Annotated in this window: 36 protein-coding genes; 17 read left to right on the top strand and 19 right to left on the bottom strand. The window is 73.7% G+C overall.

What is annotated here, in order from left to right:
- Positions 1–191 precede the first annotated feature (191 nt).
- The 5 genes from AWQ70_RS19425 to AWQ70_RS19405 are packed head-to-tail and all read right to left on the bottom strand — an operon-like array spanning position 192 to position 7,092.
- A complete protein-coding gene (locus AWQ70_RS19425) occupies positions 192–803 on the bottom strand; it encodes a glycerol-3-phosphate responsive antiterminator (RefSeq protein ID WP_218004592.1) in 612 nt (203 codons plus the stop codon).
- A gap of 16 nt (positions 804–819) precedes the next feature.
- Positions 820–2,382 carry an FAD-binding oxidoreductase gene (locus tag AWQ70_RS19420; RefSeq protein ID WP_067178010.1) on the bottom strand — a complete coding sequence of 521 codons (1,563 nt, stop codon included), beginning with the start codon at positions 2,380–2,382 and terminating at the stop codon, positions 820–822.
- Positions 2,379–4,061: a glycerol-3-phosphate dehydrogenase/oxidase gene (locus AWQ70_RS19415; protein ID WP_067178008.1), complete on the bottom strand. Its 1,683-nt coding sequence runs from the start codon at positions 4,059–4,061 to the stop codon at positions 2,379–2,381. Before AWQ70_RS19415 ends, AWQ70_RS19420 begins: the two co-directional genes overlap by 4 nt.
- Positions 4,058–5,617 carry an FGGY family carbohydrate kinase gene (locus AWQ70_RS19410; protein WP_067178006.1) on the bottom strand — a complete coding sequence of 520 codons (1,560 nt, stop codon included), beginning with the start codon at positions 5,615–5,617 and terminating at the stop codon, positions 4,058–4,060. The genes AWQ70_RS19415 and AWQ70_RS19410 overlap by 4 nt, the downstream gene beginning before the upstream one ends.
- Before the next feature lie 38 nt (positions 5,618–5,655).
- A complete protein-coding gene (locus tag AWQ70_RS19405) occupies positions 5,656–7,092 on the bottom strand; it encodes an MFS transporter (protein WP_067178004.1) in 1,437 nt (478 codons plus the stop codon).
- A 196-nt stretch (positions 7,093–7,288) separates the two neighbouring features.
- On the opposite strand from AWQ70_RS19405, the gene AWQ70_RS19400 reads away from it, so the two are divergent.
- Entirely contained in the window at positions 7,289–7,582 is a 294-nt protein-coding gene (locus tag AWQ70_RS19400) for a putative quinol monooxygenase (RefSeq protein WP_067178002.1), read from the top strand.
- A gap of 55 nt (positions 7,583–7,637) precedes the next feature.
- On the opposite strand, the gene AWQ70_RS19395 is transcribed toward AWQ70_RS19400, so the two are convergent.
- The 6 genes from AWQ70_RS19395 to AWQ70_RS19370 all read right to left on the bottom strand — a co-directional run bounded on the left by AWQ70_RS19395 (position 7,638) and on the right by AWQ70_RS19370 (position 13,931).
- Positions 7,638–9,266: an amidohydrolase gene (locus AWQ70_RS19395; RefSeq protein ID WP_067178000.1), complete on the bottom strand. Its 1,629-nt coding sequence runs from the start codon at positions 9,264–9,266 to the stop codon at positions 7,638–7,640.
- A gap of 61 nt (positions 9,267–9,327) precedes the next feature.
- Complete coding sequence (locus AWQ70_RS19390) at positions 9,328–10,173, bottom strand: ABC transporter permease (RefSeq protein ID WP_067177998.1); 846 nt, start codon at positions 10,171–10,173, stop codon at positions 9,328–9,330.
- Positions 10,170–11,105 (bottom strand): ABC transporter permease, encoded by a 936-nt coding sequence (locus tag AWQ70_RS19385; protein ID WP_067177994.1) that lies wholly within the window; start codon positions 11,103–11,105, stop codon positions 10,170–10,172. The genes AWQ70_RS19390 and AWQ70_RS19385 overlap by 4 nt, the downstream gene beginning before the upstream one ends.
- Positions 11,102–12,256, bottom strand: a complete 1,155-nt coding sequence (locus tag AWQ70_RS19380) for a polyamine ABC transporter substrate-binding protein (RefSeq protein ID WP_067177992.1) — start codon at positions 12,254–12,256, stop codon at positions 11,102–11,104. Before AWQ70_RS19380 ends, AWQ70_RS19385 begins: the two co-directional genes overlap by 4 nt.
- On the bottom strand, positions 12,253–13,431 hold the full coding sequence (locus AWQ70_RS19375) for an ABC transporter ATP-binding protein (protein WP_084517402.1): 1,179 nt from the start codon (positions 13,429–13,431) through the stop codon (positions 12,253–12,255). The genes AWQ70_RS19380 and AWQ70_RS19375 overlap by 4 nt, the downstream gene beginning before the upstream one ends.
- On the bottom strand, positions 13,428–13,931 hold the full coding sequence (locus AWQ70_RS19370; RefSeq protein WP_067177990.1) for a gluconokinase: 504 nt from the start codon (positions 13,929–13,931) through the stop codon (positions 13,428–13,430). Before AWQ70_RS19370 ends, AWQ70_RS19375 begins: the two co-directional genes overlap by 4 nt.
- Before the next feature lie 141 nt (positions 13,932–14,072).
- Between AWQ70_RS19370 and AWQ70_RS19365 the strand changes: the two genes are divergently transcribed.
- Together AWQ70_RS19365 and AWQ70_RS19360 are read left to right on the top strand one after the other, a co-directional pair.
- Positions 14,073–14,813 carry a FadR/GntR family transcriptional regulator gene (locus tag AWQ70_RS19365; RefSeq protein ID WP_067177988.1) on the top strand — a complete coding sequence of 247 codons (741 nt, stop codon included), beginning with the start codon at positions 14,073–14,075 and terminating at the stop codon, positions 14,811–14,813.
- 4 nt (positions 14,814–14,817) lie between these two features.
- A complete protein-coding gene (locus tag AWQ70_RS19360; RefSeq protein WP_067177986.1) occupies positions 14,818–15,195 on the top strand; it encodes a GyrI-like domain-containing protein in 378 nt (125 codons plus the stop codon).
- Positions 15,196–15,254: 59 nt separating this feature from the next.
- On the opposite strand, the gene AWQ70_RS19355 is transcribed toward AWQ70_RS19360, so the two are convergent.
- A complete protein-coding gene (locus AWQ70_RS19355) occupies positions 15,255–15,854 on the bottom strand; it encodes a TetR/AcrR family transcriptional regulator (protein ID WP_067177984.1) in 600 nt (199 codons plus the stop codon).
- 226 nt (positions 15,855–16,080) lie between these two features.
- Here AWQ70_RS19355 and panB point away from each other — a divergent pair, with 226 nt between their 5' ends.
- From panB to AWQ70_RS19340, 3 genes are all read left to right on the top strand, one after another.
- Positions 16,081–16,944 carry a 3-methyl-2-oxobutanoate hydroxymethyltransferase gene (gene panB, locus AWQ70_RS19350; protein ID WP_067177982.1) on the top strand — a complete coding sequence of 288 codons (864 nt, stop codon included), beginning with the start codon at positions 16,081–16,083 and terminating at the stop codon, positions 16,942–16,944.
- 131 nt (positions 16,945–17,075) lie between these two features.
- Positions 17,076–19,790 carry a DUF7824 domain-containing protein gene (locus AWQ70_RS19345; RefSeq protein ID WP_067177979.1) on the top strand — a complete coding sequence of 905 codons (2,715 nt, stop codon included), beginning with the start codon at positions 17,076–17,078 and terminating at the stop codon, positions 19,788–19,790.
- 167 nt (positions 19,791–19,957) lie between these two features.
- Positions 19,958–20,593 carry a DedA family protein gene (locus AWQ70_RS19340; protein ID WP_067177977.1) on the top strand — a complete coding sequence of 212 codons (636 nt, stop codon included), beginning with the start codon at positions 19,958–19,960 and terminating at the stop codon, positions 20,591–20,593.
- A 128-nt stretch (positions 20,594–20,721) separates the two neighbouring features.
- Here the strand turns inward: AWQ70_RS19340 and AWQ70_RS19335 are convergent, their stop codons facing one another.
- The gene (locus AWQ70_RS19335; RefSeq protein WP_245647038.1) at positions 20,722–22,575 is read right to left on the bottom strand and encodes an NAD(P)-binding protein; all 1,854 of its coding nucleotides are present in this window, start codon (positions 22,573–22,575) and stop codon (positions 20,722–20,724) included.
- Positions 22,576–23,053: 478 nt separating this feature from the next.
- On the opposite strand from AWQ70_RS19335, the gene AWQ70_RS40580 reads away from it, so the two are divergent.
- The 8 genes from AWQ70_RS40580 to AWQ70_RS19300 all read left to right on the top strand — a co-directional run bounded on the left by AWQ70_RS40580 (position 23,054) and on the right by AWQ70_RS19300 (position 34,399).
- On the top strand, positions 23,054–24,883 hold the full coding sequence (locus tag AWQ70_RS40580; protein ID WP_218004591.1) for a S9 family peptidase: 1,830 nt from the start codon (positions 23,054–23,056) through the stop codon (positions 24,881–24,883).
- On the top strand, positions 24,832–26,157 hold the full coding sequence (locus AWQ70_RS40575; protein ID WP_245647037.1) for a serine hydrolase: 1,326 nt from the start codon (positions 24,832–24,834) through the stop codon (positions 26,155–26,157). Before AWQ70_RS40580 ends, AWQ70_RS40575 begins: the two co-directional genes overlap by 52 nt.
- A gap of 9 nt (positions 26,158–26,166) precedes the next feature.
- A complete protein-coding gene (locus AWQ70_RS19325; RefSeq protein ID WP_067177972.1) occupies positions 26,167–27,507 on the top strand; it encodes a serine hydrolase domain-containing protein in 1,341 nt (446 codons plus the stop codon).
- Positions 27,508–27,582: 75 nt separating this feature from the next.
- Positions 27,583–29,175, top strand: coding sequence for a PucR family transcriptional regulator (locus AWQ70_RS19320; RefSeq protein ID WP_067177969.1), 1,593 nt, complete (start codon positions 27,583–27,585; stop codon positions 29,173–29,175).
- A 95-nt stretch (positions 29,176–29,270) separates the two neighbouring features.
- Entirely contained in the window at positions 29,271–30,857 is a 1,587-nt protein-coding gene (locus AWQ70_RS19315) for an ABC transporter substrate-binding protein (protein WP_067177967.1), read from the top strand.
- Entirely contained in the window at positions 30,858–31,856 is a 999-nt protein-coding gene (locus tag AWQ70_RS19310) for an ABC transporter permease (protein WP_067177965.1), read from the top strand.
- Positions 31,856–33,682 (top strand): dipeptide/oligopeptide/nickel ABC transporter permease/ATP-binding protein, encoded by a 1,827-nt coding sequence (locus AWQ70_RS19305; RefSeq protein ID WP_067177960.1) that lies wholly within the window; start codon positions 31,856–31,858, stop codon positions 33,680–33,682. Before AWQ70_RS19310 ends, AWQ70_RS19305 begins: the two co-directional genes overlap by 1 nt.
- A complete protein-coding gene (locus AWQ70_RS19300; RefSeq protein ID WP_067177958.1) occupies positions 33,683–34,399 on the top strand; it encodes an ABC transporter ATP-binding protein in 717 nt (238 codons plus the stop codon). It abuts the gene before it with no gap.
- Here the strand turns inward: AWQ70_RS19300 and menC are convergent.
- The 4 genes from menC to AWQ70_RS19280 all read right to left on the bottom strand — a co-directional run bounded on the left by menC (position 34,389) and on the right by AWQ70_RS19280 (position 39,806).
- Positions 34,389–35,489: an o-succinylbenzoate synthase gene (gene menC, locus AWQ70_RS19295; protein ID WP_067177956.1), complete on the bottom strand. Its 1,101-nt coding sequence runs from the start codon at positions 35,487–35,489 to the stop codon at positions 34,389–34,391. The two genes, AWQ70_RS19300 and menC, sit on opposite strands and share 11 nt — an antisense overlap.
- A gap of 54 nt (positions 35,490–35,543) precedes the next feature.
- Positions 35,544–36,320: a hypothetical protein gene (locus tag AWQ70_RS19290; protein WP_067177954.1), complete on the bottom strand. Its 777-nt coding sequence runs from the start codon at positions 36,318–36,320 to the stop codon at positions 35,544–35,546.
- A gap of 287 nt (positions 36,321–36,607) precedes the next feature.
- Positions 36,608–38,455, bottom strand: coding sequence for a Xaa-Pro dipeptidyl-peptidase (locus tag AWQ70_RS19285; RefSeq protein ID WP_067177952.1), 1,848 nt, complete (start codon positions 38,453–38,455; stop codon positions 36,608–36,610).
- A gap of 397 nt (positions 38,456–38,852) precedes the next feature.
- Complete coding sequence (locus tag AWQ70_RS19280; protein WP_067177949.1) at positions 38,853–39,806, bottom strand: LysR family transcriptional regulator; 954 nt, start codon at positions 39,804–39,806, stop codon at positions 38,853–38,855.
- 113 nt (positions 39,807–39,919) lie between these two features.
- Here AWQ70_RS19280 and AWQ70_RS19275 point away from each other — a divergent pair, with 113 nt between their 5' ends.
- The 3 genes from AWQ70_RS19275 (at position 39,920) to AWQ70_RS19265 (ending at position 44,937) form a co-directional block, all read left to right on the top strand.
- Positions 39,920–41,173: an alpha/beta fold hydrolase gene (locus AWQ70_RS19275; RefSeq protein ID WP_067177947.1), complete on the top strand. Its 1,254-nt coding sequence runs from the start codon at positions 39,920–39,922 to the stop codon at positions 41,171–41,173.
- Between the two features lie 281 nt (positions 41,174–41,454).
- The gene (locus AWQ70_RS19270) at positions 41,455–43,749 is read left to right on the top strand and encodes a M64 family metallopeptidase (RefSeq protein WP_084517400.1); all 2,295 of its coding nucleotides are present in this window, start codon (positions 41,455–41,457) and stop codon (positions 43,747–43,749) included.
- Positions 43,750–43,872: 123 nt separating this feature from the next.
- On the top strand, positions 43,873–44,937 hold the full coding sequence (locus AWQ70_RS19265; protein ID WP_084517398.1) for a sulfite oxidase: 1,065 nt from the start codon (positions 43,873–43,875) through the stop codon (positions 44,935–44,937).
- 119 nt (positions 44,938–45,056) lie between these two features.
- Here the strand turns inward: AWQ70_RS19265 and AWQ70_RS19260 are convergent, their stop codons facing one another.
- Together AWQ70_RS19260 and AWQ70_RS19255 are read right to left on the bottom strand one after the other, a co-directional pair.
- Complete coding sequence (locus tag AWQ70_RS19260) at positions 45,057–45,935, bottom strand: alpha/beta fold hydrolase (RefSeq protein ID WP_067177941.1); 879 nt, start codon at positions 45,933–45,935, stop codon at positions 45,057–45,059.
- Between the two features lie 3 nt (positions 45,936–45,938).
- Positions 45,939–47,595 (bottom strand): helix-turn-helix domain-containing protein (locus AWQ70_RS19255; RefSeq protein ID WP_218004589.1); only part of this gene is annotated, 1,657 nt, incomplete at its 5' end.

Below are 47,595 nucleotides of genomic sequence, written 5' to 3'. Positions count from 1 at the left end.
GCCGGCCCCCGCGCGCACCGCGCCGGAGGCACACGGGGGAGCGCCGCGCACGGGTCGCCCGTACGCGCGGGAGGGCCGCCCGGCGGCGCGGGCAGGGTGATCGGGCGGAGTGATCGGGCAGGGAGATCGGGCAGGGTGATCAGGCGGGGTGGTCTGACGGGGGCGCCGAGGCGCGCCCGCGGGCGGGGGGATCAGAAGGCACGCAGGGCCGACCGGCGCAGCTCCCACAGGTCCTCGTCCGAGGTGCAGACCCCGGCGGCGCCGTGGGCGAGCGCCCCCGCCACGTCCGCCGGGCTCTGGACGAATCCGGCCGCGAGGTAGGGCACCCCCAGCTCCTTGGCCTGCCGTTCCACGTAGGGCAGCACGACCGCCGGCATGAGCTGGACCAGGTCCGGGTGGGACCGGGCGATGGACTGGAAACTGCGCTGCAGGTTGGAGCGGTCGGTCACGAACACCTTCTGCATGGCGAGCAGGCCCAGGCCGGCCGCCCGCTCGACGATCGCCGCCCGGGTGGAGCAGACCCCGACCGCCCCGATGCCCTTGAGGTACGTCAGGGCGCCGGGGTCGTGGCCCAGGCCGGGGGTCGAGTCCATGTTGACGAACACGATCTTCCCGGCGGCGGCCGTGCGCCGGACCGTCGCCTCCAGGTCGCCGAGCGGGACCGAGGCGAGGATGCCGAGCGGGGTCGAGGTCGTGGTGAACCGGTCCGCCATCTCGGCACCGACGAGCGACGCCATCACCGGATGCTCCGCCAGTGCGGCAAGCAGCCGCCGATCCACGGGACGTTTGGGACGAGGGTTCACCGATCCACCTTATTCGTCAGCGCTGCTCGGACGGTCCGGCCCCGAAGCGGCTGGGCAGCCCCAGCTTCCCGGGGTTCATGATCCCGGCCGGGTCGAGAGCCTGCTTGACCGCCACCAGGGTGGCGAATCCGCTGCCCAGCGAGCGCTCCACGTACGGCGAGCGCAGCAGCCCGACCCCGTGGTGGTGGCTGATCGCCGCGCCGTGCCGGATCAGCACCTCGTTGGCGGCGTCCCAGGCGGCCCGGTACCACTCGCGGCGGCGGGGCCGCTCCACGTCGCCGCGCAGCGAGAAGTACAGGCAGGCTCCGTCGGTGTACGCGTGCGACTGGTGGGCGGACGCGCGCAGCGTCCCCGGCACCGCCTCGATCGCCGCGACCACGTCGTCGTAGATCGCCGCCAGCGACGACCACGGCGCGGCGATCTCACAGGTGTCGGCGACGAAGCCGGGGCCCTTGGCGAAACCGTCGCCGGACTTGCCGACGAGCATGCGCTCGTCCAGCCAGCGGGCGAGGACGGCGTCGCCGTCGAGCGTCACCGACGCCCGCTCCCGGCAGACCTCCTCGACCACGGCCATGGCGGCGTCCACCAGGACGGGGTCCCCCTCGTCGGCGATGAGCAGCAGGTTGGTGCCCGGCTCGCCGAAGTGGGTGCCGCTCTCGTGCGCGTCGTACAGGCGCAGCACGGCGGGGGTCGCCCCGCGCTGGAGGATCTCCCGGCAGGCGTCCAGCCCCGCCGCGAACGTCTCGAACCCGTACGCGAGACCGGCCGCGTACTCGGGCAGCCGGTGGGTGCGCAGCCGCAGCCGGGTGATCACGCCCAGGGTGCCCTCGGAGCCGATGAAGAGCTGGCGGAGGTCCGGGCCGACCGCCGCCCGGGGATAGGCGCCGTACGTGGCGGTGCTCCCGTCGGGGAGGACCACGTCCAGCCCGACGACCATGTCCTCGATCTTCCCGTACCGGGTGGAGAGCTGGCCGGCGCCGCGGCAGGCCGCCCAGCCGCCGACCGTGGAGATGGCGAAGGCGGACGGCCAGTGCCCGGTGGTGGCGCCGTGGACCTCCTGCAGCTCCTTCTCGAACAGGTCGCCGAACATGCCCGCCTGCACCTCGACGATCATCGACTCGGCGTCGAAGGAGACGATCCGGTTGAGCCGGCAGACGTCCAGCACGACCCCGCCGAACACCGGCAGGGCGGCGCCGAGGACGTTGCTGCGGCCGGCCGAGACCGTCAGCGGGATGCCGTGCGCGTGGCAGACGCGGACGACCGCGGCCACCTGCTCCTCGTCGGCCGCCTCGACGATCACGGCGTCCGGGGTGGCGGGGTCGCCGTCGGTCTCCCCGATGGACGTGCCCGCCCACCAGTCGCGGGTGCGCCGGATCACCTCGTCCCGGTCCGTGTGGACCGCGGCGGCGACCGCGCGCAACTCGGCGACGACCGCGTCGGGAACGGGGACCACGTCGCCCTGCAGGCTGGCCTTCCCCTTCCCCGGCGGGCAGTCCGCGGCCCAGCGCGGCGGGGTGGGCGCGCCCACGACGTAGTCGCCCCGGTTGAACGGGTGGGTGACGGTCTGCCTGCTGATCATGAAATTCCCTCCATCAGTACGGTCTTCTCGCGCTCGATGCCGGAGATGTAGTCGTCGACCTGCCGGGCGACCTCGTCGTCGGACAACCCGAGCTCCCTCTGGAGCAGCCGGCCCACCTCCGGGGCCGCCTCGACCGACAGGTCCCGGGCGAACACCCGCATCCGGGTGCGGCGGGACAGCACGTCGTCGACGTTCCGCGCCAGCTCGCACCGGGCCGCGTAGACCACCTCGGCCCGCAGGTGGGCGGCGCCCTCGACGACGGGCTCGGCGAGGGAGGGGTCCTCGTTGAAGAGGTCGGCGACGAAGCGGGCCTCGGTGCCGTACCGGCCGCCCAGGTGGGCGCCGAGCCCGCCGGTGGCCGAGGTGGCCTCCGCGTCGTACCCCGCGCCCCCGAGGAGGGGGAGGCGGACGGTGCGGCAGCGGGCCTGGCGGCCGAGCGCCTTCAGCGCCTCGTCCACCACGAGCTCGCCCATGTGGCGGCTGGTGGTGAGCTTGCCGCCGGTGACGGTGACCAGCCCGTACGCGTCGGTCGAGACGCGGTGGTCGCGGCTCATGTCGAGGGTGGCGCCCTCCTTGCCGTCCTTGCCGCCGACCAGGGGGCGCAGTCCGGCGATCGAGCCGACCACGTCGCCGGGGGTGAGGCCGGCGTCGAACGCGGTGTTGGCCCCGTCGAGCAGGTACCGCATCTCCGCGCCCGTGCACAGCACCTCGTCCAGGGAGCCGTCGTAGTCGGTGTCGGTCGTGCCGACGACCACCACGTCCCCCCAGCGGGTGCAGGTGGCGCGGCGCGCCCGTCCGGGGATGGGCACGGTGACGGTGCCGTCGATCGGCAGCCTGGTCCACGGCACCACGATGTGCACCCCCTTGGCGGGGCGGATCCGGGGCCGGTGGCCGGGGTCCGACATGGCGTCGAGCGTGTCCGACCAGACGCCGGTGGCGTTGATCACCACGCCCGCGCGCACGTCGATCTCACGGCCGTCCACCTCGACGGTCGCGCCGCGCACCCGGCCGCCCTCGCGGATGAGGGCGCGGCAGGCGGCGCCGTTGAGCACGGTCGCCCCGAAGTGCGCGGCGGTCCGCGCGATGGTCAGGGTGAGCCGGGCGTCGTCCGTGCGGCTGTCGTAGTAGAGCAGCCCGCCCTTGAGCCGGTCGGCGCGCAGCCGCGGCGCGCGGGCGAGGACCTCGGGGACGCTGAGCCGCTGGTGCAGCCTGCCGATGCGCCATCCCCCGGCGAGGTCGTAGGTCCAGAGCAGGCCCTCGAAGGCCGTGGCGATGCGCGCGTCGAAGACGCCGTCCTGCGAGAGCACGGGGAAGACGAACGGCAACCGCTGCACCAGGTGCGGCGCGTTGCGGCGGAAGCGCTGCCGCTCCAGCAGCGAGCGCCGGACCAGCGGCAGGTTGCCCTGTTCGATGTACCGCAGGCCGCCGTGGACCATCTTGGACGACTTGGAGGACGTGCCCGACGCGAAGTCGTCCCGCTCCACCAGCGCCACGGTGAGGCCGCGGGTGACGGCGTCCAGCGCGGTGTAGCAGCCGGTGACGCCGCCGCCGACGACGAGCACGTCGACGGGTCGCGACGCGAGCCGCTCGATCTGGCCCTGGCGGTCGAGCCTCAGCGCGGTTCGGCGGATGGCGCTCCTCGTCTCTGACCTCGCCTTGCGTTCGGGAAGCCGGATCACGACGGTGGTTCCTCCTGTGAGTCGGGTTCGGTGCCGCGCGGGCCGGGGCCGGCGGCGGCGATGTGGCGGGCCAGCAGGTCGCGCCACTCGGCGCGGGCCTCGCGGCGCTCGCCGTCGGAGATGGTGGGTTCGAAGACGGGGCCTGCGGGGAGCCCGGCGACGGCCGCGGAGACGGCGGGCCACAACCCGGCCCGCACGCCGCCAAGGTAGGCGGCCCCGCGGAGGCTGGCGGTCTCGTTGCCGAGGGCCCGCCGTACGGGCCGGCCGATCAGGTCCGCCTGACTGGACATCAGCACGTCGCTGGTGGCGAGCCCGCCGCCGCAGAACAGGTCGGTGACGGGGCGGCCCACGGCCTCCTCCACTCCGTCCAGCAGGTCGCAGACCGAGTGGGCGAAACCGTCGAGGACGGCACGGGCCAGCTCCGCCCGGGTGGTGGACAGGCTGAGCCCGGTGAGGACCCCCGTGGCCTCCGGCGACCAGACCGGGGTCCGCAGGCCCGCGAGCGCGGGCAGGAACCGCACCCGGGTCGGCCCGGTGTGCTCGCGGGCGAGCCGCGCCAGCGCGGCCGGAGACTCGAACAGCCCGATCTGCTCGCACAACCAGCGGGTCGCGGAGCCGGTCGTCGGGGCGTAGCCCTCCAGGCTGAACACGGACGTGCCGCGGGACCGCCAGCCGACCAGCGTGAGCACCCCGGGCACCTGCCGGACGTGGGCGGGCGGCCGGTCGCCGGCGACGGCGTCGACGAACGTGCCGGTCCCGTGGACGCACGTCGCCTGGCCGGCCCGGTGGGCGCCGAGCGCGATCATCGCCGCGTGCTGGTCGCCCATCACGGACAGGATGGGCAGCCGCGCGCCGAGGACCGAGGGGTCGGTGAAGCCGAAGTCGCCGTCCTCGTCGACGATCCGCGGCAGCAGGTCGGGCGGGCAGCCGAGGAACGTCACCCACGGCTCGTGCCAGTCCCCGGTCCGCAGGTCGTACGCGCCGGCCGCGACGGCGTTCGTGGCGGACATGACGTGGCGGGCGCCGCCGGTGAGCTTCCAGACCAGCCAGGTGTCCACCGATCCGAACGCGAGCCGCCCCTCGGCGTGGGCCCGCCGGGCGGCCTCGTTCCCGGCGGCCTCCTCCGCCGCCCACAGCAGCGGCGCCCGGGAGCCGACCGGGCGGCCGGTGTGCTCGACGAGGCGGGCGTCCCAGTCCGGCTCCCACTCCCGCAGGCGGGCGGCGTACCGGCGGTCCTGCCACACCACGGCCTGGCTCAGCGGCGCGCCGGTCACCGTGTCCCACAGCAGGACCGTGGCCCGCTGGGTGGAGATCGACACCCCGGTGATCTCCACGCCGTTCGCGGCCGCCCAGTCCAGCGCCTCACGGGACACCTGGACGGTGTTCAGCCAGATCTCCGTGCCGTCCTGCTCGACGCGCAGATGGTCGGGCGAGCGGACGGAGATGGGCAGGTACGCGGCCGGGGCGGCGCCACCGTCGTCGAGGACGACGGCGGCGCGGGTGCCCGTGGTGCCCTCATCGATGCTGAGTACGCCTCGCCGGCGTTCCCTGGTCATCCGCGAAGGTCCTTTCGTCGTGTCCGGGCGGACACCGTTCAGGCCGACACCGGCGTACGGGGCTGGAGGCGGATCGCCTCCTCTTCGAGGTTCACGGCGACGCGGGTCGGGTCCCACTTGATCGCCACGCAGGTCAGCAGGCCGACCAGGGGCACCACCGACAGGGCCATCAGGCTGCCGCCCACGCCGATGCCCGCCTGGAGCTGCGGGAACAGGTACAGGCCGGCGACCGATCCGAGGCTGCCGAGCATCCCGGTCACGCCGGTGCCCAGCGTGCGGATGTCGCTGCGGTACGACAGCGCCGCGATCGACTTGCCGTTCGGGCCCGGGCCCGCGGAGTGGCAGAAGATGAACACGACCGGCAGCAGCGCGGCGATCGCGACGGGCAGTTCCTTGAACGTCGCGCCCATGACCAGCAGGGCGACGAACACCATGGCGTACCCGGCCATCGAGCTGACCCGCAGGCCGAGCCGGCGGCCGGCGTACGCCGACAGGCAGCCGCCGACGATGCCGACCGCGTTGAACGCCATGGAGCCGAGGGTGGCCTTCTCGAACTCCTCGCCGAACAGCTCAAGGCTGATCACCGGCAGGTACCAGCCCACCGCGAAGTACTGCATGGCCTGGGTGAGGGAGATGACGGTCGACAACACGGTCCGGGGCAGGTAGGGGGCGCGGAAGAGCACGCCGGCGTCCCCCAGCCCGACCGGGCGGGCGGTCCCGCCGGCCTGTCCGGGCTCCCGTTCCCCCGCCTCCGCGGCGAAGCCGTACATGCGGCGCAGGTTGGCGGCGGCCTCGCTCAGCCGGCCCTTGGACGCGAGCCAGGTCGGGCTCTCCACCAGGAAGGCGAGCTGCAGGGCGAGCAGGGCGAGCGCGAAGACGGCGGAGGAGCCGACGGACCAGCGCCAGATGTCGGCGCCGACGTCGAACCGGTAGAAGGCGAGCGTGAGCAGGAGGTTCACGGTCGTGGCCGTGTACCAGACGCCCTGCCAGAAGTTGAGCCTGCCCTTGAGGGAGGCGGGGGTGTACTCGGCGAGCAGCGCCATCGCGACGGCGAAGTCCATGCCGTACGCGATGCCGACCAGGCCCCGGCCGGCGAAGACCGTCTGGAAGTCGGAACCAGCCGCGGTCAGCAGCGCGCCGACCGCGAAGACGACCTTCGTGATCAGCAGCGGCCTGACCCGGCCGACGCGCGCGGCGAGCCAGCCGCCGAAGGGGTTGGAGACGATCGCGATAGCCGGGGCCATGGCGGTGAGCACGCCGACCTCGGTGGGGGAGAGGTCCAGTTGCTTGACCATGGGGGACAGGCCGGCACCCAGCGCCGCGTTGGAGTAGGCGTCCAGGAACAGTCCCGCCAGGGCGAGGAACCAGATCCAGTTCGCCCTGCCGCTCAGGCGCTTGAGGGTGTCGATGAGGCCGGCCGCGTCTCCCGCGTCGCGGATGACCGCCGTTCTCGTGTTCGCAGGGCCGTCGTTCATGCCCAGCCGCCTTTCAGGGGGGTTGAGTCCCTAGCCAGCGGTCCGGGAACGACAAAAAGCACAGACGAAGACCACTGACAGGGATGTCTTCGTCTGTGCCTGTCGGTTGACGGGACGTTATTCCCAGGCCGTGCGATATGTCAAGCACCCAAAGTTGGCGTGACATTTCAGGACATTCACCCTAAAGTGCCCCGGCATGGCCTATGTCGTGCAAGCCGTCTGGACCGCGCGCGACGGCGAGGAGAACGCCGTCGCCGACATCATCCGGACCATCACCCCGCTGTCCCGCCGGGAGCCGGGCAACCTCGTCTACGAGGCCCACGTCTCCGCCGACGACCCCCGGCGGTTCATGATCTACGAACGGTACGTCGACGCCGCCGCCTTCGAGGCACACCGGGCCTCCGAGCACTTCCAGAAGTACGTCGTCGGCGACGGCCTCGCCCGTCTCGCCTCCCGGGAGGTCGCCGCCTACGAGCCCCTCGACCCCTGATCCGCCCCCGCCGCCGCGCGGGGTGAGGGCCCGCGCCGGGAGTGCCGGCGGGCGGTCACCTCGTCCAGACCGGCTCGCCGTCGACCAGGGTCACGTCGACCCGCGTCTCGCTGATCTCCTCGCGCACGGTCTCGTCGAGACGGCGGTCCAGGACCACCACGTCCGCGCGGAGGCCCGGTTCCAGCCGGCCCGCCTCGTGCTCGCGGCGCAGCGCGTACGCCGAGCCCGCCGTGGCGGCCCGCAGCGCGGAGCGCAGGCTGATCGCCTCGTCCGGGGCGAACAGCGGCGCGTCCGGTTCGCCGGGGTGGCTCCGGTTGACCGCGACGTGGATCCAGTCCATCGGGTCGGGCGTGCTCACCGGCCAGTCGCTGCCGAAGGCGAGGCGGACGTCCGCGTCCTCCAGCGTGCGGAAGCGGTACTGCAGCGCGGCCAGGTCGCCGGGCAGGTACGGGATCGTCATGTCGAGCATCTGCGCGTCGGCCTGGGCCCAGTACGGCTGGACGTTCGCGATGACGCCGAGCGCGGCCATGCGCGCCACGCTGCGGTCGTCCGCGATCTGCAGGTGCGCGAGCTGGTGCCGCCGGTCGCGCGGGCCGTTGGCGCGGTGCGCCGCCTCCACCAGGTCGAGACACTCGCTGACCGCGCGGTCCCCGATCGCGTGGAAGTGGAGGTCGAACCCCGCGGCGTCCATCTCCGGCACCGCCCGGGCCAGACCGGCGGGGTCGAAGAAGGTCAGGCCGGTGCCCGCGCCGGCGACGCCGACGTACGGGCGCGACAGCGCGGCCGTGTGGGTCTCGCACACCCCGTCGTACATGATCTTGATCGCGGTGCAGGAGAACCGGGAGTCCGGCGGGCAGCCCCGACGCTGCTCGACCAGCTCGGCGAGGGTGCTCTCCGAGGCGTCGCGCGGCCACCACAGGGCGCCGGTCACCCGCGCGCGCAGGCTGCCGTCGGCGGCGGCGCGGCGGTAGACGTCGTAGATGTCGGTGGTGGGGACGAACGGCCCGACGATGGCGTCCTGCCACGACGTCACCCCGTAGGAGAACATCCGCCGCTGCGCCTCCAGCAGGCCGCGCCGCAGGTCCTCCGGGCCGACCGGCGGGACCAGGTCGGAGACGAGCTGCATTGCCGACTCGTGGAGCAGCCCGGTCGGCGCGCCGTCGGCGTCCCGGTCCACGCGGCCGCCGGGCGGCGGGTCGCGGAGCAGCTCAGGCGCCACCCGGTCGAGCGCCGCCGTGCTGACCCAGGCGCTGTGGCCGTCCCGGTTGGCCAGGTACGCGGGACGCCCGCCGCAGACGGCGTCGAGCTCCTCACGGGTCGGAGGACGCTCGGAGAAATGGGGCAGCGCCCAGCCCCGGCCGAGGATCCACTCCTCGCCGGGATGGGCGCGCGCGTAGTCGGCGACCGCCCGCAGCACCTCGTCCCGGCTCTCGCAGCCGGTGAGGTCGCACCGCAGGAGCTCGACTCCGGACTCGGGCACGTGGACGTGGGAGTCGGCGAAGGCGGGCAGGACGGACCGCCCCTCCGCGTCCAGCGTGTCCGTCCCGGCCGGGACCGCGGGGACCCCGGCGTCGTCCGGGACGACCTCGGCGATCAGGCCGTCCGCGACCCGGATCGACCACGACACGTCCTCCCGCCCGGCCAGCGGCAGGTGGGCATTGCGGATCAACAGGTTTCCCGCCATCGGGACGCACATCTCGCTTTCTGCGGGGATGGGGAACGGGGGATGGGAACGAGGGAAGGGGTCAGCGGACGCCGGACAGGGCGCCGACGGTCTCCTTGGAGCCGCCGGCGCGCCGCAACACGAGCGCCACCGCCGCCAGCGCGGCCAGGGTGAGCAGCAGCATCACCGCCGACATCGCCGCGAGCTCGGGGCGCAGCCCCGCCCGCACCGCGCTGAAGACGTAGACGGGCCAGGACGTCGAGCCGGAGACCTGCACGAACGCGGAGATGATCGTGTTGTCGAGGCTCAGCGTGAACGCCATCAGCGCGCCGGCCAGCACGGACGGCAGCAGCAGCGGCAGGGTGACCGACCGGAAGCGGCGCAGCGGCGGCGTGTACAGGTCGGCCGCCGCCTCCTCCAGAGAGGAGTCCATCCCCTGCATCCGGGCGCGGACGAGGAAGGTCACCACAGCCGTCGCGAACAACGAGTGGGCGACCACGAGCCGGACCCATCCGCTGTTGAAGAGCGTGAGGTTCTGGTCCACGCCGAGGGAGACGAACCACGGGAGCAGCGCCACACCGGAGACGATCTCCGGCGTCACCAGCACCAGCGCGAGCAGCGTGGTGACCAGCCGCCCGATCCGCCCTCCCGGATGGCGGGCCAGCGCGTACCCGCACAGGGTGCCGAGCACCACGGCGATCACCGCCGCGCCCGCCGCGGCCCGCACCGACACGGACACGGCGGACAGGATGTCGTCGTTGGACAGCGCCGCGGAGTAGGCGTCGAGCCCGAACCCCTCCCAGGAGGCCAGCAGCCGCCCGCTGTTGAAGGAGTAGACGACGATGACGGCGATCGGCGTGAAGAGGAACGCGATCACGAGAAGGCCCCACACGCCCAGGAGCCGGTCCACGATCGGCCGCGATCTCATGCGGCGCTCCCTTCCGCGATCCCGGCGAGCTCGCGGCGCCGCCGGTGGGTGAGCAACCAGGTGCAGACGGCGCCGGCCGCCGCCGTGGCGAGGATCGTCAGGGCGATGACGACGATCAGCACCACGGCCATCGCCGAGCCGAGCGCCCAGTTCTGCGCCTGCTGGAACTGGCTGGCGACGAGCTGGCCGACCATGTTGCCGCGCGCGCCGCCGAGGACCGCCGCGGTGACGTAGTCGCCCATGAGCGGGATGAACACGAGGAGCAGCCCGGCCGCGATGCCCGGCCGGGCGAGCGGCAGCGTGACCTGCAGCGCCGTACGCCACCGGTTGGCGCCCAGGTCGTTGCTCGCCTCGCGCAACGATCCGTCGATCCGGTCCAGGGCGACGTAGAGCGGGAGGATCATCATGGGCAGGTAGTTGTAGACGACGCCGAGCAGCACGGCGCCCCGGGTGAAGAGCATCGAGAACGGCGCGTCGATCAGCCCGAGGCTCTGCATGGCCCGGGAGGCGAAGCCCTCGGGCGACAGGACGACCTGCCAGCCGATCGTGCGGATCAGGAAGTTCGTCCAGAACGGCACGAGCACGAGGGCCAGCACGACGAAGCGCCGGTGCGGCCGCACCTTGACCGCCAGCCAGTACGCGAACGGCAGGCCGATCGCCAGGCAGAGCGCGGTGCCGGTCACGCCGATGCGCAGGGTCCCGGAGAAGCTCGTCAGGAACGTGTCGCCGAGCGCCTCCCGGTAGCGGTCCAGCGTCAGCACGTCGTTGGCGTGGGTCTGGTACAGCCCCGGCTTGCGGCCGAGGGAGTACCAGAACACCAGCCCGACCGGGGCCACGAAGAACAGGGCGAGCCATGCCAGGGCGGGCGTGGCGAGCAGCCCCGGCGGGACGGCTCGCCGCGCCGCGCGCGGGACGCGGCGGTCGGAGGTCATGCGCCGGCCTTGGCCTTCATCTTGTTGACGATGGCCATCCGCCGCTCCTGGCCCTCGTTGATGACCCCGGTGTACATCGTGGCGACCTGCTCGGCGGACGGGAAGATCATGTCGATCAGCCCGAGCTTGAGCTTGCGCGCCTCCTCCTCGCTGCCGGTGACGCCGCTGCCGTAGCCGACGAAGTCCACCTGCTTGATCGCGACGGCCGGGTCGAGCACGTAATTGATGAGCTCGTGCGCGGCGTCGGCGTTGGCGCTGCCCTTCACGATCGCCCAGTTGTCCATCCAGAGGTTGGTCTTGGGGCCGGGCAGCACCCACTTCCAGCGGTCCTGCTCGCTGCTCGCGAGGATGCCGCGCCGGGCGTCGCCGTTCCAGCAGTGCATGAGGACGTGCGTGCCCTGCGGGATCGCGCTGCTGCCGGGCGAGGAGTCGAAGGCGGCGATGTGCGGGGCGAGCGTGTCGACGAGGAACGTCTCGATCTGGTCGAGCTGGGCCTTGTCGGTGGTGCTCTGGTGCCACCCCCTGGCGAAACACAGCATGGCGCAGATCTCGCCCGGGTCGTCGACCAGCGAGGTCTTGCCGCTGGCCTCCTTCTGGGCGGCGTCGAAGAAGTCGTCCCAGGTCTTCAGGTCGCGCTTGACGACCCCGGTGTCGTAGACGAAGCCGGTGGTCCCCCAGTACTTCGTCACCGTGTACTTGTTGCCCTCGTCCCACTCCTGGTTCTGGAAGGCCTTGTCCAGGTTGGCGAGGTTGGGCAGCTTGCCGTGGTCCAGCTCCTGCAGCAGCCCGTTCGCGGCCATCTGCGGGACGAAGACCCCGGTCGGGATGACGATGTCGTAGCCGCTCGTCCCCTTGGCCGCCGCGAGCTTCGCGATCATCTCCTCGTTGGAGCTGTAGGAGTCGACGATCACCTTGGGGCCGTGCTTGGCGGTGAACTCCGCCAGCACCTTCGGGTCGTCGTACGCGCTCCAGGAGTACGCGCGGAGCTGGGCGGCCGCGCCGGAGCCGCCGGAGCCCGAGGACCCGCCGCAGGCCGCGAGCAGGGGCGCCCCGGCGGCGGCCGCGAGCCCGGCGAGGAACGTGCGGCGGGGCAGGCCGGCCACGCGTGCCGCGGGCGCGAGAAGGCGGGGTGTGTGGTCGTGGTGGTTCACTTGGCGCTTCCAATCGGGGCTCGGGGAGTGACTTCAGCGGGGAAGACGTGGACGTCGGAGGGGGCCCAGGAGCACCACACGCGGGCGCCCTCGGCGAGACGGCCCGCCTGGCGGCGCGGCACGCGGGCCAGCAGCTCGTGACCGGCGTCGGCGTGCACGACGTACTGCAGGACGTCGCCGAGCAGGGAGACCGCGGCGACGGCGCCGGGCAGGGCGTTGGCCGAGCCGTCGGGCCCGGCCGGCGCCGCCTCGGCCACGGTGACGGCCTCGGGCCGTACGGCGACGCGCACCGCGGCGGCTCCGGAGCCGTGGATCGTGACCGGCTCGGCGGGAAGGACCGTTCCACCGTCGATCTCGATCGCGCGGCCCGCGTCGGCGACGGTGCCGTCGAAGAAGTTCTGCTGGCCGATGAAGCCGGCGACGAACGCGGTGGCCGGCCGCTCGTAGACCGTGTAGGGGTCGGCGATCTGCTCGATCCGGCCGTCCAGCATCACCGCGACCCGGTCGCTCATCGACAGGGCCTCCTCCTGGTCGTGGGTGACGAAGACGAACGTCGTGCCGAGACGGCTCTGCAGGAGCTTGAGCTCGACCTGCATGTCCTCGCGGAGCTTGCGGTCGAGCGCGGCGAGCGGCTCGTCGAGGAGCAGCACGCCGGGCCGGTTGACCAGGGCGCGGGCGAGGGCGACGCGCTGCTGCTGGCCGCCGGAGAGCCGGTTCGGCTTGCGGTCGGCGAAGCGCGTCATCTGCACCATGTCGAGCGCCTCGGCCACGCGCGACCGGATCTCCGCCCGGTCGATCCCGCGCCGCTGGCGCAGCCCGTACGCGATGTTCGCCGCGACGGTCATGTGCGGGAAGAGCGCGTAGGACTGGAACACGGTGTTGACGTCGCGCTTGTGCGGCGGCAGGTGCTGCACGGCGGCGCCCGAGATGAGGACCTCGCCGCTGTCGGGCTGCTCGAAGCCGGCGAGCATGCGCAGGGTCGTCGTCTTGCCGCACCCGGACGGGCCGAGCAGGGAGAGGAACTCCCCGGGGTTCACCGAGAGGTCGAGGTCCTTGACGACGGTGACGCCGCCGAAGGACTTGCTGACCGAGCGGAGCTCGACGGAGCCTTTCCCGTCGCCGGCGTCCGCCCGCCGGCCGGACGCCACGGCGTTCCGGGTGGGGGAGCTGCTCATACGACCTCCTTGGAGGAATCGGCCTGGATGTCCGCGAGGGCGCGCAGCGCCCGCTCGACGATCCGCTCGGGGGGAAGGACGAACTCGACGGTGAGCCCGGGTTCGTCGTCCGCGAGCGGTTCGAGCGCGGCGTACTGCGCGGTGACCAGGGAGACCGGCATGAAATGCCCCTCGCGCCCGCCGACCCTGGCGGCGGCGACGTCGGGGGGACCGGCCAGGTGGAGGAACCAGACCGACGGGCCGTGCTCGCGCAGGATGTCGCGGTAGGTCCGCTTGAGCGCCGAGCAGGACACGACGCCTCCGGCCGGGCCGCGCGCGGCGAGCCAGTCGCCGACCGCGTGGAGCCAGGGCCCGCGGTCGGCGTCGTCGAGCGGCTCGCCCGCGCTCATCTTGGCGACGTTGCCCTCGCTGTGGAACGCGTCGGCGTCGGCGTAGTCGGCTCCGAGCGTGTCGGCGAGGGCGTGTCCCACGGTCGTCTTGCCGGCGCCTGTCACGCCCATGACGACAACCAAAGGTGCTACAAAAAGTGAAGAACTCACGCGATCAGGTCCCCGATGAGATGATGTCTGAGCATCTTGAAGTAAAAGTATGATCCAAGGCAAGACATCAGAGAAAAAAGCATACTTATGAGAGGCGGACGCATGCCCGGCGTGCCGGACAGACAGCAGCCGAGCGACCGCTCCGGAGGGCTGCACGATCGTGTGCTCGACCAGCTCGGCCTGGCGATCGTCTCCGGAGAGACCCCCGAAGGAGAGGTGCTGCGGATCGAGCGGCTCGAGGAGGACCTCGGGGTGTCGCGCACGGTCATGCGCGAGGCCGTACGCGTGCTCGAGTCGATGCAGTTGGTCGCGAGCAGGCGGCGCATCGGCGTCACCGTGCTGCCGCGTTCGCAGTGGAACCTCTTCGACCCGCGGATCATCCGCTGGCGGCTGGCCGGCCCCGACCGCATGGCCCAGCTCGAATCCCTGAGCCAGCTCCGCTGCGGCATCGAGCCGGTCGCCGCGTCACTGGCGGCGACCCGCTGCACCCCCGAGCAGTGCGGCACGCTCACCGCCGCGGTGATCGGCATGTCCGTGACCGCGAAGCGCGGTGACCTGGACGCCTACCTGGAGCACGACATCACCTTCCACCGCACGATCCTGGAGGCGTCCGGCAACGAGATGTTCTCCGGCCTGGCCCAGGTCGTGGCGGAGGTCCTGGCCGGCCGCACCCACCACAACCTGATGCCCGCCGAGCCCGAGACCGCCGCGATCCGGCTGCACGGCGACGTGGCCGAGGCCGTCCAGCTCGGGCACACCCGCGAGGCCGAGACCGCGATGCGCGCGATCGTGCTGGAGTCGATCGAGGCCATGTCGCTGAACACGGGCATCGGGATCGGCTAGACCCGTGACCTGCGCGGCCGCCGCGCCGCCGGTGCGTCCGGCCCCGTGCGGGGAGGAGGGCGCGCGGCTCCTGTTCCTGCGGGTGCCCGACGGGATGGACCCGGAGTGGGCCGACCGGGCGCGCGAGGCCGCCCGCGACGGCGCCGCTCCGGTGGACCGGGTGCAGCTCGCGACGTTCACCGAGGGCCGCTGCGTGCAGATCACGCACCACGGGTCCTTCGCCGACGAGCACCTGTCGCTGGGCAAGATGGGGGCGTTCATGGACGAGCACGGCCTCGTGCCGAACGGGCTCCACCACGAGATCTACCTGTCCGGCGTCGACCCCACCGCCGACCCGTCCACGCTGCGCACCGTCCTGCGCCAGCCGGTCCGCCCCGCCTGACGTCGCCGCCCTCCCCGCGTCCGGACCACGGTTTCGCGGGGAGGGCGTCCGAGCCTCTGTCAGGGGCGGAACGCCCTGAGGGCGACGTCGACGAGCGCGTCGGCGTACTCGTCGGTCAGCGGGCCGGAGCGGAGCAGCCACCGCTGGTAGAGCGGGGCGTAGAGCACCTCGAGCACCAGGTCGAGGTCGGCGTCGGCCGCGAGCTGGCCCGCCCGCTGGGCGCTGCGCAGCCGCGCCTTCTTGGCCTCGTCCACCGGGCCCGCCAGCCGCTCCCGGTACTGCGCGGCGAGGCCGGGATCGTTGCTGATCTCCGTGTTGAGGGCGCGGACCGGCGCCTCGAACTCCGGGTCGGCGAACTCGGCCACCGTCGCGCGCATGACCAGCTTGAGATCGGCCTCGATGTCGCCCGTGTCGGGCAGGGCGATCGCCTCCTCGTCGGCGCCTCCGCTGAGCGCCAGGAACGAGTCGAAGATCACCGCGCCCTTCGACGGCCACCACCGGTAGATCGTCTGCTTTCCCACGCCCGCCCGGGCCGCGATGGCCTCGACCGAGAGCTTCGCGTACCCGACCTCGCCGATCAGCTCGCGGGCGGCGTCGAGGATCGCCCGCCGCGATCGTTCGCTGCGACGGGCGGGATCGGGCTTCCTGGCCTGTGGCATGGGCTCAGCCTAGCATCCATGCGAGACGGACCGTTCCGTCTTGGTGATGTGAAGGGTGCCGGGCACCCCGGACGATGATCCCCCATCGGCGTACGGGGCCGGGCGCGCCCCCTCCGAATCGCCCCGATGCCTCCTTGGAGCGGGGCTACCGGAGGGGCCGCAGGCGTGACACGATCACTTCCGTCCGGGTACGCCACCGTGGCGCCTCGAGACAGGAGGTTTCACCATGTCCGCGTCTGTCCCCCCGACCGAGCGCTCGTCCGCCGCACCGGCCACCCTGTACGGCGGCGCGAGCGGGCGGCGGGTCACCGTCCGCGACATCGCCGCCGCCAAGCAGCGGGGCGAGAAGTGGCCGATGCTCACCGCCTACGACGCCCTCACCGCGCGGGTCTTCGACGAGGCCGGCATCCCCGTGCTGCTCGTCGGCGACACCGCCGCGAACGTCGTCTACGGCCACGACACCACGGTCCCCGTCACCGTGGACGACCTGCTCCCGCTCGCCGCGGCCGTCGTCCGCGGCACCACGAGGGCCATGGTCGTCGCCGACCTGCCGTTCGGCTCCTACCAGGCCGGGGCGCCGCAGGCGCTCGCCGCGGCGGCCCGCTTCATGAAGGAGGCCGGAGCGCACGCGATCAAGCTGGAGGGCGGCCGGCGGATCGTCCCGCAGATCGAGGCCCTGGTCGCCGCCGGCGTCCCCGTGATGGGGCACCTCGGCCTCACCCCGCAGTCGGTGAACGTCCTCGGCGGCTACCGGGTGCAGGGGCGGGGCGACGCCGGCGACGCGCTCATGGACGACGCCAGGGCGCTGGAGGCGGCCGGCGCGTTCGCGGTCGTGCTGGAGTGCGTGCCCGAGGACCTCGCCGCCCGTGTCACCGCGTCCCTGTCGATCCCGACCGTCGGCATCGGCGGCGGCAACCGCACCGACGCCCAGGTGCTGGTCTGGCAGGACATGGCGGGCCTCACCCCGCACACCGCCAGGTTCGTCAAGAAGTACGCCGACCTCGCGACCGTGCTCGGCGATGCCGCGCGCGCGTACGCGGACGAGGTCGTGAGCGGCGCCTTCCCCACCCCCGAGTACTCCTACCGCTGACCCCGCCCCCCGCCCGGCCTCCCGCCGGGCGGGGGCTCGCGAGACGTCGCCCCCGCGCGTACGCGGAGGGCATACGGTCGGCGCGGGTGGATCTCACCGGATTGTCGGCGGGCCGCCCTATTGTCGCGATCATGACGAACGCCTGGGATGAGGTCCGCGCCGCGATCGACGCGGAGGACGCCGCCGCCGTGGCGGCGCTGGTGGCCGGCTTCGACGAGGAGCGGCGCCGGGAGGTCGCCCGCGAGCTGCCCGGACACCTGCCGGTCGCGCGGGAGGCCGGGCGGCGCAGGGACGAGGAACGGGAACGGGAGTGGCGGGCCCGGTGGCTGGAGCTCGACCGGCGGGCGGAGCGCAGCGGCCGGTCCGTCCACTGGTTCCCCGAGGTGCACGGCCTGTACGCCACGCGGGTGGACAGCCTCTGGATGGAGCCGATGCGCGTCGCGGGGGCGGGCACCATCGCCGGCGCCGCCGCCGTGGTCACCTGGCTCAACAAGCGCGACCTCACCCGCTTCTGGGAGCCCGACGAGATCGACGACACCGCGCCGATCCTCCAGGTCGTGGCGGCCAGGCCCGCCGCCTGGCAGCGGGACCTCGCGGTGCGGATGGCGCTGCGGCTGCGGGCGGCGCGCCGCCCGGAGCCCGACCGGCGGGTGCGGCTGACGCTGGAACTGCTGCGCCGCACGGGGGCGGAGCCGCCCGAGCACGACCCGCTCACGCTCGCCTGGATCGCGGCCTCCACGCCGGGAGAGCTGGCCGGCGACCCTCTGCTGGACGCGATGACGCCGAGGCTGTTCGAGGCCGAGGGGGTGGGCAGGCTCCTGCGCGCCGACCGGGAGTGGCCCGCCGCCCTGGCCGGGCTCGCCGACTCCGGGCGGATCCGGCGCGCGGCCCTGCTCGACGGGTGCCGCGCCCGGTTCCTGCGCGGAGGCGAGGCCGTCGACCAGCGTTTCTTCGTCCGCCTGTACGAGCTGCTCGACCCGGCCCCCGACGAGGTCGCCCCGCACACCGGCGACTACCTGGCGCTGCTCGCCTCCGCCCCGGCGAACGTGGCCGGCCTCGCGCTCAAGCAGGTCAGGCGGGCCGGCCCCGTCCCGCCCGAGCGGGCCGGGGAAGCCGTCGAGGGGCTGCTGTTCCGCGGCGAGGGCAGGCTGGTGCGGGCCGGGCTGGCCTGGCTCGACCGGCTCCTGAAGGATCCCGCGGGCGACCTGGACGCCTACGCGCCCGCGCTGGCCGCGGCGCTGGTGTGCGAGTCGGGCGACGCGCGGGACCGCGCGGTGAAGCTGGCGGTCAAGCACGCGCCGCGGTTCGGCCCGCCGGGCGCCGAGACGATCAGGGAGGTCGTCGCCCTGCTGCCCGCCGGCCAGGGGGCGGAGCTGGCCGAGGTCTTCGGCGGCGAGCCCGCGCCCCAACCCGAACCCGCACCCGAATGCGCGCGGTTCGTTCCCGTGCCGCTGCCCGACGTCCCGCCGCCCGCGCCGATGCCGCCGCGGGTGGAGGCCCCGGAGACGCTGGTCCGGCTCTCGCTCCAGCTCTCGGAGTTCGACTGGATGAGCTCCGAGAGGTGGCTGGACGGGTTCGTCCGGCTGGCGGCCGGATGCCCGGACGGCCCGGAGCGGGCCCGGCTGGCCGCGGCGCTCGCCCCGCTCGCCGCGCGCTGCCCGGACAGGCGGTTCCGCTGGAGGCCGTGGTGGGGCACCGGCGACTGGGCCGCGGCGATGGCGAGGGAACTCGCCGAACCGGGAGCGGAGCGCCGCGCCCACCCGGAGGGCCGCCTCACCGTGGCCGAGCGCGTGCCGGGGATGACGCACGCCGGCCTCGGGAAGCTCATGCCGCTCTTCCGGTACGCCGAGGTGTACGAGGCGCTGGTGGAGGGGACGCTGCCGCCGTACCTGCTGGGCACGCCGACCCGCGCGAACGGGCTGCTCGACGCCGAGACGCTGGTGGAGCGGCTGGAGGGATACGAGCGCGACGGCGTCGCGGCGCTGCCGCTGGACCTGCGGCAGGCGCTGCTGCGGCTGGGCCGTACGGTCACGGACGAGGTCGCCGAACGCGCGGCGCGCCTGAACGGGGAGGCCGGGCGCACGGTCGCCCGCTGGCTCACCGACCGGCCGGAGGAGCCGCGCGTTGTGCTGACCTGGGGGACGTATGAGGGGGACACCCGCATCACCTCCGAATTCGTGTCGGGTCCGGAGTACCGCGAGGTGCTCGGCGATCTGCTCGTCCCCCGGATGCACGACGAGTCGTGCGGGCGGCTGCTCGCCGTGCTGGCCGGGCACCGGGAGCTGGCCGCCGCCCGGTCCGCCTACACGTTGCGGACGTACTGGCCGCTGAACAAGCCGTCGGCGGAGGACCTCCGGCTGCTGGTGAGCGCGGACGGCCCGGCGGGGCCCGGCCTGTGCCTGCTGCTGGCCCAGTTCCTGCTGGAAGGGCCGGACGGCGAAGCCGTGCTCCCGCTGCTGCACCTGGCCGCCGCCGGCGACCTGCCCGGAGAGGAGCTCGGCAGGCGGCTGGCCGACCTGCTCGCACGCGACGGGGACGGTCCCGGCGAGGTCGTCGCGGCGCTGCGGGCGGCGGCCGAGCGGGGCGCGCACCGAGAGGTGTGGCAGGTGATGCGCGGTCTGCTGCCCGCCTGCCTGCCGGGGCCGGACGGGCGAGCCACGACGACGCACACGCGGCTGATGCGGTTCGCCGCGGACGCCGCGGAGTGGGCCGGCGCGCGCGGCGAGCTGGCCGTGGTCGCGCGGATCGCCGCCCGCACCCGGGGGAGCGAGCTGGTACGGCAGGCACGACGCCTGCACGACCTGCTGACCGCGGAGGCACCGACGAAAGTAGGGGGCCGGTCGTAACGATCGTCCGATGCGCGTGACCGGCCGCGATCCCTACCGTCGTCAGGGTCGGTCCCTGAGGCGGATCGGGGATCCGCCAGTGCCCTGCCGGGGTCGAGGCCCGATGGCGCAAGATCCCCTTCTCCGCCAAGGTTGGGGGGCTTCCTGAAGATTCGGAGTGCTCGGACATGTCACACGCGATCCTCGACCTGCTCCAGCAGGTGATGACCTCGCCCTGGCTCTACCTGGCGCTGTTCGCGCTGGCGGTGCTCGACGGGTTCTTCCCCGTCGTCCCGGCCGAGACGGGTGTGATCACCGCCGGGGTGTTCGCCGCGAGCGGCGAGACGAACCTGGCGGCGGTGATGCTGGTCGCGGCGCTCGGCGCCTTCGCCGGCGACCACATCTCCTACCTGATCGGCCGCAAGGCGGGCGGCAGGCTGCGCGAGCGCAAGGCGTTCGTGTGGGCGCGCGGGGCCCTGGCCGAGCGCGGCGGGCTGGTGCTCGTGGTCGCCCGTTACATCCCGGGCGGGCGCACGGCCACGACCCTCACCATGGGCGCGATCCGTTACCCGCTGCGCTCGTTCAGCCTCTTCGACGCGATCGCCGCGTGCTCGTGGGCGGTCTACTCGGGCCTGATCGGTTTCTTCGGCGGCATGGCCTTCGAGAACGACCCGATCAAGGGGCTGCTGCTCGGCCTCGGCATCGCGCTCACCATCACCGGTGTGGTCGAGGGCGTGCGTTTCGTCAGGAAGCGGCGGGTGGCGCGGGTGACGCCGGAGACCCCGGAGACGCCCGAGCGTGTCCCCGCGGACACCTCCGTCTGACCCCACCGTCTGACCACACCGTCTGACCCCCTGTGCCCCTCCGGCGGCCGCCGCGCGGAAGGGGCCCGCCCGGGCCTCGTTCGACGCCTCGGGCGGGCCGTCCGGCGGGCGGGGGACACCGCCCGGGATCAGTCGAGGTCCCTGACCGCCCGCCAGGCCGCGTCGATGGCCGCGTCCGCGTACGCGCGGGGCAGCGCGTCCGTGTTGGCGAACGCCAGGTTCCCGTACGGCTGACGGGCCGTCTCGCTGGGCAGCGGCCCGTCCGGGAAGAAGGTCGCCCACGGCCTGCCGTACTCCAGGGCGTAGCCGTGCGCCCAGCGGTTGACCGTGATCGCCCTGATGTCGCGTGCCGGGTCGAAGCCGCCCTGACCGAGGCTGCGCAGCAGCAGTTCCCTGGTGGTGCGCTCGATCTGCTCGAACGGCGTCCTGATCAGCTCGACCCGCCCCTTCACCGCGCCCACGCGCGGGTCCGGGCCGGACGTCGAGCAGGACCGGTTGAGGTGCAGCACGATCGGATCGTCGGGGGAGCGCGGGTGGCGGTAGCCGCCCATGCTGACCGGGAAGTCCAGCGACGCGCCCAGCCAGTACGCGCCGGGGTAGCGGACACTCTGGATGCCGAGCCGCTCGAACGCCTTCCAGTCGCGCAGCACCACGTTGGTGTAGAGCAGCGGCAGCCGCACCGCCTCCTTCAGCGCGAGGCGCTGGTCCTCGGGCAGGTCCGGCACCAGGTAGGGGATCATCTGGTGCTGGCAGGCGAGGATCACCTTGCCGCCGGCGACCGAGCGGAGCCTGCCGCCCTGGACGTAGGAGACCTCGCCGTCGCCCGTGACCCGGACGACCGGGCTGGACAGGCGCAGCCGCACCTTCGCGCCCTTCAGGTCGAGCCGGTCGTAGCGGACCCTCGCCGGGACCAGGTCCTCCATCGTGTGCCCGGGGACCGAGCCGGGGATCAGCGCGCGGACGAGCGCCCTGGCCACCCCGGCGTTGCCGTCGGGGAAGTGGTAGATGTACTCGTCCTCGGCGTCCCAGAACCGCGCCTCGGTCGGCGCCATGAGCGGGTGCGCCTTGGGCACGAGCTTGAGCCCGCCGAAGCCGGGGTAGCCGTCCGCCCACGCGTCCAGCGCGCCGACCGCCTCCGCGTCGTAGCCCCAGTTGCCGCTCGGCACGTTCCGCAGGTACCTGATCACGTCGGGGTGCGCCTTGACGACCGTGCGCAGGTAACCGGCGTAGGTCAGTTCGGCCAGCCGGAGCTTCTTCTCCTCGTCGGAGAGCCCCTTCAGCCAGTCGTGGGAGTCGATCCCGGCCAGGTCCTTCAGCGCCTCCTTGTGCAGCGGCGCCTTGGCCAGGCCGTCCTTGCCGAGGGCCAGGTGGTCGCGGCCGAAGGTCTCCTTGTCGAAGAACGTCGCCCGGCCCAGGCCCTTGTACGTCTCCTCGTGGAAGTAGCGTTCGAACCGCTTCAGCTCGATGCCGAGGTCCTTCAGGAGGCCCTTCGCCTGCCGGGAGAAGGTGGAGGGGCTGTCCAGCGACTGCGAGCCGCCGTAGCCGATCAGCCTCCGGCCGCGCACCTCGAACTCGTTGCGTACGGCGTGGCCGCCGAAGTCGTCGCCCACCTCCAGCAGCAGGATCCGGGCGCCCGCGTGCTTCTGGCGGTAGAAGAACGCCGAGGCGAGGCCGCTGATGCCGGCGCCGACCACCACCAGGTCGTAGCGCTCTCCGGTCGGGTCGGGCTCGCCCATGTCGAACGTGCCGTCGCGCAGCGCGTGCGGCACCTTCAGCATCGCGTCGGTCTGGCCGCGAAGCCCCTTCCTCGCCGGGGGGTACGGCGCGGCGGCCGCGGCCGCGGCCGGGGTTCCGGCGGCGGCGGCGGCCGGGCCGGTCGCGGCGCCGGCCGTCAGCCCGGCCGCGGCGGTGAAGACGACGCCGTTGAGGAAGTCCCGGCGGTTGATGGCCCGATCCATGCCAAGTTCGCGATCGGAGAACACGGCAACTCCTTGATCGTGGGGGGATTGGCGTGGAGTCAAGCACGCCGCCGATATGCCGACAAGAACGGGTATGTAAAAGAAAAGCGGGGGGCGAATACACGCTGTCAGTTTCACCAGTTGACCGCACAAATCCGAAATCCGGAATTTCATATTTCGGGGGGCCGGTGGCCCCGGCCCGCCGGCTCTCCGGAGCCCGTGCCGGCCCCCCACGGCGCGGAGGGGCGTTCGGCCGGCAGCCCGCCCCGGGCCCCGCGCTCGGGGAGTCCTTCCACCGGAGAAGGGGGCGCCGCGACGCCGGATCTCGTCCGCGGCGCCGTTTTGGCGAAAAGCACAACGGACCGGGGCGGATTCGTCGGGGAGGCCGAAGAAGGCGGGACGAACGCGCGCCTAGTGTTCGGTCATGTCTCGCCTCTCCCTCAGCGACATATACCGAATCACGGTCCCGGGAGATCCCCGGCTGCGCCCTGACGGGAGCGCCGTGGCCTACACGGTCACCACCGCCGACCGGGACTCCGACGAGAACCGGTCCGAGATCTGGCTCGCCGCTCCCGGCGCCGGGCCGCGACGCCTGACGGGCGGCCCGCACGACTCCTCCCCGCGCTGGTCGCCCGACGGGCGTTCGCTCGCCTTCCTCCGCCCCGTGGACGGGAGGCCGCAGCTCCACCTCCTCCCCATGGACGGCGGCGAGCCCCGCGTCCTCACCGCCGCGCCCCTCGGCGCGGGCCCTGCCGTCTGGTCGCCCGACGGCCGCTCGATCGCGTACAGCGGGCCGTGCGGCGACCTCGACCCGCACGCCCCGGTCGTGGCCGACCGCCTGGACCACAAGGCCGACGGAACGGGCCTGCTCCGCGGCCTGACCATGCAGGTCTTCGTGCTGCGGGTCGAGACGGCGCAGGCAGGGACGGGAGAGGTCCGGCAGGTCACCTCGGGCGACTTCCACGCGGGCGAGCCGTCCTGGTCGCACGACGGCGGCCGGCTCCTCTTCACCGCGGACATGGAGGCCGACCGCGACCTGGTCGCCGGCGGCGCCGTCTACTCCGTGGACGCCTCCGGCGGCGAACCGGAGCGGCTCACCGGCGCGGAGGTGCTCTGCGCGGGCGTGTGGTGGCCGGGCGAGCGGCCGCTGGTCGTCGGGTACGCGGGCGATCCGGTGGGCCACGCCCGCCTGTTCGAACTGGGCGCGGACGGGCTCGCGGAGGTCAAGACCGGGCTCGACCGCAACATCATGATGGGCGCACCCGGCTATCCCGGGGCGGTGCCCCAGATGGCGGGGGACGACCTGCTCTTCTGCGCCCGCGACGGCGGCTTCACCCACCTCTACCGCGCCCCCGGCGAGAAGATCGTCGGCGGGGACCTGACGATCTCGGGCGTCAGCGCGGCGGGGCGCAGGATCGCCTACGTCGCGGCGACGCCGTACAGCGTGGGGGACGTCTACATCGCGGACCTGCCCGCGACCGGCGACGAGACCCCGCCGGCCGTCACGCGGCTCACCGATCACGCGCTCCCCGACGTCGAGCTGTTCGTACCGCGCGCCCGCACATTCACCGCTCCCGACGGGACGCCGGTGGAGGGCTTCGTCCTGCGGGACGAGACGCTCACCGGGCCGGGACCGCTGCTGCTCGACGCGCACGGCGGCCCGCACAACGCGTGGGCGCCGGTGTTCGACGGCGTGCACCTCTACCACCAGGTGCTCGCCGCGCGCGGCTGGACCGTGCTGACCGTCAACCCGCGCGGCAGCGACGGGTACGGCGAGGCGTTCTACACGGCCCTGACCGGAGCCTGGGGCATCGCCGACACCGGCGACTTCCTCAACCCGATCGACGAGCTGGTCGACGAGGGGATCGCCGACCCCGAACGGCTCGCGGTGACCGGCTACAGCTACGGCGGGTACGTCTCCTGCTGGCTGCCCACCAGGACCGGCCGGTTCAAGGCGGCGATCCCCGGCGGATGCGTCAGCGACCTCCTCAGCCTGGCCGGCACCTCCGACGCGGGCCACCTGCTCAAGGTGTACGAGTGCCGCGGCGACCTCTCGGCGCAGTCCCCCATGACGCACGTCGCCCGGGTGACCACGCCGACGCTGCTCCTCCACGGGGAGGACGACGACCGCTGTCCCGTCGGCCAGGCCGAGCAGTGGTTCGCCGCCCTGCGCGAACAGGGCGTGCCGGTACGGCTGGTCCGCTACCCGGGCGGCTCCCACCTGTTCATCCTCAACGGCCGCCCGTCCCACCGGTTCGACTACAACGAAAGGATCGTCGCGTGGCTACAGCAGTGGATCCCGGTCGATGGCACACCCGTCTCGCCGAGCTGACCGCCCGGTTCGAGGTGCCGGGGGCCAACCTGGCCTTCCTGCACGAGGGCGAGGTGCACGAGTTCGCCGCCGGTGTGCTCAACACGGCCACCGGCGTGGAGACGACCACCGACTCCCTCTTCCAGATCGGCTCCGTCACCAAGGTGTGGACGGCCACCCAGATCATGATGCTCGCCGAGCGGGGCGAGCTGACCCTCGACACCCCGGTCGTCGAGGTGCTGCCGGAGTTCCGGGTCGCCGATCCCGAGGTGAGCAAGTCCGTCACGATCCGGCACCTGCTCACGCACACGTCCGGCATCGACGGCGACCTGTTCCTCGACACGGGCCGGGGCGACGACTGCGTGGAGAAGTACGTGCGGGCCTGCGCGGACCTCGCGCAGAACCACCCCCTCGGCGCCACCCAGTCGTACTGCAACTCCGGCTTCATCGTCGCCGGACGGGTGGTCGAGCGCCTCACCGGCAAGGTGTGGGACGCGGCGCTGCGCGAGCAGATCATCGAGCCGCTCGGCCTGACCCACACCTGGACCCTGCCGGAGGACGTCCTGCGCTTCCGCGGCGCGATGGGCCACATGGGCGGCGAGCCCGCCCCCGCGTGGGGCCTGATGCGCTCCTGCGGGCCGGCCGGACTGATCTGCGCCCGCCCGGCCGACGTCGTCGCCTTCGCCCGCGCCCACCTGGGTGACGGGCTCCTCGCCGACCCGCGGGTGATGTGGGAGCCCCAGGTGGACATCCCCAACCCGCACACCCTCGGCAAGCAGTGGGGCATCGGCTGGATCCTGGACGAGTGGCAGGGCCGCCGGGTCGTCTTCCACGGCGGCAACACCATCGGCCAGGCCGCCATGCTCTGGATGGTCCCCGACGCCGAGACCGCCGTGTGCCTGCTGGCCAACGGCGGCCACACCGCCGCCTTCCAGCACGCCCTCGCCACCGAGCTGTTCGACGAGCTGCTCGGCCTGGCCGTGCCGCCCGTGCTCGGCCCTCCCGCCGAGCCGTACGAGACCGACGTCGAGCGGTACGCCGGCGTGTACGAGCGGGCGGGCGTCCGGTTCACGCTGTCGGTGCGCGACGGCCGGCTCTCGCTGTACGGCGAGACGACCGGCGCCCTCGCCGACATGCAGCCGCCGATGGAGTTCGACCTCGTCCCGGTGGACGACACCACCTTCGTCGGCCGTCCGGACGACGATCCGCAGTGGATGTCGGCGGTCTTCTACGAGCTCGCCGACGGCTCGCCGTACGTTCACCTCGGCGTGCGCGCCACGCCCAAGACCGCCTGAGGAGCCGGAATGCGTGAGGACCTGCGAGAGCGTTTCGAGGAGGCGGCGGCGCGGCACGGCGTGCCGGGCGCCGCGCTGGCGGTGTGGACGGGCGGCGAGCTCGTCGAGGTCGCCACCGGGGTGGTGAACAGGAACACCGGCGTGGAGACGACGACGGACAGCGTGTTCCAGGTCGGCTCCACCACCAAGGTCTGGACCGCGGCCCTGGTCATGCAGCTCGTCGAGGAGGGGCTGGTCGAGCTGGACCGGCCGGTCCGCGACCACCTGCCCGGGTTCGCCGTCGCCGACGGCGCGGAGAAGGCCATCACCGTACGGCACCTGCTCACCCACACGGGCGGGTTCGACGGCGACCTGTTCGAGGACACCGGGCGCGGGGACGACTGCCTGGACGCGTTCGTCGACTACCTGCGCGGCGCGGGTCACGTCCACGAGCCGGGCGCGCTCTTCTCCTACTGCAACGCCGGCTACTGCGTCCTCGGGGCGCTGGTCGCGCGGGTGCGCGGCACCACCTGGGAGGAGGCGATGCGCGAGCGCCTTCTCAAGCCGCTCGGCGCCACGCACTGGGCGCTGCTGCCCGAGGAGGCCGTCCTGTTCCGGGCCTCGGCCGGGCACGTCGGCCCCGAGGGCGCCGTGTATCCCTCGTGGCAGATGCCGCGGTCCAACGCCCCGGCGGGCTCCACCCTGTGCCTGGCCCCGCGCGAGCTGGTCCGCTTCGGCCGGATGTTCCTCGCCGGAGGCGTGGCCGAGGACGGCACCCGGCTGCTGTCGGAGGAGTCGGTCGCCGCGATGCGGACCGCGCAGGTGGAGGTGCCCGGAGTCGGCGGGCTGCTCGCCGGCCGCTGGGGGCTCGGGTTCGAGCTGTTCGACTGGGGCGGCGAGGTCTTCGGGCACGACGGCGGCACCGTCGGGCAGAGCACGTTCTGGCGGGTCGTGCCCGGCGCGGACTTCGCCGTCGCGATGAGCGGGAACGGCCCCGGCTACCTGGGACTGCTCACCGACGTGGCCCTGCCGCTGATCCGGGAGGCCACCGGGCTTCCCGTCCCCGACATGCCCGTCCCGCCCGCGTCGCCGCGGTCCGTGGACGTCGCCCCCTACCCCGGCAGGTACGACGGCCCCGCGATGTCGTACGAGGTGGCCGGGGCGGACGGCGGCCTGGACATCACCGTGATCCCCGGCGAGTTCATGGCGCGGGTGGGCGGCGAACGGATCACCACCCGCTACGTCCACTACGACGGCCACACCTTCATCGCGACCGAGCCGGAGGAGGGCGTGCACCCGACCGTCACCTTCGTCGTCGAGGACGGCCGGGCCGCCTACATCCACAACAGCCGGGCGCTGCGCCGTGTGTGACCCCGTCCGGGAGGCGTTCGACCGGATCGATCACCTTCGTGAATGAAGTCGCTTTATGTTCACTATCGTGAGCGGATGAGTGAACGGCCACGTGCCAGCGTGCGGCGCATCCTGGAGGATCTGGGCAGCACCGTGCTGGACGTGGCCGCCTCCGCGGGCGACCTCCTCGACGCCGAGGTCACCGGCGTCCACATCTACGACCCGCTGGACGAGCCGCACCTGCCCGCCGGGAGCATCGTGCTCGCCGTCGGGGTCGACCGCGCCGAGCAGATCTGCGCCCTGCTCGACGCGGCGGGCCCGGCGGCGGGCGTCGTCGTCAAGCAGCCGGTGGACGTCGACGGGCGCGTCCACGCGAAGGTGCGCGAGACCGGCGTGACGGTGCTGGGGCTCACCCGGGCCGCCTCGTGGGCGCAGGTCGCCGCCCTGCTGCGCGCACTGCTGGCCGAGGGCGACCTCGCCGAACCGGGGGAGGGCGCCCCGCCCGACGACCTGTTCGCGCTGGCCAACGCCGTGTGCGCCTTGCTGGACGCGCCGGTCACCATCGAGGACCGCTCATCGCGGGTCCTGGCCTACTCCGGGCGGCAGGACGAGGCCGACGCGGGCCGGATCGCGACCGTGCTCGGACGGCAGGTGCCGGAGCGCTACCGGCGGATGCTGGAGGAGCGCGGGGTCTTCCGGCAGCTCTACCAGAGCCGGGAGCCCATCCACATCGAGCTGGAAGAGTACGACGGCATCAACCGGGCCGCGGTGGCCGTGCGTTCGGGGGACGAGATCCTCGGCTCCATCTGGGCCGCGGTGCGCGAGCCGCTGAGCGGCCCGCGCCGGCAGGCGCTCGCCGACGCCGCCAAGATCGTCGCGTTGCAGATGCTGCGCCAGCGCGCCGGGGCCGACACCCGGCGACGGCTCCGCGCCGACCTGCTGTCCACCGTGCTGGCCGGCGGCGGGGACGCCGCCGAGGCCGCGGGCCGGCTCGGCGTCGCCAGCGAACGCCTGTGCGTGCTCGCCGCCCAGCTCAGCGGACGGTCCGACCCCGACGCGGCCCGCCTGGAGAGCGACCGGCAGCGGTTCTGCGACGCGCTCGCCCTGCACGTCGGCGCCATCCACCCCAAGGCCGCCGCCGCGCTGGTCGGCTCGGTCGCGTACGCCGTCCTGCCGATGCACGCCGCCGGCGACGAGGAGGCCAGGGCCGTACGGGTCGCGGAGAGCTTCCTCGCGCGGGTCGGGCCGCGGCACGCCGCCAACATCGGCGTGGGGCGCATGGCGCGCAACCTGGCCGAGGTGGCGATGTCCCGGGCGGACGCCGACCGGGCGCTGCGGGTGCTGCGCGCCCGCGACGCGTCGGGAGCGGTCGCCTGCTACACCGGCGTCCACTTCGAGTCGCTGCTGCTCCAGCTCTCGGACCTGGCCCAGGCCGAGGAGCAGACGCCCACCGGGCCCTACGAGCGGCTCCTGGCGTACGACGCCGAGCACGGCAGCGAGCTGGTCTCCACCCTGCGGGCGTACCTGGACGCCTTCGGCGACGTGAACGCCGCCTCGGCCCGGGTCCACGTCCACCCCAACACCTTCCGCTACCGACTGAAGCGGCTGGTCCGGATCAGCGGCCTGGACCTGGCCGACCCCGAGGCGCGGCTGGCCGTGATGCTCCAGATGCGGATCTTCGGGCGCTAGCACGAGAGATCACCGGGTTTTCGTCCGCGGCGACGAAGCAGGATGCTCCGGAAGGGGCGAATGTGGGGCATCACCCCCAGCTTCCTGGAGCCAGGATGAGATACACACGAGCGGCGGCCGTGTTGGGCGCCGTCAGCCTGTTCACGGCCGCGTGCGGCGGCGGCGCCGACACCGGATCCGGCCGGCCCGCCGACGGCGGCACCTTCACCTTCGCGATCGGCGCCGACCCGGGCGTGCTCGACCCGGCCATGGCCGTGCTCTCCGTGACCAACACGGTGTTGTCGTTCGCCTACGACACGCTCGTCCACTACGGGACCGACGGGAAGATCGTCTCCGGCCTGGCCGAGAAGTGGGACGTCACGCCCGACGCGGTCACCTTCACCCTCCGCAAGGACGTCACCTGCTCCGACGGGTCCCCGCTCACCCCCTCCGACGTGGCCGAGAGCGTCAACCACATCGCCGACCCCGCCACCAAGTCGCCGCTCAACGGCGTGTTCGTCCCCGCCGGCATGAAGGCCGAGGCGGACGACGCGGCGGGAACGGTGACCCTCTCCACGCCCAAGCCGTTCAGCTTCATCCTGGAGAGCGCCCCGGTGTTGTTCGTGGTCTGCGGCAAGGGGGCCGAGGACCGCTCGCTGCTCGCGCGCGGCACCTCGGGTTCGGGGCCGTACACGCTCACCGAGGCCGTGCCCGGCGACCACTACACCTTCCAGGTGCGCGAGGACTACGTCTGGGGACCCGGCGGCGCCACCACGAAGGAGTCCGGCCAGCCCGCCAAGATCGTGCTGAAGGTCGTGCCGAACGAGCAGACCGCGGCCAACCTGCTGATCTCCGGCGGCATCAACGGCGCGGTCATCTACGGCGCGGACCGCGCGCGGCTCGAGGCGACTCCGGGCATCGGCAAGACGGTCATCTCGGGGGGCAACGGGCAGTTCTTCTACCACCAGGGCGAGGACCGGCCCGCCAGGGACCCGGCGGTGCGCAGGGCGCTCACCCAGGCGCTCAACCTCAAGGAGCTCGCCGGGGTCGCGTCGAGCGGAACCGGCCGCCCCGCCACCGGGCTGGTGATGGACCCGCGCCCCTGCCCCGGCGACAGCGTCACCGGTCACGTCCCGGCCTTCGACGAGGCCGCCGCGTCCGCCGCGCTGGACGCGGCCGGGTGGAAGCCCGGCCCGGACGGCGTACGGGTCAAGGACGGGCGCCCGCTGACCCTGCGCCTGCTCTACGCCACCACCAAGGGCGCGGGCGTGCAGGCCGCGGCGGAGTACCTCGCGGCGGCGTGGAAGAAGGCGGGCGTCGACGTCACGCTGAACGGCGTCATCGACACCAAGCTGTCGGAGTCGCTCAACGTCACCCAGGACTGGGACGTCGTCTGGCTGCCGATCGGCGTCACCCTGCCCTCGCAGCTCGAAGGGTTCCTGTCCGGCCCGGCCGCGCCGAAGGGCGCGAACTTCGCCCATCTGGCGAACACCCGCTACGAGAAGCTCGTGACCGAGGCGATGGGCAAGCCGGGCGAGGAGGGCTGCAAGCTCTGGCTGGAGTCGGAGTCCGCGGTGTTCGAGGCCGCCGACCTGGTGCCGGTCGTGGAGAACACCGTGCTGGTCGCCACCAAGAACGCCACGTTCGACGTGGTGGCGGGCTCGGCCAGGCCGACCTCGATCCGGTTGACCGAGGCGGGCTGAATGACGGGGTCTCCGCGCCCGCCCGCCCCGCGGGCACCGGGGCGGGCACTCGGCCGGGTACGCGGCGGGTTCGTGCTGCGGCGGGTGGTCCGGTTCGCGGTGTCGCTGGCCGTGCTGCTCGTCGCGTCCTTCGCGATGATCCACCTGATCCCGGGCGATCCCGTACGGGCCTCGCTCGGGCCGGCCGCGCCGGTCGAACTGGTCGCCGCCAGGCGCGAGGCGCTCGGGCTGGACGAGCCGATCCTGTCCCAGCTCCTGTCCTACATGCGCGGCGTGTTCCGCGGGGACTTCGGCACGTCGTTCCTCAGCGGGGAGCCGGTCGGGGAGATCATCGCCTCCCGGCTCCCCAACACCCTCGGGCTGGCGCTGCTCGCGACCGTCGTGGCGCTGCTCGTGGCCGTGCCGCTCGGCATGTGGGCCGCGATCCGCACCGAGAACGGCCGGAACAGGGGCACCGAGGCGGCCTTCACCTCGGCGACCGGCACGGCCGTCGCCGTGCCGGAGTTCCTCTACTCGATCGCCCTGGTCGCCGTGTTCGCGATCGGGCTGGGCTGGTTCCCTCCCGCGGGCCAGGCGGGCCCCGTGTCCTACGTCCTGCCGATCCTGTCCCTGGCCATCTCGCCGACGGCGATGATCGCCCGCATCTCCCGCGCGGAGACCCTGCGCGAACTCGGCACGGACTACGTCCGGCTGGCCCGCGCCAAGCGGCTGCCCGCTCCCCGGCTGTACTTCCGGCACGTCCTGCCCAACACGCTCACCGCGACGCTGACCGTGGGCGGGCTGCTGCTGTCCGCGCTGATCGCGGGCAGTGTGCTCGTCGAGTACGTCTTCGCCTGGCCGGGCCTGGGACTGCGGATCGTGGAGTCCATCACCCAGAAGGACTATCCGGTCGCCCAGGGCGTGATCCTCGTCTACGGCGCGATCGTGCTGGTGGTGAACCTGCTCGTCGACCTGCTGCTCGGCGTGCTCGACCCCACCTCCGAGCTGAAGGAGACCTGATGCGCCGCCTGCTGCGGACCCCCGCCGGGCTCGCCGGGACCGTGCTGGTCACGGCCATGGTGGTGCTGGCGGTCGCCGGGCCGCCGATCTGGGGCGCCGAGGCCGAACGCATCGACTCCGCGTCCATCCTCCAGGGAGCCACGGCCGCGCACCCGCTCGGCACCGACAACCTCGGCCGCGACATCCTCGCCCGCGTGCTGGTCGCCGGACGGCTCTCGCTCACTCTCGCCCTGCTCGCCACGCTCGTCGGAGCGACGGCCGGCGTCCTCCTCGGCGCGCTTCCCTCGGTGCTGCCCCGCCGCGGCGCGCGCCTGGTCACCGGTTCGGTCAACGCGCTGGTCGCCTTCCCCGGCCTGCTGCTCGCGATGTTCACCGCGGTGATCGCGGGACTCGGCGCGCGCGGCGCCGTGATCGGCATCGGCACGGCCGTCGCCCCCGGCTTCGCCCGGCTCACCCAGACGCTCGCGGCCTCCGTCGCCGGAGCCGACTACGTGTCGGCCGCCCGCATGCTCGGCGTCTCCCGGTGGCGCGTCATGACGCGGCACGTCCTGCCCAACATCGCCGAGCCGCTGATCCTCAACTTCACCCAGGCGCTCGGCGGAGCGCTCCTCGCCCTCGCCGGGATGTCCTTCCTCGGCCTCGGCGTGCAACCGCCGTCGTTCGACTGGGGGCGGCTGCTCTTCGACGGCTTCGGACGGATCTACGCCACCCCGGCCGTCGCCCTCGGCCCCGCGGCCGCGATCGCGCTCGCCGGCATCGGCTTCAACCTGCTCGGCGACGCGCTGGCGCACGCCGCGGCCCGCCGTACGGCCCCGCCGGGGACGGACGCCGAGCCCGGCGCCCCGCGGCCCGTCGCGCTCGGCGAGCCCGACCCGGACGCGGTCCTGGAGGTGCGCGACCTGACGGTCGCCTTCCCCGGCGGGGTGACGCCGGTGCGCGGCCTGTCGCTCACCATCGCCCCCGGCGAGATCGTCGGCCTGGTGGGCGAGTCCGGCAGCGGCAAGAGCCTGACCGCCGCCGCGATCGGCGGGCTGGTGCCGTACCCCGGGGAGGTGAGGGCGGGCCGGCTGCGGCTGTGCGGGGCCGACGTGCGCGAGCTGCCGGAGGCGGAGCGCCGCCGGCTGCTCGGCACGTCGCTCGCCATGGTCTTCCAGAACCCGATGGCCGCGCTCAACCCGGCGTTGAAGGTCGGCGGGCAGCTCGCCGAGGTGGCGGTCGTCCACCAGGGCGCGAGCCGCGCCGAGGCCGCCGCCCGCGCCGTCGACCGGCTCGACCACGTACGCGTCCCCGAGCCCGCCACACGCGCGCGGCAACACCCGCACGAGCTGTCCGGCGGCATGCGGCAGCGCGCCGTCATCGCGATGGGCCTGATGGGCGCGCCCCGCCTGATCGTCGCCGACGAGCCGACCACGGCGCTCGACGTCACCGTGCAGCGGGAGATCCTCCGGCTGCTGCGCGAGGTGACCGCGGAGACCGGCGCGGCCACCCTGTTCATCTCCCACGACATCGCCGTCGTCGGCGAGCTGTGCCATCGCGTCGTGGTGATGTACGCGGGCCGCGTGGTCGAGGAGCTGCCGGTCGGGGAGCTGGCCTCCGGCGCCGCCCACCCCTACACGCGGGCACTGGTCGCCTCGCTGCCCGACATGGAGACCGACAGGTCGCTGCCGCTGGCGAGCATCCCCGGCCGCCAGCCCCCGCCCGCGGAGGTGCCGGACGGTTGCGCCTTCGCCGCCCGCTGCGAGCTGGCGACCGCCCGCTGCGCCGCCGAGCGCCCACCCCTGATCCCGTACGGCACGGCGCGCCGCGTCGCCTGCTGGGAGGTCTGAGTGATCATCAAGAACCTGACCGTGCGGTTCGGCGCGTTCACCGCCGTGGACGACGTCACGCTGGAGATCCCCGACGGCGCCATCGTCGGCCTGGTGGGCGAGTCGGGGTCGGGCAAGTCCACGCTCGCCCGGGCCGTGAGCGGGCTGGTGCCGTACAGCGGGGCGGTCGAGGGCGTGGACCGGCGCGGAGTGCAGATGGTCTTCCAGGACCCGCTCACCTCGCTCGACCCGCGCATGACCGTCGGCGCGTCGGTGGCCGAGGGACTCCGCCTGCCGCGGGCCGCCCGCCAGGCGGAGGTGGAGCGGCTGCTGTCGCTGGTGTCGCTGCCGGTCTCGCTCGCCGGGCGCTACTCGCGGGAGCTGTCCGGGGGCCAGCGGCAGCGGGTGGCGATCGCCCGCGCGCTCGGCGCGCGGCCCACGCTGCTGGTCGCCGACGAGATCACCTCCGCCCTGGACGTCTCCGTCCAGGGCGCGGTGCTCAACCTGATCCGCGCGCTGCGCGAGGAGTTCGGGTTGACGATGCTGTTCATCTCGCACAACCTGGCCGTGGTCCGGTACGTCTCCGACGTGGTGGCGGTGATGCACCGGGGCAGGCTGGTCGAGACGGGTCCGGCGGAGCGGGTGGTGGCCGCTCCCGCCCACGACTACACCCGCTCCCTCCTCGAGGCGGTGCCCCGCCTCGGCCGGGGCCGGCCGGCCCCGGAGGTCACCTCGTGATCCACTCCGTGGAGGTGGTGACCTCGTCCAGGATCTCGGGGACGGGGTCGACCCCGATACCGGGACCGGCGGGGACGTCGAGGTGGCCGTCGCGCAGCTCGAACGGCGGGGTGATGTCGGTCGCGAAGTAGCGGCGCGAGGCCGACGTGTCGCCCGGCAGGGTGAAGCCGGGCAGCGCGGCCAGCGCGACGTTCGCGGCCCGGCCGACGCCCGTCTCCAGCATCCCGCCGCACCACAGGGCGACGCCGTGCGCGCGGGCCAGGTCGTGGACGCGGCGCGCCTCCAGATAGCCGCCGATCCGGCCCGGCTTGACGTTGATGATCGAGCACGCGCCGAGCGTGATGGCCGCCGCCGCGTGCTCGGCCGACTCGATCGACTCGTCCAGGCAGATCGGGGTGGAGATCCGGCGGGCGAGCGCCGCGTGCTGGACGATGTCGTCGTTCGCCAGGGGCTGCTCGATGAGCAGCAGGCCGAAGGCGTCCAGCCCGGCCAGGCGGGGCGCGTCGGCCAGCGTGTACGCGGCGTTCGCGTCGACCTGGAGCAGCAGGTCGGGGCCGAACCGCTCGCGCACGGCGCGGACCGGCTCGAGGTCCCAGCCGGGTTCGATCTTCAGCTTGATCCGGACGTATCCCTCGGCCACGTAGCCCTCGACGGCGTCGAGCAGCTCGGGGACCGAGTCCATGATGCCGACCGACACCCCGCACGGGACACGCTCCCGGGTGGCGCCGAGGTACGAGCCGAGGGACTCGCGGCGGGCGCGGAGCTGGGCGTCCAGGATCGCCGTCTCCAGCGCCGCCTTCGCCATCCGGTGCCCCTTGAACCGCGCCAGCGCCCGGCCCGCCGCCTGGGCGTCCGCGTGGGCGGGCAGCGCCGGGACGAGGAACCGGCGCATCGCCTCGGCGGCGCCGTCCGTGTACTCGGGGGAGTAGAGCGGCCGGTTCATGGCCACGCACTCGCCCCAGCCCTCGGCCTCGGGTGTGACGACCCGCACGAGCAGCACGTCGCGCGCCGTCTCCGTGCCGAACGAGGTGCGGAACGGCGCGACCAGCGGCAGCGCGATCCGCCGCAGCTCGATTCCAGTGATCTTCATGGTGGTGTGCGGCCCGGTCGCCGCGCCCCCCTTCCGGTCGGAGCGCCGCCGCGCTCAGGCGGTGCGCTGCACGATATAGCAGGATTTGCGGTGAAAACCGGTGACGCGGGCCCCCTCGCGCATCAGCCCGCCGAGCACCTCGCGTACGGCGTGCCGCCACGCCTTCGCCACGCCGGGGTCGGTGCTGCGCAGGCTCTCGATGTCGCCCGGCACCGCCACGAGCACCGTCTCCGCGTCGGTCCGGCCGGGCACCGGCCGCCCGTCCACGTCGGCCAGCCCGGTCGCCGCGTCCCGCGGCACCGGCGGCTCGTACGGCTCCCGCCGTACGGCGGCCAGCACGCGCCGCTCGGTCAGCCGCCAGACGGCGAGCACCCGGTCCGACTCGTCCCCGGCGTTGATCGCGTCCTCCATGGCGCCGTAGAAGGACGGCAGGTATTCCTCCGGCCGGGCGCCGAGCTTGGCGAGGTTGAAGTGGGCGTTGCGGCGCACCAGCGGGTCGTAGGTCCAGGTGATGCGCTCCAGGCCGCGGTCGAGCGCCCAGGCGCGCTGGTGCAGCTTGAGCGCGAACCCGATGCCCCGGCCGGCCAGCGCGCCGGTGACGTGGGAGTGCAGCACCCGCCCGGCGGGGGCCGCGAGGAAGCCGACCGACGCGCCGGCCAGGCGGCCGTCCTCGTAGACCCCGGCCACGTAGTTGCCCGCGTGCGACAGCGCCCGCATCAGCTCGACGGTGATGGGCGCCCCGGCCGGCTCGGGACGCCAGATCTCGTCGAAGAGCCGGAAGACGTCCTCGAACTCCTCGATGCGACGGAGCTCGCGCGGCGCGCCGGTCATCCGCGTACCGCCCGCGCCGCTGCGCCGTGCGGCGCGCGCGGGCCCGAGGGCCCGGCCGCCGCACTCGCCCGCGCGTCGGACATGGAGCGGTGGAGAAGACCAACGGACACGCGTACCAGCCCTCCGGTCGAAGTTCACCGCAACGGTACGAGAAGGGCGGGCCGGGGAGTTCGTCGGTTTTCCCGAAGAGCGCCGGGCCGTTCGTCCGTCCGGCCAAGGGACCGGACGGACGAACGCCGTCCGGGCGGGACGCGGAGGCGGCCCACCCGGACGGTGACGGACCCCGGTCAGCCGTTCGCCGCCTCCAGCGCGGCCGCTCCGCCGACGACCGGCAGCGTGACCGTGCTCTTCGTCGTGTCGAGGTGCAGGGTCGTGCCGGGGGCCGGCCGGACCGTGTACTCGTAGTCGCTCGACAGCAGCACGACGCCGATGCGGTGCCCCGCCGCGAACACGTAGTCGTGCGGCTGCAGGTCGACGTCGATCCGGTACGGCGTGCCCGGCTTGACCGGCTCGGTACGCGAGACCGACTTACGGTTCTGCGGGTCCGTCCAGCCCCGGGTGACGATCTTCGCCTTGCCGTTCTGGTCGTAGTCGACGAGCAGCGCCGTGACGTTGGCGGCCGGCCGTCCGAAGGACATCCGCAGCGACACCCGCGGCGTGCCGCTGAGCCGGACCGCGCCGGTGAGCGCCCCCGACTTGTACGCCAGCCGGTTGGGAGACGTCGCGGCGTCGGCGAGGGCCTGCGCGCGCTTCGTCGCGTCGTCGACGATCGTCTCGGTCACCGGCTTGCCCTGCCGGGTGCGGTCGAGGGTCAGCGCCCCGGCGGCGCCGTCCACGCCGGGCGCCAGGTTGAGCTCGGTGTCCGCCGCGGACGGCTCGGGCCACTCGGGGTACTGCACGAGGGTCCTGTCCTCGCGCTGGACCAGCGCCCGCGGGTCGTTCTCGACGCCGTTCTGCTGACCCCACAGATAGCGGGTGAACCAGCGGTTGAGCACGTCGACGCTGGGGGAGCCGCCGTGTCCGCCCTGGTGCAGGTAGATCTTGTGCGGCACACCGCGCGCCTTCAGCGCCTCGTACCACTGCGCGGCGTGCTTGGTCTTGACGTTCCAGTCGTTGAGGCCGTGCGCGACCAGCACCGCGGCGTGGACGTCGCTCACGTCGTTCATGTAGTTGCGCTCGTCCCAGAAGGCGTTGTAGTCGCCGGTGACCCGGTCCTGCGCCTCGGCGAGATCCTCGATGACGTCACGGCAGATCTGCCGGTCCGCGCGGGTGTAGACGTACTCCGCGAGCACGTCGGCGTCCTCGCCCTGGTAGCCGCCGGGGGCGACCACGGCGCCGTTCGCACGGTAGTAGTCGTACCAGTTCGAGATCGCCGAGATCGGGACGATGGCCTCCAGCCCCTCGACGCCGGTGCTCGCGACCGCGTTGGGCAGGGTGCCGTTGTACGACGTGCCGATCATGCCGACCTTGCCGGTCGTCCACGTCGCGGCGACCTCCCTGCCGGACGCGTCGTACGCCTTGGCACGGCCGTTCAGCCAGTCGACCACGGACTTCGCGCCGATCGTCTCGTTGCGCCCGCCGGTGGTCGGGCAGCCGTCGGACTTGCCGCTGCCCAGCGACTCGGCGTGGACCACCGCGAAGCCGCGGGGAAGCCAGTTGGCCTCGTGGCTGGTGCTGATGGCGGGCTGCGGGCCGGTGCCGGCCGCGGCGTCCGCCGTCTCGGCCGCCTCCGCCGCTCCGGCGGCGGTCAGCCGCTCGTCGGCCGCCGGATCCTTCACCGGTCCGCCGCGGTTCAGCCAGCCCTTGCCCGGACGGCGCGCCTCGTGCAGCTCGTGGTCGACGTCGTGGTTGGCGACCGCGTTGCCGCCCGCGTAGTAGGGGCTGGCCTCGTACACGACGGGCGACCTGAGGCCGGCCGTCTCCGTCTCCCGCAACCGGGTGACCTCGGCGTGCACCCGGTCGTTGCGCCCGTCGCCGTCGCTGTCGATCGGGGTCTCGACCCAGACCTCCTCGCGGATCCAGTCGTTGCGGTTGGACGAGAACACCGGCTGGGCCATGCCGTTCTGGAAGACCGGGCCCACGGGGGTGTCGGCGCCGGCCGGGGCCGGGCCCGCCGCGACCCCGGCGAGGGTCATGGCGGCGGCGAGACCCAGCGCGGCGGCGCCGCGGCGGGCGGTGCCGTGATGTGCCGGGCCGTGATGTGCTGATCCGTGACTGGGGAGCGGGGCCGGCGCGGCACGGCGGCGCGACAAAGACATCTCAGACCTTCCCGAGCAATCAGGGCGATGGGGCCGGGGGCGGCCCCAGGGGGTTAAACGGACCGTAAAGGCGGTCCGTATCCGATGTCTTCGGACGGCCGTTCTGTCTCGGTCGCGGGCTTTCCGACAAATGTCGAGCCGCCGGCCCCCGAGCGACGACTGCGGGCCCGGGCGGAGCCCGGTTTCCCCGGCGGTGCGGAGACGGTGGCGAACCGGGTCGGCGGACGGTGACGCCGGGGCCCGAGTGCGACGACTGCGGGCCCGAAGGGACGGCTCAGCCGGACGTCGGCGCGGCGCCGTGCCGGGCGGCCCAGGCGGCGTAGTGCGGACGGTCGGCGATGGCCTCGCGGTGCGCCCGCGCCGCGAACCCGGCCAGTTCCCCGGCCCGCCGGGCCAGCGGCCCGTCCAGCCGCCAGGCCACCAGGTGCCGCAGCCACAGCGGCGTGCCGGCGAGCGGGCGCACCACGATCCCGGGTGCGTCCTGCACCGTGGCCTGGCAGGGGGAGACCGCGTGGCCCCCGGCGACCAACTGCCTGATCATCGCCTGCTCGGTCATGCTGTGCGGGACGCGGGGGGTGAAGCCCGCCCTCTGGCAGGCGGCGTAGACGCATTCGGGCCAGCCGACCCCGTCCGGCGGCGAGATCACCCAGTCGTCCCCCGCGAGGTCGGCCAGATCGACCTCCTCCCGCCCGGCCAGCGGGTGCGTGCTGCTCATCAGCACGAAGACCGGCTCGGTGGCGACCAGGCGCATGCCCACCGAGGGTGGCGCGGGCAGTTCGCTGCCCGGATAGTCGACGAGGGTGGCCGCGTCCAGGCGGCGGGAGGCCAGCAGGTCGAGCAGCAGCCGGGGCGAATATTCGGTGTGCACGGTGACGGACAGGCCGGGCACCTCGAAGAGCCGGGCGACCAGGCCGGACAGCACGGGCGTCACGTACCCGCCGATGCGGGCGAGATCGGACCGGCCGTCGTGCGGGCCGGTGCCCGCGACCAGCTCGTCCACGGCCAGCAGGATGGACCTGGCGCGGGTGAGCACGAACTGGCCGAAGGGCGTCGGGGTGACGCCGAGGCGGCCCCGCCGGAAGATCTGGCCGCCGAGCGCGGTCTCGACCCGCTGGAGCTGGGCGGTGAGCGCGGGCTGCGACACGCCGACGGCGGTGGCCGCCCGGCTGACGCTCCCGGCGTCCGCGACGGCGCAGATCACACGGAGGTGGCGAAGCTCTACCTGCACTCAGGCCACTCCTTTCACCCCTATAACGCCAGCACTATAGCCCTTCAGGATTTGCGTGACTTTTCCGCTTCTCGCATCGTTGTCGGGACATCCCCGCGACCGGAGGACCCTTCATGCCCGTGACCCACCGCCACTCCGGATACGTCCTCACGGACCACCGGATCGCCGTCCCGCTCGACCACGCCGACCCCGGCGGCCCGGCGATCGAGGTGTTCGCCCGCGAGGTGGTCGCGGCGGACCGGGCGGCGGCGGACCTGCCCTGGCTGGTCTACCTGGAGGGCGGCCCGGGGTGCCGCGCCCCGCGCGGCCTCCCCGGCTGGCTGGAGCGGGCGTGCCGGGAGTACCGGGTGGTGCTGCTCGACCAGCGCGGCACGGGACTGAGCACGCCGGCGACGCGGCAGACCCTGGCCGGGCTGGACGACCCGGCGGGCTACCTGCGCCACTTCCGCGCCGACAACATCGTCCGGGACGCCGAGCTGCTCCGCGCGCGCCTGGCGGGCGACCGGCCGTGGAGCGTGCTCGGCCAGAGCTTCGGCGGGTTCTGCGCGCTCACCTACCTGTCGCTGGCGCCGGAGGGGCTGCGCGAGGTGATGATCGCCGGGGGCCTGCCGTCGCTGACCGCCTCCCCGTACGAGGTCTACCTGGCGGCCTACCCTCGGGTGCTCGCCCACAACGAGCGGTTCTTCGCGCGCTATCCGGGGGACCAGGCGGTCGCCGACCGGGTGGTGGACCACCTGCGGGACCACGACGTGCGGCTGCCCGGCGGCGACCGGCTCACCCCGCGCCGCTTCCAGACGCTCGGGATCACCTTCGGGCAGCAGCGCCGGTTCGACCTCCTCCACCACCTGCTGGAGGACGCGTTCACCGCCGGCGGCGAGTTGTCGGACGCGTTCCTGCGCCAGGTGGACGCCGTGGTGTCGTTCGCCGAGCACCCGCTGTACGCGGTGCTGCACGAGGCGATCTACTGCCAGGGCGAGGCGTCGGCGTGGGCGGCGCAGCGGGCGCTCGGCGAGTTCCCCGAGTTCGACCCGGACCGCGGCGGGCCGGTCCGGTTCACCGGCGAGATGATCTACCCCTGGCTGTTCGAGGAGGATCCGGCGCTCGCGCCGCTGCGGTCGTGCGCCGAGGGCCTCGCCGCGTACGCGGGCTGGCCGAGCCTGTACGACCCGGACCGGCTGGCCCGCAACACGGTGCCCGTCGCGGCGGCGATCTACCACGACGACATGTACGTCGAGCGCGAGCACTCGCTGCGCACGGCCGGGGCGGTGGGCGGCCTGACGTACTGGATCACCAACGAGTACGCGCACGACGGCCTCGGCCAGGGGGCCGCGGCCCTGGACCGTCTGATCGGCATGGTCCGCCGCTGAGCCGTACGGCATTCCAGGACGGGGACTTCCGGGGCGGGGGCCATCCGGAACGGGGGACTTTCCGGGACGGGGGGCCTTCTCCGGACGGCGGCGGGGACACCGGACTCCGCAGGTCAGCGGGGGAGACGAGCCGCGGATCGCGCACGGCGTGACAGATCACGCCTGCGTGGCGAAGTACAGGCATAAATCCCGGGTTATCCCCACATGGGATGTGCCCTCCGAGCGGCGGACCCCCGATAGTGCAGGCACACCCCCGATTTCGCTCTGGAGGTCCCCTCCCCATGCGTGCACGAAGGCCGCTCACGGCCTTGGCGGCCCTCTCCGCGGCCGCCGCCCTGATCACCGTCCCGCCCGCGCACGCCGCCGACGCCGGCAGTGCCACCGTCGTCCCCATCCAGGTCACCGGCGATCCCGCCAAGCGGTTCAACCTGATCATCATGGGCGACGGCTACACCGAGAACGAGCTGTCCGCGTTCGCGGCCGACACCGACCAGCAGCTCAACGTGATGTGGTCCATCGAGCCGTACAAGTCGTACCGGAACTACTTCAACGTCTACCGCGTGGACATCGTGTCCGGCGAGTCCGGCATCGGCTGCGACCCCGACCTGGCCTCCGGCAAGAAGAACACCCCGCTGAGCATGGCCTTCTGGGGCGGCTGCAACGCCTCCAGCGTGCAGCGGCTCATCACCATGAGCAACACCGCGGCCAACAAGTACGCCAACATGGTGGCCGGGACGAGCAGCGCCAACCGGCAGATCCTCGCCCTCGCCAACAGCGGGACGTACGGCGGGGCGGGCGGCGCGTACGCCACCTCCTCCGGCCACAACTCGATGTCCGCCCTCATCGCCCCGCACGAGATCGGCCACTCGCTCGGCGGCCTGCAGGACGAGTACACCTACTACACCCGGGGCGTCGAAGGCGGCGCGTACACCGGCGGCGAGCCGGGCTCGGCGCACCACAGCCTGCTGACCGAGCAGCAGATGAAGGACCAGCGGAAGAAGTGGTGGCGCTGGCTCGACGAGCCGAGCGAGGCCGGCGGCACCATCAGCAGGCACGAGGGCGGCCTCTACTACAGCAGCGGGGTCTGGCGCCCGAGCGAGCACTCGATCATGCGGACGCTGGGCTACTACTACGACCAGGTCGGCCGCGAGGTCATGACCCAGCGGATCGCCGCCAAGACCAGCCTGATCCAGGACAGCACGCCCACCGCGGCCGCGGTCGGCGCCGACCGCGTGCTCTGGGTGGAGCCGCTGCACCCCAACAGCCACGCCCTGACCACCACCTGGAGCGTGGACGGCGCCGACGTTCCCGGCGACTCGACCGCGCTCGACCTGCGCGCCCTGAAGTTGTCGCCCGGCACCCACACGGTGAAGGCGACCGTGACCGACCCGACCGAGTTCGTCCGCGACCCCGCCATCCGGGCCGGCGCGCTCAGCGCGACCCGCACCTGGACGGTGGACACCGCCGTGACCACCACGCCCGCCCAGGTCGCTCCCGGGCTGCGCTCGTCCACCCCCACCGGCCGCGCCGTGGCCCGCGACGAGGTCGTGTACGTCGAGACCACCCACCCCGACGACGCCGTGCCGTCCGTCACCTGGACCCTGGACGGCGCGACGCTCCGCGAGACAGGCGCCGGCCTGGACCTGTCCACGCTCGACCTCGCCCCCGGGAACCACACGCTGACCGCCTCCGCCGGAGCCGACACGCGCACCTGGACCGTGGACAACACCCTGCCCACCACCGCGTACGAGCTGTCCGAGCCGCTGGTGAAGTCGGGCGAGAACTACGTGTTCAACGGCCCGTTCACCATGCGGCTCACCGGCGGCGACGACCAGGACGGGTACGTGGTGCGCGAGTCCCGGGTGGACGGCGACGGCTGGTTCAACTACTTCGGCTGGCCCACCTCCGCCGACGAGCCGTGGCTCTTCACCGAGAAGGGCACGGTCATCGACCACCTCACCTACGGCAGGCTGCCGCGCGGCAGGCACACCGTCGAGTACCGGTCGATCGACCCCAGCGGCAACCCCGGGACGCCGAAGAGCTTCACCGTGACCACCCTCGCCGCGCCCCCGGAGTGCACCACCACGATCACCGGCACGCGGAACGGGTCGTTGTCCCTGCGGTCCGGCGTCACCTGCCTGGACGGCGCGCGGATCAACGGCGGGGTGACCGTCGGCTCCGGCGCCTCCCTGGTGGTGAAGGGTGGCACGATCAGCGGGGCGCTGAGCGCGAACGGCGCCGCCGAGGTGCACCTGCTCAAGGCGACCGTGAACGGCTCGGTCGCGATCCAGGGCACCACCGGCCGGCTCGTCGTCGCGGGCGCCGACCTGCGGGGCTCGGCCGCCCTGACCGGCAACACCACGACCGACGCCCTGGTCGTCACCGGCACATCCGTGCGCGGGGCGCTCGCCTGCACCGGCAACACCCCGGCGCCCTCCGACGCGGGCGTGCCGAACGGCGTCACCGGGTCGGGCCAGTGCGCCGAGCTCGTCGGCGACCCGCGGGCCAAGGGCAAGGACGCGCCGTACGAGGCGGTGCGCGGCGCCGCCGCGGCGTACGAGCACACGCACGAGTGACGGGTGGCGCCCGGCCGGGGACGACCGTTCCCCGGCCGGGTGTCCCATCTCCCACCCGCGGGCATCACCGCCCTCGCGCCGGGGTACCCGACAAGCATTATGAAATGGGGCAAACGGGACGACATGCTCGTCCACGAAGAGGAGCCGTTCAACGCCGAGCCGCCCACGGGCGCCCTGGCGGGGCGGTTCCTCACGCCGCTTGACGCCTTCTACAGCCGCAACCACGGTCCCGTCCCGCGGATCGACGCCGCCGCCTGGCGGCTGGAGGTGGACGGGCTGGTCGAACGGCGGCTGCGGCTCTCACTGGAGGAACTGCGCTCCCGCTTCCCCGAGCGCGAGGTGGTCGCGACCCTGCAGTGCGCGGGCAACCGCCGCGCCGAGCTGATCGAGGTCCGTGACATCCCGGGGGAGGACCCGTGGCGGTCCGGCGCCGTCTCCACCGCCCGCTGGACCGGGGTGAGCCTCGCCGACGTGCTCGCCGGGGCGGGCCTGCGCCCGGGGGCGGCGCACGTCTCCTTCACGGCCCCCGACGTGGCGCGGGAGGCGGACCCGCCCCAGCCGTACGGCGGCTCCATCCCCGCGGCGAAGGCCGTCGCGGGGGAGGTGCTGCTGGCGTGGGCGATGAACGGCCACCCCCTGCCCGCCGTCCACGGCGCGCCGTTGCGGGTGGTGGTGCCGGGCTGGATCGGCGCCCGCAGCGTGAAATGGCTCGAACGCGTCACCGCCCGGGCCGACCCCTCGGGCAACTACTTCCAGGCCGTCGCGTACCGCATGTCGCCTCCCGGCGCCGACCCGTCCCGATCCGGCCCGGGGACCGGCATCCCCCTCGGGCCGGTCGCTCTCACCTGCGACATCCTGAGCCCGGAGGACGGCTCCCGCGTGCCCCCGGGGCCGACCGAGATCACCGGGTACGCCTTCGCGGGCGGCGGCCACGGCGTCGCGCGCGTGGACGTCTCATCGGACGCGGGGCGTACCTGGAGCCAGGCGGAGCTGGACGCCCCGGCGCACCCCTGGGCCTGGCGGCTCTGGCGCGCCGTCGTCGTCCTCTCCGAGGGGGAGGCGGACGTCCTCGCCCGCGCCTGGGACACGGCGGGCGCCACGCACCCCGAGACGCCGGCCGCGCTGTGGAACCCCAAGGGCTACGGCAACACCTCCTGGGGGCGCCTCCACCTCACCTGCCGCCGCTGACTCCGCCCGGGCGACGGGCGTGACGGTGCCGGCCGTACGGTGCCGCACCTCGACCCGGCCCGCGTCGGCGGCGCCGTCCGCGACCGGCTCGCACTCCCGACGTCGATCGGGAACCGGCGTCACTCCGCTGTGTGCGCGAGGACGGCGGCGGCCAGCTCCTCGTGTGCCTCCGGCGGCAGTGTGTGCCCCATGCCCGCGACGATCGTCAGCCGCGCCCTCGGGATCCGCTCGGCGATGATCGCGCCGTGGCCCGGTTTGACCGGCTCGTGGCTGCCCTCGATGACCAGGGTGGGCGCCTTCACCTGGTGCAGCACGCCCACCGGCTCGAAGTCGGGCCTGGCCATGGCGGCCAGCCGGTGGTTGGCCACCGCTGACAGGTCGCGGGCCCGGTCGTAGATCCGCTCCTGCAGCCGGCGGGCCGCGTCCTCGTCGAAGGGCAGCCCGGTGCCGTGCAGCACGCGCTGCTCGGCGATCATGCCGTCGATCTGCGCGCGCCGGTCCTGCGGCGGCGGGGCGGCCATCAGCGCGCGGTAGAAGGCCACGAACTCCGGCGCCGGCTCGGGCAGGCTCCCCTCGGGCTGCGGCTGCCCCGTCAGGGCCCGCACGAGCACCTGGCCCTCGCCGCCGCCGAGCGGCGACGAGGCGACGACGGTCAGCGAGCGCACCCGCTCCGGCCGCTCCACGGCGACGAACTGGCCGAGCAGCCCACCCGCCGAGTGGCCGACCAGGTGCGCGCTCTCCAGTCCGTGGGCGTCCATCACACGGTAGACGTCGTTCTTGATGTCGTCCCACGTGTACGGCTCCGCCGCGAAGTCGACGGTGCCCGACATGCCGGTGTCGCGGTGGTCGTACCGGATCACCCGGCGGCCTCCCGCGGTCAGGCGGCCGACGAGCTCGTCCGGCCACAGGATGCCCTGCGACATCGACCCCATGATCAGCAGGATCGGCGCGTCCGTCTCGGCGCCGAACTCTTCACTCCAGATGGTCACGTTTTGCATGTCTCACAGCATGTCGTCGTCGGCTACGGGCGCCTTCTGTAGAACTACCAGCCGCGCCAGTTCCGTACGGGAGCCGATGCCCAGCTTCGGATAGATCTTGTACAGGTGGTACTCGACCGTGCGCGGGCTCAGGAAGAGCCGGGCGGCGATCTGCTTGCTCGACAACCCGTCGGCGACCAGGCCCGCGATGCGCAGCTCCTGCGGGGTCAGCGCGTCGAGCACGGCCACGGGCGGAGCCTGCCCGCTCTCGCCCGCCGCCCGCAACTCGTCCTGCGCGCGCCGTGCCCATGGCCGGGCGCCCGCCTGCTCGAACGTCTCCCACGCCATCCGCAGATGCGCCCGCGCCTCGCCCGGCCGCTGCGTCCGGCGCAGGCGCTCCCCCAGCAGCAGGGCCGTCCTGGCCGCGTCGAACGGGTTGGTGTGCAGCCGCAGCGCCTCGCCGAAGGCCTCCTCGGACAAGTCGACCAGGCCCCGGCAGCGGGCCAGCAGCGCGCGCGACTCGGACGTCGCGGCGTGCGCCGACCACCGCTCGTACGCCCGCAGCGCCGCCCGGGCGCCCGCCTCGTCGCCCACGCCCACGGCCGCCTCGACGCGGTCCGGCGCCATCCGCCACACCACGGTCGGGTGCCCGGCGCCCGGTCCCGCCGCGGCGATGGCCGTGAAACGGTCGTGCGCCGACCCGTAGCGGCCCAGGCACAGGTCGAGCATGGCCAGCGCGTACGCCGCGACGCCCGCGCGCAACCCCACCCGGTGCGGGATGGCGATGGCCAGCGCCTCGCGGGCCTGCCGCTCACAGGGCTCCTCCTCGCCCCGCAGCGCCGCCAGCACCGCGAGGTTGGCCAGGTGCGCGGCCACCGTGTTCTCGTACCCGGCCTCCCGCGCCAGCGCCAGGCCTTCCTCGGAGACGGCCTGGCTGCGCGCCAGCCTCCCGGCGATGCGCTCGGCGGTCGCCACGAACTCCAGCACGACGGGCAGTTGCCCGGTCATCCCCGACACCCTGGCCACCCGCCCGGCCCGCTCGGCCATCTCGGCGGCCAGATCCGACTCGCCCAGAGCGCTGGCCGCGGCCGTCGCCCACAGGTACCCCGCCGCATCCTCCAGATCGTCGGAGCGCGCCAGTGCCCGCCGCAACAGACCCGGCCCGGCGGCGTCGCCGTCCAGGGTCAGGCCGATCCCGGCCACCGTGTCCCGCAAGAACCCCTCGGGGTGTGCCGCCGCCCGTCGGCCGAGCTCGGCGATGGCCGCCGTGTCGCCGACGTACGAGGCGGCCTCCACGGCATCGGCCAGCATGTCCAGGCTGTCGCCCGCCGCCAGGATCCGCACGGCCTCGGCGGCGTTGCCCGAGTTCAGCTCGAACCGGCCCCGGAGCTGGGCGATCTCCATGGCGAGCACGGCGTCCCCGTCGGCCCGTTCGCGCGCCTCGGCCAGCAGCGACTCCGCCTGTCCCGGGCGGCCGCCGAGCCAGGCGGCGACGGCGGCGTCCTTCAGGCGGACGGCACGGGCGCGCGGCTCGGGGGTCAACTCGGCGGCCCTGGCCAGGGCGGTGGCGGCGGCGCCGTACCCGCCGCGGTCGCGCGCCCGCTCCGCGGCGGCCACCAGCGCGGCGGCGACCTGCTCGTCCTGCCCCAGGGCGGCTCCGGCCAGGTGCCAGGCGCGGCGG

Source organism: Microtetraspora niveoalba (assembly GCF_001570405.1).
Taxonomy (GTDB): domain Bacteria; phylum Actinomycetota; class Actinomycetes; order Streptosporangiales; family Streptosporangiaceae; genus Microtetraspora; species Microtetraspora niveoalba.
Note: the sequence above shows the minus strand (reverse complement) of the source record. Positions and strands in the feature narration are given on the sequence as shown.

Coding starts and splice junctions, on each gene's coding strand:
- AWQ70_RS19420 (WP_067178010.1), bottom strand. CDS start 2,382: ATGATCAGCAGGCAGACCGTCACCCACCCGTTCAACCGGGGCGACTAC.
- AWQ70_RS19410 (WP_067178006.1), bottom strand. CDS start 5,617: ATGACCAGGGAACGCCGGCGAGGCGTACTCAGCATCGATGAGGGCACC.
- AWQ70_RS19405 (WP_067178004.1), bottom strand. CDS start 7,092: ATGAACGACGGCCCTGCGAACACGAGAACGGCGGTCATCCGCGACGCG.
- AWQ70_RS19400 (WP_067178002.1), top strand. CDS start 7,289: ATGGCCTATGTCGTGCAAGCCGTCTGGACCGCGCGCGACGGCGAGGAG.
- AWQ70_RS19395 (WP_067178000.1), bottom strand. CDS start 9,266: ATGGCGGGAAACCTGTTGATCCGCAATGCCCACCTGCCGCTGGCCGGG.
- AWQ70_RS19390 (WP_067177998.1), bottom strand. CDS start 10,173: ATGAGATCGCGGCCGATCGTGGACCGGCTCCTGGGCGTGTGGGGCCTT.
- AWQ70_RS19385 (WP_067177994.1), bottom strand. CDS start 11,105: ATGACCTCCGACCGCCGCGTCCCGCGCGCGGCGCGGCGAGCCGTCCCG.
- AWQ70_RS19375 (WP_084517402.1), bottom strand. CDS start 13,431: ATGAGCAGCTCCCCCACCCGGAACGCCGTGGCGTCCGGCCGGCGGGCG.
- AWQ70_RS19370 (WP_067177990.1), bottom strand. CDS start 13,931: ATGGGCGTGACAGGCGCCGGCAAGACGACCGTGGGACACGCCCTCGCC.
- AWQ70_RS19365 (WP_067177988.1), top strand. CDS start 14,073: ATGCCCGGCGTGCCGGACAGACAGCAGCCGAGCGACCGCTCCGGAGGG.
- AWQ70_RS19355 (WP_067177984.1), bottom strand. CDS start 15,854: ATGCCACAGGCCAGGAAGCCCGATCCCGCCCGTCGCAGCGAACGATCG.
- panB (WP_067177982.1), top strand. CDS start 16,081: ATGTCCGCGTCTGTCCCCCCGACCGAGCGCTCGTCCGCCGCACCGGCC.
- AWQ70_RS19345 (WP_067177979.1), top strand. CDS start 17,076: ATGACGAACGCCTGGGATGAGGTCCGCGCCGCGATCGACGCGGAGGAC.
- AWQ70_RS19340 (WP_067177977.1), top strand. CDS start 19,958: ATGTCACACGCGATCCTCGACCTGCTCCAGCAGGTGATGACCTCGCCC.
- AWQ70_RS19325 (WP_067177972.1), top strand. CDS start 26,167: ATGCGTGAGGACCTGCGAGAGCGTTTCGAGGAGGCGGCGGCGCGGCAC.
- AWQ70_RS19320 (WP_067177969.1), top strand. CDS start 27,583: ATGAGTGAACGGCCACGTGCCAGCGTGCGGCGCATCCTGGAGGATCTG.
- AWQ70_RS19315 (WP_067177967.1), top strand. CDS start 29,271: ATGAGATACACACGAGCGGCGGCCGTGTTGGGCGCCGTCAGCCTGTTC.
- AWQ70_RS19310 (WP_067177965.1), top strand. CDS start 30,858: ATGACGGGGTCTCCGCGCCCGCCCGCCCCGCGGGCACCGGGGCGGGCA.
- AWQ70_RS19305 (WP_067177960.1), top strand. CDS start 31,856: ATGCGCCGCCTGCTGCGGACCCCCGCCGGGCTCGCCGGGACCGTGCTG.
- menC (WP_067177956.1), bottom strand. CDS start 35,489: ATGAAGATCACTGGAATCGAGCTGCGGCGGATCGCGCTGCCGCTGGTC.
- AWQ70_RS19290 (WP_067177954.1), bottom strand. CDS start 36,320: ATGACCGGCGCGCCGCGCGAGCTCCGTCGCATCGAGGAGTTCGAGGAC.
- AWQ70_RS19285 (WP_067177952.1), bottom strand. CDS start 38,455: ATGACCCTCGCCGGGGTCGCGGCGGGCCCGGCCCCGGCCGGCGCCGAC.
- AWQ70_RS19275 (WP_067177947.1), top strand. CDS start 39,920: ATGCCCGTGACCCACCGCCACTCCGGATACGTCCTCACGGACCACCGG.
- AWQ70_RS19270 (WP_084517400.1), top strand. CDS start 41,455: ATGCGTGCACGAAGGCCGCTCACGGCCTTGGCGGCCCTCTCCGCGGCC.
- AWQ70_RS19265 (WP_084517398.1), top strand. CDS start 43,873: ATGCTCGTCCACGAAGAGGAGCCGTTCAACGCCGAGCCGCCCACGGGC.
- AWQ70_RS19260 (WP_067177941.1), bottom strand. CDS start 45,935: ATGCAAAACGTGACCATCTGGAGTGAAGAGTTCGGCGCCGAGACGGAC.